General features: G+C 59.7%; 54 protein-coding genes (1 of these 54 only partly in view). 26 read left to right on the top strand and 28 right to left on the bottom strand.

Going from position 1 to position 57,671, the window contains the following annotated elements; translation table 11 throughout:
* The 11 genes from lpxD to rpsB form a co-directional block, all read right to left on the bottom strand.
* A protein-coding gene (lpxD, locus tag ACNA0I_RS05085; protein ID WP_415804982.1) for a UDP-3-O-(3-hydroxymyristoyl)glucosamine N-acyltransferase crosses the window boundary here: on the bottom strand, positions 1–901 show its 5' portion. It extends 254 nt beyond the left edge of the window; only the first 901 of its 1,155 coding nucleotides appear in the window; its start codon is at positions 899–901; its stop codon lies off the left edge, out of view.
* A gap of 13 nt (positions 902–914) precedes the next feature.
* Entirely contained in the window at positions 915–1,475 is a 561-nt protein-coding gene (locus tag ACNA0I_RS05080; protein WP_415804980.1) for an OmpH/Skp family outer membrane protein, read from the bottom strand.
* A gap of 120 nt (positions 1,476–1,595) precedes the next feature.
* Positions 1,596–3,932, bottom strand: coding sequence for an outer membrane protein assembly factor BamA (gene bamA, locus ACNA0I_RS05075; RefSeq protein ID WP_415804978.1), 2,337 nt, complete (start codon positions 3,930–3,932; stop codon positions 1,596–1,598).
* 54 nt (positions 3,933–3,986) lie between these two features.
* Positions 3,987–5,318, bottom strand: a complete 1,332-nt coding sequence (gene rseP / locus ACNA0I_RS05070; RefSeq protein ID WP_415804977.1) for an RIP metalloprotease RseP — start codon at positions 5,316–5,318, stop codon at positions 3,987–3,989.
* Positions 5,319–5,338: 20 nt separating this feature from the next.
* Positions 5,339–6,538, bottom strand: a complete 1,200-nt coding sequence (ispC, locus tag ACNA0I_RS05065) for a 1-deoxy-D-xylulose-5-phosphate reductoisomerase (RefSeq protein WP_415804976.1) — start codon at positions 6,536–6,538, stop codon at positions 5,339–5,341.
* On the bottom strand, positions 6,535–7,392 hold the full coding sequence (locus ACNA0I_RS05060) for a phosphatidate cytidylyltransferase (protein ID WP_415804975.1): 858 nt from the start codon (positions 7,390–7,392) through the stop codon (positions 6,535–6,537). The genes ispC and ACNA0I_RS05060 overlap by 4 nt, the downstream gene beginning before the upstream one ends.
* Positions 7,393–7,409: 17 nt before the next feature.
* Positions 7,410–8,174 (bottom strand): polyprenyl diphosphate synthase, encoded by a 765-nt coding sequence (gene uppS, locus ACNA0I_RS05055; protein ID WP_415804974.1) that lies wholly within the window; start codon positions 8,172–8,174, stop codon positions 7,410–7,412.
* A 137-nt stretch (positions 8,175–8,311) separates the two neighbouring features.
* Positions 8,312–8,872, bottom strand: a complete 561-nt coding sequence (gene frr / locus ACNA0I_RS05050; protein WP_415804973.1) for a ribosome recycling factor — start codon at positions 8,870–8,872, stop codon at positions 8,312–8,314.
* A gap of 15 nt (positions 8,873–8,887) precedes the next feature.
* Positions 8,888–9,604: a UMP kinase gene (pyrH, locus tag ACNA0I_RS05045; protein ID WP_094821240.1), complete on the bottom strand. Its 717-nt coding sequence runs from the start codon at positions 9,602–9,604 to the stop codon at positions 8,888–8,890.
* A gap of 95 nt (positions 9,605–9,699) precedes the next feature.
* On the bottom strand, positions 9,700–10,578 hold the full coding sequence (tsf, locus tag ACNA0I_RS05040; RefSeq protein ID WP_415804971.1) for a translation elongation factor Ts: 879 nt from the start codon (positions 10,576–10,578) through the stop codon (positions 9,700–9,702).
* A 163-nt stretch (positions 10,579–10,741) separates the two neighbouring features.
* On the bottom strand, positions 10,742–11,491 hold the full coding sequence (rpsB, locus tag ACNA0I_RS05035; protein WP_415804969.1) for a 30S ribosomal protein S2: 750 nt from the start codon (positions 11,489–11,491) through the stop codon (positions 10,742–10,744).
* 385 nt (positions 11,492–11,876) lie between these two features.
* Here rpsB and map point away from each other — a divergent pair, with 385 nt between their 5' ends.
* From map to ACNA0I_RS05000, 7 genes are all read left to right on the top strand, one after another.
* Positions 11,877–12,698, top strand: a complete 822-nt coding sequence (gene map, locus ACNA0I_RS05030; RefSeq protein WP_415804968.1) for a type I methionyl aminopeptidase — start codon at positions 11,877–11,879, stop codon at positions 12,696–12,698.
* A 138-nt stretch (positions 12,699–12,836) separates the two neighbouring features.
* On the top strand, positions 12,837–15,446 hold the full coding sequence (locus ACNA0I_RS05025) for a [protein-PII] uridylyltransferase (RefSeq protein ID WP_415804967.1): 2,610 nt from the start codon (positions 12,837–12,839) through the stop codon (positions 15,444–15,446).
* Between the two features lie 400 nt (positions 15,447–15,846).
* A partial coding sequence (locus ACNA0I_RS05020; RefSeq protein WP_415804966.1) for a hypothetical protein occupies positions 15,847–16,037 on the top strand: 191 nt, incomplete at its 5' end.
* 105 nt (positions 16,038–16,142) lie between these two features.
* Positions 16,143–17,099: a Bug family tripartite tricarboxylate transporter substrate binding protein gene (locus ACNA0I_RS05015; RefSeq protein ID WP_415804965.1), complete on the top strand. Its 957-nt coding sequence runs from the start codon at positions 16,143–16,145 to the stop codon at positions 17,097–17,099.
* A 3-nt stretch (positions 17,100–17,102) separates the two neighbouring features.
* The gene (locus tag ACNA0I_RS05010) at positions 17,103–17,774 is read left to right on the top strand and encodes a 3-oxoacid CoA-transferase subunit A (protein WP_415804964.1); all 672 of its coding nucleotides are present in this window, start codon (positions 17,103–17,105) and stop codon (positions 17,772–17,774) included.
* Complete coding sequence (locus tag ACNA0I_RS05005; protein ID WP_415804963.1) at positions 17,771–18,490, top strand: 3-oxoacid CoA-transferase subunit B; 720 nt, start codon at positions 17,771–17,773, stop codon at positions 18,488–18,490. Before ACNA0I_RS05010 ends, ACNA0I_RS05005 begins: the two co-directional genes overlap by 4 nt.
* A 116-nt stretch (positions 18,491–18,606) precedes the next feature.
* The gene (locus tag ACNA0I_RS05000; RefSeq protein WP_415804962.1) at positions 18,607–19,620 is read left to right on the top strand and encodes a tripartite tricarboxylate transporter substrate binding protein; all 1,014 of its coding nucleotides are present in this window, start codon (positions 18,607–18,609) and stop codon (positions 19,618–19,620) included.
* A gap of 84 nt (positions 19,621–19,704) precedes the next feature.
* Here the strand turns inward: ACNA0I_RS05000 and ACNA0I_RS04995 are convergent, their stop codons facing one another.
* From ACNA0I_RS04995 to ACNA0I_RS04985, 3 genes are all read right to left on the bottom strand, one after another.
* Entirely contained in the window at positions 19,705–21,126 is a 1,422-nt protein-coding gene (locus ACNA0I_RS04995; protein WP_415804961.1) for a dihydrolipoyl dehydrogenase, read from the bottom strand.
* A gap of 152 nt (positions 21,127–21,278) precedes the next feature.
* On the bottom strand, positions 21,279–22,007 hold the full coding sequence (locus tag ACNA0I_RS04990) for a glutathione peroxidase (protein WP_415804960.1): 729 nt from the start codon (positions 22,005–22,007) through the stop codon (positions 21,279–21,281).
* Between the two features lie 230 nt (positions 22,008–22,237).
* Entirely contained in the window at positions 22,238–22,438 is a 201-nt protein-coding gene (locus ACNA0I_RS04985; RefSeq protein WP_415804959.1) for a heavy-metal-associated domain-containing protein, read from the bottom strand.
* Between the two features lie 191 nt (positions 22,439–22,629).
* On the opposite strand from ACNA0I_RS04985, the gene ACNA0I_RS04980 reads away from it, so the two are divergent.
* From ACNA0I_RS04980 to ACNA0I_RS04965, 4 genes are all read left to right on the top strand, one after another.
* A complete protein-coding gene (locus ACNA0I_RS04980) occupies positions 22,630–24,933 on the top strand; it encodes a heavy metal translocating P-type ATPase (protein WP_415804958.1) in 2,304 nt (767 codons plus the stop codon).
* 12 nt (positions 24,934–24,945) lie between these two features.
* A complete protein-coding gene (gene cueR / locus ACNA0I_RS04975; protein ID WP_415804957.1) occupies positions 24,946–25,368 on the top strand; it encodes a Cu(I)-responsive transcriptional regulator in 423 nt (140 codons plus the stop codon).
* Positions 25,369–25,466: 98 nt separating this feature from the next.
* A complete protein-coding gene (locus ACNA0I_RS04970; RefSeq protein WP_415804956.1) occupies positions 25,467–25,775 on the top strand; it encodes a type II toxin-antitoxin system RelE/ParE family toxin in 309 nt (102 codons plus the stop codon).
* Positions 25,768–26,073: an addiction module antidote protein gene (locus tag ACNA0I_RS04965; RefSeq protein ID WP_415804955.1), complete on the top strand. Its 306-nt coding sequence runs from the start codon at positions 25,768–25,770 to the stop codon at positions 26,071–26,073. Before ACNA0I_RS04970 ends, ACNA0I_RS04965 begins: the two co-directional genes overlap by 8 nt.
* 4 nt (positions 26,074–26,077) lie before the next feature.
* On the opposite strand, the gene ACNA0I_RS04960 is transcribed toward ACNA0I_RS04965, so the two are convergent.
* A complete protein-coding gene (locus ACNA0I_RS04960; RefSeq protein ID WP_415804954.1) occupies positions 26,078–26,920 on the bottom strand; it encodes a FadR/GntR family transcriptional regulator in 843 nt (280 codons plus the stop codon).
* A 285-nt stretch (positions 26,921–27,205) separates the two neighbouring features.
* Between ACNA0I_RS04960 and ACNA0I_RS04955 the strand changes: the two genes are divergently transcribed.
* The 7 genes from ACNA0I_RS04955 (at position 27,206) to ACNA0I_RS04925 (ending at position 34,725) form a co-directional block, all read left to right on the top strand.
* The gene (locus tag ACNA0I_RS04955; protein WP_415804953.1) at positions 27,206–28,408 is read left to right on the top strand and encodes an ABC transporter substrate-binding protein; all 1,203 of its coding nucleotides are present in this window, start codon (positions 27,206–27,208) and stop codon (positions 28,406–28,408) included.
* 84 nt (positions 28,409–28,492) lie between these two features.
* A complete protein-coding gene (locus ACNA0I_RS04950) occupies positions 28,493–29,350 on the top strand; it encodes a branched-chain amino acid ABC transporter permease (protein ID WP_415804952.1) in 858 nt (285 codons plus the stop codon).
* Positions 29,350–30,336 (top strand): branched-chain amino acid ABC transporter permease, encoded by a 987-nt coding sequence (locus ACNA0I_RS04945; protein WP_415804951.1) that lies wholly within the window; start codon positions 29,350–29,352, stop codon positions 30,334–30,336. The genes ACNA0I_RS04950 and ACNA0I_RS04945 overlap by 1 nt, the downstream gene beginning before the upstream one ends.
* Entirely contained in the window at positions 30,333–31,148 is an 816-nt protein-coding gene (locus ACNA0I_RS04940; RefSeq protein ID WP_415804950.1) for an ABC transporter ATP-binding protein, read from the top strand. The genes ACNA0I_RS04945 and ACNA0I_RS04940 overlap by 4 nt, the downstream gene beginning before the upstream one ends.
* Positions 31,145–31,843 carry an ABC transporter ATP-binding protein gene (locus ACNA0I_RS04935; protein WP_415804949.1) on the top strand — a complete coding sequence of 233 codons (699 nt, stop codon included), beginning with the start codon at positions 31,145–31,147 and terminating at the stop codon, positions 31,841–31,843. Before ACNA0I_RS04940 ends, ACNA0I_RS04935 begins: the two co-directional genes overlap by 4 nt.
* 27 nt (positions 31,844–31,870) lie before the next feature.
* Positions 31,871–33,157: a Zn-dependent hydrolase gene (locus ACNA0I_RS04930; protein WP_415804948.1), complete on the top strand. Its 1,287-nt coding sequence runs from the start codon at positions 31,871–31,873 to the stop codon at positions 33,155–33,157.
* A 53-nt stretch (positions 33,158–33,210) separates the two neighbouring features.
* Positions 33,211–34,725: a M81 family metallopeptidase gene (locus tag ACNA0I_RS04925; RefSeq protein ID WP_415804947.1), complete on the top strand. Its 1,515-nt coding sequence runs from the start codon at positions 33,211–33,213 to the stop codon at positions 34,723–34,725.
* Between the two features lie 85 nt (positions 34,726–34,810).
* Here ACNA0I_RS04925 and rlmD read toward each other — a convergent pair whose 3' ends face one another.
* Positions 34,811–36,256, bottom strand: a complete 1,446-nt coding sequence (rlmD, locus tag ACNA0I_RS04920) for a 23S rRNA (uracil(1939)-C(5))-methyltransferase RlmD (RefSeq protein WP_415804946.1) — start codon at positions 36,254–36,256, stop codon at positions 34,811–34,813.
* 185 nt (positions 36,257–36,441) lie between these two features.
* On the bottom strand, positions 36,442–37,197 hold the full coding sequence (locus ACNA0I_RS04915) for a TorF family putative porin (RefSeq protein WP_415804945.1): 756 nt from the start codon (positions 37,195–37,197) through the stop codon (positions 36,442–36,444).
* On the opposite strand from ACNA0I_RS04915, the gene ACNA0I_RS04910 reads away from it, so the two are divergent.
* A complete protein-coding gene (locus ACNA0I_RS04910) occupies positions 37,187–37,423 on the top strand; it encodes a hypothetical protein (RefSeq protein ID WP_415804944.1) in 237 nt (78 codons plus the stop codon). The genes ACNA0I_RS04915 and ACNA0I_RS04910 overlap by 11 nt on opposite strands.
* A gap of 186 nt (positions 37,424–37,609) precedes the next feature.
* Here the strand turns inward: ACNA0I_RS04910 and ACNA0I_RS04905 are convergent, their stop codons facing one another.
* From ACNA0I_RS04905 to surE, 5 genes are all read right to left on the bottom strand, one after another.
* Positions 37,610–38,281: a hypothetical protein gene (locus ACNA0I_RS04905; RefSeq protein ID WP_415804943.1), complete on the bottom strand. Its 672-nt coding sequence runs from the start codon at positions 38,279–38,281 to the stop codon at positions 37,610–37,612.
* 101 nt (positions 38,282–38,382) lie between these two features.
* Positions 38,383–39,165, bottom strand: coding sequence for a 3'-5' exonuclease (locus tag ACNA0I_RS04900; RefSeq protein ID WP_415804942.1), 783 nt, complete (start codon positions 39,163–39,165; stop codon positions 38,383–38,385).
* Complete coding sequence (locus ACNA0I_RS04895) at positions 39,162–40,094, bottom strand: peptidoglycan DD-metalloendopeptidase family protein (protein WP_415804941.1); 933 nt, start codon at positions 40,092–40,094, stop codon at positions 39,162–39,164. The genes ACNA0I_RS04900 and ACNA0I_RS04895 overlap by 4 nt, the downstream gene beginning before the upstream one ends.
* Positions 40,095–40,110: 16 nt before the next feature.
* Positions 40,111–40,929, bottom strand: a complete 819-nt coding sequence (locus tag ACNA0I_RS04890; protein WP_415804940.1) for a protein-L-isoaspartate(D-aspartate) O-methyltransferase — start codon at positions 40,927–40,929, stop codon at positions 40,111–40,113.
* Positions 40,914–41,672 carry a 5'/3'-nucleotidase SurE gene (surE, locus tag ACNA0I_RS04885; RefSeq protein WP_415804939.1) on the bottom strand — a complete coding sequence of 253 codons (759 nt, stop codon included), beginning with the start codon at positions 41,670–41,672 and terminating at the stop codon, positions 40,914–40,916. Before surE ends, ACNA0I_RS04890 begins: the two co-directional genes overlap by 16 nt.
* Before the next feature lie 152 nt (positions 41,673–41,824).
* Between surE and plsY the strand changes: the two genes are divergently transcribed.
* Entirely contained in the window at positions 41,825–42,463 is a 639-nt protein-coding gene (gene plsY, locus ACNA0I_RS04880) for a glycerol-3-phosphate 1-O-acyltransferase PlsY (RefSeq protein WP_415804938.1), read from the top strand.
* 125 nt (positions 42,464–42,588) lie between these two features.
* On the opposite strand, the gene tsaD is transcribed toward plsY, so the two are convergent.
* Positions 42,589–43,638 (bottom strand): tRNA (adenosine(37)-N6)-threonylcarbamoyltransferase complex transferase subunit TsaD, encoded by a 1,050-nt coding sequence (gene tsaD, locus ACNA0I_RS04875; protein WP_415804937.1) that lies wholly within the window; start codon positions 43,636–43,638, stop codon positions 42,589–42,591.
* 71 nt (positions 43,639–43,709) lie between these two features.
* Here tsaD and ACNA0I_RS04870 point away from each other — a divergent pair, with 71 nt between their 5' ends.
* The 5 genes from ACNA0I_RS04870 (at position 43,710) to ACNA0I_RS04850 (ending at position 51,003) form a co-directional block, all read left to right on the top strand.
* On the top strand, positions 43,710–45,002 hold the full coding sequence (locus ACNA0I_RS04870) for an NCS2 family permease (RefSeq protein WP_415804936.1): 1,293 nt from the start codon (positions 43,710–43,712) through the stop codon (positions 45,000–45,002).
* A gap of 207 nt (positions 45,003–45,209) precedes the next feature.
* A complete protein-coding gene (locus ACNA0I_RS04865) occupies positions 45,210–46,217 on the top strand; it encodes an LLM class flavin-dependent oxidoreductase (protein WP_415804935.1) in 1,008 nt (335 codons plus the stop codon).
* Positions 46,218–46,328: 111 nt separating this feature from the next.
* Entirely contained in the window at positions 46,329–46,715 is a 387-nt protein-coding gene (gene trxA / locus ACNA0I_RS04860; protein WP_415804934.1) for a thioredoxin, read from the top strand.
* Positions 46,716–47,399: 684 nt separating this feature from the next.
* Positions 47,400–48,977: an autotransporter outer membrane beta-barrel domain-containing protein gene (locus ACNA0I_RS04855; RefSeq protein ID WP_415804933.1), complete on the top strand. Its 1,578-nt coding sequence runs from the start codon at positions 47,400–47,402 to the stop codon at positions 48,975–48,977.
* Positions 48,978–48,984: 7 nt separating this feature from the next.
* Positions 48,985–51,003, top strand: coding sequence for an autotransporter family protein (locus ACNA0I_RS04850; RefSeq protein WP_415804932.1), 2,019 nt, complete (start codon positions 48,985–48,987; stop codon positions 51,001–51,003).
* Positions 51,004–51,066: 63 nt separating this feature from the next.
* Here the strand turns inward: ACNA0I_RS04850 and ACNA0I_RS04845 are convergent, their stop codons facing one another.
* The 5 genes from ACNA0I_RS04845 to ACNA0I_RS04825 all read right to left on the bottom strand — a co-directional run bounded on the left by ACNA0I_RS04845 (position 51,067) and on the right by ACNA0I_RS04825 (position 55,449).
* On the bottom strand, positions 51,067–51,651 hold the full coding sequence (locus ACNA0I_RS04845; RefSeq protein ID WP_415804931.1) for an IMPACT family protein: 585 nt from the start codon (positions 51,649–51,651) through the stop codon (positions 51,067–51,069).
* Positions 51,652–51,820: 169 nt separating this feature from the next.
* The gene (locus tag ACNA0I_RS04840) at positions 51,821–52,702 is read right to left on the bottom strand and encodes a transporter substrate-binding domain-containing protein (RefSeq protein ID WP_415805270.1); all 882 of its coding nucleotides are present in this window, start codon (positions 52,700–52,702) and stop codon (positions 51,821–51,823) included.
* A 129-nt stretch (positions 52,703–52,831) separates the two neighbouring features.
* Positions 52,832–53,605, bottom strand: a complete 774-nt coding sequence (locus ACNA0I_RS04835) for an ABC transporter permease (protein WP_415804930.1) — start codon at positions 53,603–53,605, stop codon at positions 52,832–52,834.
* Positions 53,602–54,600 (bottom strand): ABC transporter substrate-binding protein, encoded by a 999-nt coding sequence (locus tag ACNA0I_RS04830; RefSeq protein ID WP_415804929.1) that lies wholly within the window; start codon positions 54,598–54,600, stop codon positions 53,602–53,604. The genes ACNA0I_RS04835 and ACNA0I_RS04830 overlap by 4 nt, the downstream gene beginning before the upstream one ends.
* A gap of 72 nt (positions 54,601–54,672) precedes the next feature.
* On the bottom strand, positions 54,673–55,449 hold the full coding sequence (locus tag ACNA0I_RS04825; protein WP_415804928.1) for an ABC transporter ATP-binding protein: 777 nt from the start codon (positions 55,447–55,449) through the stop codon (positions 54,673–54,675).
* Between the two features lie 517 nt (positions 55,450–55,966).
* Between ACNA0I_RS04825 and ACNA0I_RS04820 the strand changes: the two genes are divergently transcribed.
* On the top strand, positions 55,967–57,634 hold the full coding sequence (locus ACNA0I_RS04820; RefSeq protein WP_415804927.1) for a Hint domain-containing protein: 1,668 nt from the start codon (positions 55,967–55,969) through the stop codon (positions 57,632–57,634).
* Positions 57,635–57,671 lie beyond the last annotated feature (37 nt).

The following is a 57,671-nucleotide window of genomic DNA, read 5'->3' as shown; positions in this document are numbered from 1 at the left end:
CGCAGGCGGCTACCGCAGTGTGTGCGCCGATGCGCACGTTGTGCGCCACCATGATCTGGTTATCGAGCTTGACGCCGTCACCGATTTCGGTGTCCTCCAGAGCGCCACGATCGATCGTGGTGTTGGCGCCGATTTCGACATCGTCCCCAATGCGTACACCGCCCAACTGAGCGATTTTGCCCCATGCGCCCTTGCCCAGCGTCGGATCCGGCGCGAAACCGAACCCGTCGGCGCCGAGCACGACTCCACTGTGCACGATGGCGCGCGCGCCGATGCGAACATTGGCATACAACGTCACGCGGGCGTAAAGCATGCAATCCGGCCCCACCGTGGAGCCCTGGCCGATCACACATCCCGGCCCGAGCGTAGCGCCACGTCCGATACGAGCACCCGCCTCGACCACACAATGCGGACCGATACGCACGTCATCCTCGATGACGGCATCGGGCGCCACAACAGCCAGCGGATGCACGCTGGCCGGCTGTTTCGGGTGACGAGCGGCGTCGAACCACTGCGCCAGGCGGGCGTAAAGCAGATAGGGATGCGCACATACGACCCGGATACACGAGGGGCCGTCCGCGCCAGCCAACATGGCCTGCGCCACGTCCGGCGTCACGATGACAGCGGCAGCTCGCGTACTGGCCAACTGGCTCTGGTAGCGCGGATTGCTTAGAAAAGTGATTTCTTCCGGACCGGCCGACGCCAGCGTACCGATGCCCCGGATACGGGGCAATGCCGCGCGCAAGGCTGCGGCATCGCCCTGATCCGTATCGCCAAGAGCGATACTTTTGACATCGCCCGCAGCGCCCGTCTCGATACGCAGGTCCAGCCCTTGGGTATTCACCGAAGCCAGCAGCGCATCCAGGGCGGGTGCGCGGGCGGTATCCAACAGGATCGGCATGCGACCTCGGCGATTATTTGCCGAGCGCCTGAATCACCTTGTCGGTGATGTCGATACGCGGGTTGACCGTCACAGCGTCTTGCACGATCAGATCGTAGTTTTCTTGTTCCGCGATTCTCTTGATGGCCTGGTTGGCCTTGGTCACGATAGAGGAGAATTCCTCGTTGCGACGGCGGTTGAAGTCCTCTTGGAACTCGCGGCGCTTGCGTTGCAGATCGGTATCCAGGCGCGCCAAGTCACGTTGGCGGTTGACACGATCCGTCTCGGACAGCACGGGGGAGTCCTTGTCGAATTTTTCAGCTTGGCTGCGCAGGCTGCTGCTCAGGCGCTGCAGCTCGTCGTCCCGCTTTTTGAATTCCGACTCGATCTTGCTTTGCGCCGTCTTGGCAGGGCCGGATTCGCGCAGGATACGCTCGGTATTCACGAAGCCGATCTTGGTGCCTTGTGCATGCGCAGGCAGCGTCACGGCGGAGCCGAGGAGCAGCGCACCCGCCAGGGCCAGCGTACCGCGCAGTTTGCCGGCGCGCTGGCTGCGCGACGGGCTCGAGGTTTTGAGTGCGAAATCAGACATCATGAAAATCTCACCTTCCAATGAGGTAAAGCAAAACTGCTATTGTGCCACTAATCCAGCAGACACCACGTTGCGGCGTCTTGCTAGTGTGATTATGCGTAACCTTTACGGTCACGGCGACCCTTAGAAACCAGTACCAATCTGGAACTGGAACGATTGCAAATCGTCACCCGACTTGGAATTGAGCGGACGGGCGTAAGACAACTGCAGCGGGCCCAGCGGCGACTGCCACGACAGGCCGATACCTGCCGAGAAACGCCAGCCGCAAGGATCCTCCACCTCGCTACCAGGCTCGCCACCCGAGCATCGCATCCCGCTGCCTGCCGAGACTTGGCCTGCGTCAGCAAACAGGAACCAGCGCAGCGTACGGTCTTTGGAGGCGCCAGGGAACGGCAGATACAACTGCGCATTACCGACGATACGACGCGCACCGCCCAGGTAATCGCCTGTGAGCGAGTCACGTGGGCCCAACGAGGACCCGTCGTAACCACGTACCGTGCCGATACCGCCCGCGTAGACGTTCTTGATGACCGGGAAGTCCTTGCTGCCATAGCTGAAGCCGTAATCCACCATGCCGTTGAAGGCCAGCGTATAACTGCGGCCCAACGGGACATAGTACTGCTGCTGAGCCGTCAGCATGTAGTACTGGAGGTCCAGGGTAGAAACGTCAGCTTTCAGGCGGGTATATGAACCCTTGGTCGGGGCCAGCGCGCTGTCACGCGTGTCCTTTGACCAGCCGGCATTGAAAATCAACGCATTCGTGCTGTCGCCATATTGGTCAACGAAGTCGCGATAGGCCTGCGGCGAGTTGTTGTACAGATCGATCTGGTTATGCTCGAACGTGCCGCCCAGGAAGATCCGGTCATATTCCGAAATCGGCACACCGAAGTTCATCCCCAGGCCGAGCGCCTTCACCCGGTAATCGCCGTCGCCGGAGTTCGTCTCGTACGGCTCAGTCACACGATAATAAGCTGACGTCGTGCGGCTGATGCCGTCTTTCGTGAAATACGGATCCGTGTGCGAAAGCACCACGGCGCGGTTGCTCTTGCTGGTGTTGAATTGCAGCGTCAGGTTGGTGCCGCTGCCGAACACGTTGTCTTCGCTGATCCCGGCCGACAGAATGGCCTTTTCAGACGATCCGTAACCTACACCGAGGTTGATCATCCCGGTAGGCTTTTCTTTGACGTCGACGTTGACGTCGACCTGGTCGGGCGAGCCCGGGACCGGATCGGTGGAGACGTTGACCTCGTTGAAATAACCCAGGCGGTCGATACGATCGCGCGAGATCTTCAGATCGCCAGAGTCATACCAGGCGGCTTCTTCTTGGCGCATTTCACGGCGCACGACCTCGTCACGGGTACGGGTGTTGCCGCCGATCTGGATCCGGCGTACGTAGACGCGGCGGCTGGGATCGACGTAGAACGTCACATCGGCCTCGTGCTTGGCACGGTCCAGCGTCGGGTTCGGGTTGACGTTGGCAAACGCGTAACCCAGTTCACCCAGATAATCCGTGATCGCCTTGGACGAGTCGTTTGCCTGGGCCGCCGAGAACGTCTCGCCTTCTTTGACCTGTACGAGATTCTTGATCTCCGAATCCAGGCCCAGGAGGTTGCCCGCCAGCTTGACGTTGCGCACCTTGTAAGGCTCGCCCTCGTGGATGGTGACCGTGATGTAGATGTCTTTGCGATCAGGGGATATCGTGACCTGCGGCGGCTCGACCGAGAATTCCAGGTAGCCCTGGTCGAGATAGAACGAACGCAGCGTTTCGATATCGCCTTCGAGTTTCTCGCGGGAATACTTGTCCGAATTGGTGTACCAGGTCAGCCAGCCGGGCGTCGACAGCTGGAACAGATCCAGCAGATCGCCTTCGGAAAAGGCCTTGTTGCCCACCACGCTGATCTGACGGATCTTGGCGACCTCGCCTTCGAACACGTCAAAGCTCACGCCGACGCGATTGCGCGGCAGCGGCGTCACGGTGGCAGTGACCTCGACACCGTATTTACCCTTGCTCAGATACTGTTCCTTGAGCTCGAACTCGGCGCGTTCCAGCATCGACTGGTCAAACACACGGCCCTCGCCAAAGCCCACCTGCATGAGCGATTTGGTGATGGCCTTGGAGTCGAACTCGCGCATGCCGTTGAAGGTCACCGAAGCGATCGTGGGACGCTCCTGCACGACCACGACGACCACATCGTTGTCCGTCTCGATTTTGACGTCGCTGAAAAAACCGGTGCCATACAGGCGGCGGATGGCTTCGGTAGCCTCGGCCTCGGTGAACTGCTGGCCGACTTTGACGGGCATATAGCCGAACACCGTACCCGCGTCCGTACGTTGAATGCCCTCTACGCGGATATCCCGCACGACAAAAGGTTCGAACGCATGAGCTAGCGCCGGCATGAGAAGCGCGGCAAGCAGGCCCGGCATCAAGCCCTTTTTGTGATGAAACATCCGAGAAAACATGTGCTTGGCTATCCTAGGTCGAACAAATGGCGAAAGATTTTATTCGATTGCCTGTCAGGTGAACAGGCGTGCGAAATCATTAAACAAGGCGAGCCCCATCAGCCCCGCCAACACACCGATACCGGCGCGCTGCCCGATATCTATCCATCGGTCGGGCGGAGGACTGCCTCGTACAATTTCGACGAGATAGTACAGCAGATGACCGCCATCCAGCATAGGGATCGGCAACAAGTTCAATACACCCAGGCTGATACTGATGAGCGCCAGATAGGCAATATAGGCTGCGAATCCGATACGTGCGGTCTGTCCGGCGTAGTCGGCAATGGTGACTGGACCGCTGATATTGCGCCAGGAAACTTCGCCGATCACCATGCGGCCCATCATGCGCAATGACAGCCACGCAGTATCCCACGTGCGCACAGCCGCGTGACCAATGCTTGCAAACACACCGTAACGTACCGTCACCATGGGGAGGTCTCCCCCCAGTTGCACACCGATACGCCCGATGGTCTGGCCATCCACGGTTTCTGCCCGTGGCACGACGGTCACCGATTGCTCGCTCCCATTGCGAATCATGGTCAATGCCAGCGGTTGGCCCGCATGCTGCTGAATGAGTTGCACCAGTTGCGCGGTATCGGGATCGATCAGATCGCCCGCGCGAATAATGCGGTCACCGTCTATCAAGCCGGCGCGCTCGCCTTCGCTGCCCGCCACCACACCGCGCACGATAGGTTTGGGCTGGGCCAGCCGCAATCCTGCATCGGCCAGCGGATCGCCCTGCTGGGGGTCCATCCCGCTGCCAGTCACCTGCAATACGCGGTGCCGAGTCGCACCGTCGGACGTGCGAACCTGCACCTGTGCCTGTCCACCCGTGGACAACACGTCAATCAAATGCCAACGCGCGTCATTCCACGAGACAACCGGACTGCCGTCGATGGCCACGATCTGATCGCCGCCGTGAAACCCTGCCCGTCCGGCCGGTGTTTCTGTGGCGGGAGGCGCGATGATAGGCGCGGGCTCTTCGGTACCTGCGAGATTCAAGCCGGCATATAACGCCACGGCCAAAATCAGATTGAATACCGGCCCTGCCGCAACAATGGCGATACGGCGGCCCACCGGCTGAGTATTAAATGACTGCGCGGCTTCTGCGCGAGTCGCTCCGGCTGGCGGGTCGTCCTGCATTTTGACGTAGCCGCCCAAAGGGATCGCCGACAGCGCCCATTCGGTGCCATGCTTATCTCGCCGGCGCAGCAGCACCCGGCCAAAGCCTACGGAAAATCGCAACACGCGCACCCCGCACAGCCTCGCCACCCAGTAATGACCCAGCTCGTGAAACGTAATCAGGATGCCCAGGGCGACGATGAAAGCAAGCAGGGTAAAAAGCATGTGTCGATAGGCGAAGAAAATCAGGCCAAGCCGAGATTACCCGTGTAGGCTCGTGTTTCAGCATCGAGCGCCAACACATCGGCCAGATTATTGAGCGTAACAGAAGACTGCCGTTGCTGCCATTCCAGGGCGGCGGCAATCACCCTGGGAATCCAGGTATAACGCAAGCGCCCCGCCAAGAACGCCTCGACCGCGATCTCGTTGGCGGCGTTCAGCGCAATACAGGCCCCCTGCCCGCTGCGCAACGCGTCAAATGCCAGCTTCAGGCACGGGAAACGCTCCAGGTCGGGCGTTTCGAACTCCAGACGCCCGCATCGGGCCAGATCCAGCGGGCTGACACCGCTCGCCAGCCGATCCGGGAAACCCAAGCCATAGGCAATCGGCGTACGCATATCGGGCTGTCCCAACTGCGCGAGCACCGAGCCGTCGTCATATTCCACCATCGAATGCACCACGCTTTGCGGGTGTATCAGGACCTCGATACGATCCGCAGGCATGGCAAACAGCCAGTGCGCCTCAATGACCTCCAGCCCTTTGTTCAGCATGGTGGCGGAATCGACGGAGATCTTGCGCCCCATGCTCCAGTTGGGATGCGCGCAGGCCTGATCGGGTGTGACGTCGTGCAGATCCTCGGGATCCTGACGCCGAAACGGCCCACCAGAAGCCGTCAACAGCAAGCGCCGCACACCTCGCGCCGGCTCAGTCGGCGCACCAGCGTGCTGCCCTTGGGGCAGACATTGAAAAATGGCGTTATGTTCGCTATCGATCGGCAGCAGTTCGGCGCCATTCTCACGGACCGCCTGCATGAACAGGCCGCCTGCCGCTACCAGAGCCTCTTTATTGGCCAATAAGATTCGTTTACCTGCCCGGGCTGCGGCTAACGCCGACGGCAAGCCTGCCGCGCCGACGATGGCAGCCATCACGGTATCGCATTCGGCGTCTGCAGCGGTATCCGCCAGGGCCTGAGGCCCCACCCGGACTTCCGGTGCGGACTGTCCGGTCGGCCATGCCGCCAGAAAGCGGCGGCGCGCCGCATCGTCCGGCACGACGACCACAGCCGCCCGGCTTGCCAAGGCCTGCTGGGCCAGACGCTCCATGCGGCTGTGCGCAGACAAGGCGTACACCGCCAACCGGTCCGGATGACGGGCAATCACATCCAGCGTGCTTTCACCGATAGATCCCGTAGCGCCGAGAACGGCAACGCGTTGAAAACGGCTCAAGACAACACTCCAGACAGCAATAAGGCGAATGGCGCCACCGGCAGGATCGCATCGATGCGGTCATAGACACCGCCATGCCCTGGCAACAGGCCGCTGGAATCCTTACGGCCGGCGCGGCGCTTGAGCAACGACTCGAATAGATCGCCCACAATAGAGATGACGCCCAATAACATCGCGGCCAGCAAAGCCAGGGGCAAAGACAAACGTCCGATCAGCGCCTGGCCAAAACTGCCGTCCCAAAAACTCGATATCCAGACCCAAATGGCGGCGCCGGCGACGCCGGCTACGGCGCCAGCAATCGTCTTTCCGGGGCTGACCTTAGGGGCCAGTTTACGCTTGCCGAATGCCCGACCCGCAAAATAGGCCGCAATGTCCGCGACCCACACCAGCGCCAACAAGGACACCACAAACCACGCGCCGCGCGTCATAAACGTCAACGCCAACACCGACCATGCCGCAAAAATCGCCGGGACACTGAATATCGACCACAGGACACTGGCAGGCGGCGCATCGGATCGTCCGCGCACCACGGCTGCGGTCGCACCTACCAGCCATATCAGCGCCACAACGGGCACCAGGCCCTGAACGACCGCCGCCTGCAGCGCGCCGCTATCAGGCATGCCATATAGCCAGGCCCAGCTCGCATATAGCATCACGGCCAGCAGCGCCAGCGCTACCGCAACGCTCACGACGCGAGATGCCGGCGGTGCGATGGTCAGCCGCAGCCATTCCCAGCACGCGCAGGCCGCCCCTATCGCCAGCAACGCCATGAACCACCAGGGGTTTCCCACAGACAGCGTCAGGGCCAGCACGGCCAGCAACACGACGGCGGTGATAACGCGTTGAACGAGCATAGATGTCTCCGGAGGCCTCAGCGCGCCGCGTCGTCGCGCAACTGTGCGCTGGTACGGCCAAAACGGCGTTCGCGGGTGCGGTACCACTCGAATGCCGCCTCGAGCTCATCTGCGCCGAAATCAGGCCAGTAATGATCGGTGAAGTACAACTCGGTATACGCCAGTTGCCAAATCAGAAAATTGGAAATGCGTTGCTCGCCGCCGGTGCGGATGAACAAGTCGGGCTCCGGCGCCCAGGCCATGGACAAGTGGTTGCTCAGATGCGTTTCGTCAATACGCTGCGGATCACTGGCCAACTCAGGGTGCTGGGCAAGCATGGCGCGCGTTGCCTGCAATACGTCCCAGCGTCCGCCGTAATTGGCGGCCACGGTCAGATGCAAGCGATCATTGTGTGCCGTGCGAGCCTGCGCATCGGCGATCAACGACTGCAGCCGCGGCTCGAAATGCGACAGATCGCCGACCACATGCAGGCGTACGCCCTGATCGTTGAGCTTGTCGACCTCGCGCTCCAGCGCCTGCACGAACAGACGCATCAGCAAGGACACTTCTTCGACAGGACGCCTCCAGTTCTCGGAGCTGAAGGCAAACAAGGTCAGATAACGCACCCCGCGCCGTCCGCAAGCCTCCACCACGCGCCGTACAGCCTGTACGCCCTTGGCGTGCCCGGCGGTACGCGGCAAATGCCGGCGCGTTGCCCAGCGGCCGTTACCATCCATGATGATGGCAACGTGCTGCGGAACTGCCTGCGTGGCGGGAATCGCCTGGGTGGAACTGATTGCCATGTAGGAAACAAGTCGGGCCGTCAGGGCCTTATCTAAGCTGAAAATCAAAAAAATCACGCCGCCACACCAGCACCGTGCCGGCCATGCAGCAACGGTACGGCGCAAGCGGCGCGCGTGCGAACAATATCCTGACCCGATTATACGGTCATGATCTCCGCTTCTTTCGTGGAGACCAATTTGTCGATCTCGGTAACGCTACGATCGGTCAGCTTTTGCACCTCGTCCTGGGCGCGGCGCTCGTCGTCCTCGGAGATTTCCTTGTCTTTGACAAGCTTCTTGAGCGACTCGTTAGCCTCGCGACGCAGGTTACGCACAGCGATCTTGGCATCCTCGCCCTCGCTCTTGACCACTTTGGTCAGATCACGACGGCGCTCTTCGGTCAGAGCCGGCATCGGGACACGGATGGTTTCGCCCATCGAAATGGGGTTCAGGCCCAGATCCGACTCACGAATGGCCTTCTCGATCACCGCGGCCATGGGCTTTTCGTAGGGCTGCACGCTGATGGTACGCGCATCGACCAGGTTCACGTTGGCGACTTGGCTGACGGGAACCGGCGAACCGTAGTATTCGACCTGGACGTGATCCAGGATACCCGTATGGGCACGGCCCGTACGGATCTTGGACAGGTTGACTTTCAGCGTTTCCAGCGACTTGGCCATGCGGGTTTCGGCCGATTTGCGGACTTCTGCGACGCTCATGAAAATATCCTTTGCTTAAACGTGTACCAACGTGCCTTCGTCTTCGCCGCTGACGACACGCTTGAGTGCGCCGGACTTATTGATCGAAAACACTTTCAGGGGCAGTTTCTGGTCGCGGCAAAGCGCAAACGCCGTCGCATCCATGACTTCGAGGCGGCGCACGATGGCCTCGTCGAAGCTGATGCGGGTGTAACGCGTCGCCGTGGGGTCTTTGTTGGGATCGGCGCTGTAGATGCCGTCGACCTTGGTGGCCTTCAACACGATTTCAGCGCCGATTTCGGCGCCGCGCAATGCGGCAGCCGTATCAGTCGTGAAAAACGGATTGCCCGTACCCGCCGCGAAAATCACCACTTTGCCCTCTTCGAGGTAACGCAGGGCCTTGGGGCGGATATAGGGTTCGACGACCTGGTCGATATTCAGGGCCGACTGTACGCGCGCATCGACGCCTTTGTTTTTCAGCGCGTCCTGGAGAGCGAGCGCGTTCATGATGGTCGCCATCATGCCCATGTAGTCGGCCGTGGCGCGATCCATGCCCTGGGCGCCGGGCGCGACGCCACGGAAAATATTGCCACCGCCAATCACGATGGCCAGTTCGACGCCTAGCGCCGAGACTTCTGCAATTTCATCGGTCATGCGCACAATGGTGCTGCGATTGATGCCAAAAGCATCATCGCCCATCAGCGCCTCGCCGGAAAGTTTGAGAAGAACCCGTTTGTATGATCTGCTGCTCATAGGTGATGTCCCAGGGAACGATCCGACGAAAGTGTAAGACAAGAAATAGGGCCGGACTAGATGTTTATCTAGCCGGCCCTGGGTACTACGACTACTTAGGCGCGGCCAGCGGCGGCGGCGGCGACTTCAGCGGCGAAGTCGCTGGTCTTTTTCTCGATGCCCTCGCCTACGACGAACAACACGAATTGGCTGATCGAGGCGCTCTTTTCCTTGAGCATCTGTTCAACCGATTGCTTGTCGTTCTTGACGAAGGGCTGCGACAGCAGCGTAACTTCTTTCAGGAACTTCTGCACCGAACCCTCGACCATCTTGGCGACGATTTCGGCAGGCTTGCCGGACTCGGCAGCCTTTTGTTCGGCAACCGAACGCTCGGCGGCGATGTCAGCGGCGGCTACGCCTTCGGCGTTCAGGGCCTTGGGCTTGGTCGCAGCGATGTGCATGGCCAGGTCTTTGCCGATTTCTTCGGTGCCCGTGTATTCAACCAGCACGCCGATCCGGCCGCCGTGCACGTAGCTGGCCAGCGCGTTGGGGGTTTCGATGCGCTGGAAGCGGCGTACGGAGATGTTTTCACCGATCTTGCCGACCAGAGCGGTACGGGTGGTGTCAACGGTGCCTTCGCCCAGGGGCAGCGCCGACAAGGCGGCCACATCGGCGGGGTTTTGCGTGGTGACCAGCTCGGCCAGCTTGTTCACAAAAGCGACGAAGTCGTCGTTCTTGGCAACGAAGTCGGTCTCGCAGTTGACTTCGATGACTGCGCCTTGCTTGGCATCAGCCGAGATGAACAGGCCGATCAGGCCTTCGGCCGTCACGCGGGCGGCAGCCTTGCTGGCCTTGTTGCCCAGCTTGACGCGCAGGATTTCTTCGGCACGGGCCAGATCGCCTTCGGCTTCGGTCAGGGCCTTCTTGCACTCCATCATGGGCGCGTCGGTTTTCTCACGCAGTTCCTTGACGAGGGCGGCGGTAATTTCAGCCATGATTGCTCCAATTTCGCTTAGACATGCCCCGGTCACACCGGGGCATATGGTTTGATTCGACAAGACGCCCGCTTTCGGCGGGCATGAGACGGGAGCCCGTCTCGAGACGTCCGACGGCGGTTGTAACAGACCTGGCTGTCACAAACCACCATCGGATCAGGCCTTAGGCCTGGTTGTCCTGCACTTCGACGAACTCTTCCGAGCCTTCGCCGGCTTCTTCGACGATGCCGTTCAGGTTCTGTTCGCGGCCCTCGAGCACGGCGTCAGCGATGCCCTTGGCGTACAGCGCGATGGCCTTGGCCGAGTCGTCGTTGCCGGGGATGATGTAATCCACGCCGTCGGGCGAGTGGTTGGTATCAACCACGGCCACCACGGGGATACCCAGCGTGCGGGCTTCGGCGATGGCGATCTTGTGGTAGCCAACGTCGATCACGAACAGCGCGTCGGGCAGACCGTTCATGTCCTTGATGCCGCCGATGGACTTGTTCAGCTTGTCCAGTTCGCGTTGGAACAGCAGGCCTTCTTTCTTGATCATGCGCTCGGCGCCGCCTTCGGCGACGACGGTTTCCATGTCCTTCAGGCGTTTGACCGAGGTCTTGACCGTCTTGAAGTTGGTCAGCATGCCGCCCAACCAGCGAGCGTCAACGAAGGGCATGCCGCAACGGGCGGCTTCGGTAGCGACCAGTTCGCGAGCGGCGCGCTTGGTGCCGACGAACAGGATGTTGCCGCCACGGGCAGCCAGTTGTTTCACGAACTTGGTGGCGTCTTGGTATTTCTCGACGGTCTTTTCGAGGTTGATGATGTGAATCTTGTTACGGTGACCGAAGATGTACGGGGCCATCTTGGGGTTCCAGTAACGGGTCTGGTGACCAAAGTGGACACCGGCTTCCAGCATTTCGCGCATGAGGGACATAATGTTCTCCGAGGGTTGGTTCTTGCGTTACGCCTGTACCGGCCCGTGCATGACACGGCTGGCACCCTGGGTGGCATAACGCGCGATTTTTCGATGGCCACCTGGCCATCGAAATGGTCTAGCCCTGAACCCGGCCGGCCGATCACCACAGCAAAACCCCCGCTATGGAGAACAAACCCAGACGACCGTAGCAGCATAGGGCCTACAATGCATCTCAAAGTAGACCCGGCCACCGGCAACACCTCGGCCCCTCGCGATCACGAGCGCTATATAGATAGCAGCGATCAGCGGGCGGTAACCCAAGCATTGCCCCCGGTTTTCAGGCAAGCCTATAATTCTACTATCTTTCTATCCACTTACTCAAGCCAAAGACACTTCACCATACATGGGACTCGTTACCAACCCCGCCGATCTGGACAAAATGCGCGCCGCTTGCCGGGACGCCGCCAAAATCCTCGATTTCATTACCCCTCACGTCAAACCAGGTGTCACCACGGGTGAACTGGACCGTTTGTGCCTGGAATACCTGACTGACGAGCTCAAGGTGAAATCGGCGACGGTGGGCTACGCGCCTCCGGGATATCCGCCTTTTCCCGGCGCGATCTGTACCTCGGTCAACCACCAGATCTGCCACGGCATCCCGGGCGACAAGGTCCTGAAAAACGGCGATTCGCTCAATATCGACGTCACCATCATCAAGGATGGCTGGTTCGGCGATACCAGCCGCATGTACCACGTCGGCGAGCCCAGCATCCAGTCCCGCCGCCTGGCCGAGGTGACCTTCGAGTGCATGTGGAAAGGCATCCAGCAGGTGCGTAATGGCGCCACGCTGGGCGATATCGGCCATGCCATTCAAAAACATGCCGAATCCAACGGCTATTCCGTGGTGCGCGAATACTGCGGCCACGGTGTCGGCCGCCGCTTTCACGAAGACCCCCAGGTCCTGCACTATGGCAAGCCCGGTACGGGCGTGCCGCTGGTGACCGGGATGATTTTCACGATCGAACCGATGATCAACGCCGGCCGCCGCGAGATTCGCCAGTTGTCCGATGGCTGGACAGTCGTCACCCGCGATCACAGCCTGTCGGCACAATGGGAACATGCCGTGCTGGTCACGGACACGGGCTACGAAGTCTTGACGTTGTCGGCTGGCGTGCGCCAACCGCCCGACTTCATCGCCGACCGGCTCATATTGCCGGCTGCCTGATCGCAGGCGTGGCATGATCAAGGGCGCCTCGTGCGCCCTGCTCACCAGCCCTGTATCGGGTGCCAGCCATGCACCGGCCGGTCGACTGTCTGAGCGACATCGCGTTTTATTTTGTACACCTACAGGGCAGGTCCTGCCATGAACGCCATCCCCACCAGGCTATCCGATCTGCGCGAGCGCCTCCAGGCTGCCCGTCGCGCTGCGATTGCGCAGTTTCGCCAACATCGACGGCCCGATACCCTCCTGACCGATCTGCGACGCCTTGTCGATCAGGCGCTGCGCGACTTGCTCAAGCTGCATCCTCTGCCTGCTGGCGCCACGTTGGCGGCCGTGGGCGGTTATGGCCGTGGCGAACTCTATCCGCATTCCGACGTCGACCTGCTGATCCTGTTGCCACATGCGCCCTCGCCTACCGACGCCGAGGCCATTCAGACACTGGTTGCCGCGCTCTGGGATCTGGGGCTCGAGCCAGGGCACAGCGTACGCACCCTGGAAGACTGCGTCCGCGAAGCCGATGCCGACATCACCGTCCAAACCGCGCTGCTTGAATCGCGTTGGCTGGCTGGCAGCCGCTCGCTCATGAAGCAGTTCGAGTCCACTATCCAGCAGCAAATGGACGCACCGGCCTTTTTCCAGGCCAAACGCGTCGAAATGCAGCAGCGTCATGCACGCTATCAAGACACGCCGTATGCGCTGGAGCCCAATTGCAAGGAATCTCCGGGCGGGCTGCGCGATCTGCAAGTGATCCTGTGGATGGCGCGCGCGGCCGGCTTTGGTGGCACCTGGAAAGAAGTCGCACAAGCGGGACTATTGACGCCCTCCGAGGCACGCGACCTGCGCCGTGCCGAGCAGGCTTTCAAACGCCTGCGGATTGAATTGCACCTGCTGACTGGGCGACGCGAAGACCGCCTGCTGTTTGACCTGCAACCGGGTTTGGCAGAGATCTATGGGATACAGGCCACGGCCACCCGCCGCAGCAGCGAAATATTGATGCAGCGGTACTACTGGGCTGCACGTCTGGTGACGCAGTTAAACGCGATCCTCGTGCCCAGCATTGAGGAGCGCCTCTACCCTCGTCCCGACACCGACGCACGCGACATCGACGAAGATTTCCGCAACGTACGCAATCGCCTCGATATCGTTCGCGACGATGGATTCGAACGCAAACCGACGCTGTTGCTGCGCGCATTCCTGCTGATGCAGCAGCACACCGAACTGACCGGCATGTCGCCGCGCACCCTGCGTGCCATCTGGCACTCGCGTCACCGCATCGATGCGCAGTTCCGGCGCAATCCGGTCAACCGCAAACTGTTCTTGCAGATTCTGCAGCAACCGCGCGGCATTGTGCACGAACTGCGGCGTATGACGATGCTGAACATTCTGCCGCGTTACCTGCCGGTATTTCGGCGCATCGTCGGGCAAATGCAGCACGATTTGTTCCACGTCTATACCGTTGACCAGCACACCCTCGCGGTCGTGCGCAATGTTCGGCGCTTTACCATGCCCGAGCACGCGCAGGAATATCCATTGGCCAGCCAGTTGATCGCCAACCTCGAACGCCATTGGCTGCTGTATGTCGCAGCGCTGTTTCACGACATCGCCAAAGGCCGCGGCGGCGACCACTCGGAATTGGGCGCACGCGAAGTACGGCGTTTTGCGCACGATCACGGCCTGGATCCCGAGGATGCAGAACTCGTCGAGTTTCTCGTGCGCCAGCACCTGCTGATGTCTGCCGTGGCACAGAAACGCGATCTCTCTGACCCCGCCGTGATCGCCGATTTTGCCGCCACCGTGCGTGACGAACGGCATCTGACTGCGCTGTATTTGCTGACAGTGGCCGATATCCGCGGCACCAGCCCCAAGGTCTGGAATGCCTGGAAAGGCAAGCTCCTGGAAGACCTCTATCGCCTGACCTTGGCGGCGCTGGGGGGATCGCCTGCCGACACGCACACCGTGTTGACCGAACGCAAAGAAGAAGCCGCACGCTTGACCCGTTTGGCGGGCCTGCGAGACGATGCCCGCGAGGCGTTCTGGAACCAGTTGGACGTGGCGTATTTCCTGCGCCACGACGCGTCGGACATCGCATGGCACACGCGCCATTTGTATTACCAGGTCGCACCCGATGCACCAGTCGTACGCGCCCGCCCCACCGAACACGGCGAAGGCCTGCAGATCATGGTGTACACGCGAGACGTCGCAGAATTGGTGGTGGCAATCTGCGGATACTTTGACGCCAAGGCACTGAGCATTCAGGATGCCCGCATTCATACAACACGGCACGGCTGGGCATTGGACAGTTTCATCGTGCTGCCGCCGGAAGGCACGTCGGATCTACGTGCGCAGGCGACGCTGGTTGAACACGAACTGACGCAGCGCTTGCGTCAGCTGCAGGATGGCACGAGCGCTCCGGCCACCTATCAGGTGGCGCCGCAACGTCGCCAATCCCGTATCTCAAAGGCTTTTCCTGTCCTGCCTCAGGCTGAATTGCAGCCTGATGAACGCAGCCAATCATGGCGTTTGTCTGTGACGGCAACGGATCGTCCGGGCTTGCTGCACGCGTTGACGCGGGTGTTCTCTAAACACAAGGTCGAGGTCAGCATGGCCAAGATCATGACGTTGGGCGATCGTGTCGAAGACGTATTCATTCTCACGGGATCGACGCTGGAGAAGCCTCGCAGTCAGATGCAGTTTGAGCGGGCTGTGTTGGATGCGCTGGCGGGGGATGAAGAGCAAAAGCGGGCGGCTTAGATTTTTATGATGGGTTGTTCTGGGTTTTATTGAGCGGTTGTTGGTTCTTTTGTGCCGTGGTTGGTTCTTTTGACGCTGGCGGCCGGGGTGCGAAGGCGATGCTGGCCTAATCGCAACGGCTCGGCGCAACACCAGGCGCCGAGGTCCCCTTCGGGGACTGCCCGTCGCTCAAAAGGCCAGCATCGCCTTCGCACCCCGACCACCAGCTGCATTAGAGATTAACGACGGCTGGCAAAACAATCTCCAGATGACGTTCATCGAGTGCTAGAGCCGTGGCTCAACAATTCGACTATTAAAAATCCTGGCGCATGCCAGACAGCATCCGCGGCATTTCCTCGTTGTGAGTCCCAGCCGGTCGCCTGNAAGCCGCACCGGGCCGTTGAGCCGCGATATAGCCTNNGCCCCCTGGTCATGGGCCGAGTCCGTGCGATAGGCCCGGTGCGGCTTTCAGGCGACCGGCTGGGACGCCTAAAGAACGACAATCCCGCAGCAGCAATGGCACTAACGACAATAGCAATAGCAATAGCAACAACAACAGTCGAATCAAAGCACTTTGCTCCGCCGAACCCTAACTTCAGCAAAAGCAAATAGTCACCGCAAGCTCCACCGGTAACACTCTATCCGTGCCGCACACATTGCGACCGAGATACCAATAACGCCGGAACACAAAAACATCCGGCGACCGTGGAGACATTCATGATCAAGAACGTACGGCGTCTTGCGATGGTGTGCGCGCTGGCTGGCGCGGCTCAGGCAAACGCGGCCTGGCCCGACCATCCTATCACCATCATCGTCCCGGCCGCCCCAGGCGGCACCACCGACATCGTGGCTCGCCTAGTAGGCGAAAAACTCAGCACTGCCTTGAAGCAGCAAGTCGTCATAGAAAACCGCGCCGGTGCCGGCGGCATCATTGGCGCACAGCTGGTCGCCCGCGCCAAGAATGACGGCTATACGTTTCTCATGGGCAATATCGGCCCAAATGCCATCAATTATTCCCTGTACAAAGAGCTGCCCTACAAACCTACCGATTTCACGCCCGTGACGCAGGTCATCATGGTGCCCAACATCCTGGTCGTGAACGCCAAATCTCCCTACAAAACCGTAGCGGAATTGATTGCAGCCGCGAAAAAGGAACCAGTCACCGTGGGATCGTCCGGCACGGGCCAATCACCACATATGTCTGCCGAGATGTTCAAACAGCGCACAGGCATCGAGGCAACCCACGTTCCATACAAAGGCGCCGGTCCCGCCGTCGCCGCACTGCTCGGGTCCCAATTCACCTTCATGATCGACAACCTTCCCAGCTCGCTAGGCGCAATACAAGATGGAAAATTTCGCGCATTGGCGGTCACGAGCGCAAAAAGGTCGCCCGTGCTGCCCGATGTGCCCACCATGGAAGAAGCCGGCGTGAAAGACATGGTTGTCACCGCGTGGTTCGGTCTGTTCGCCCCTGCTGGTACCGACATGAACATCGTGAACCAGATGCAGCAAGCCACTAGCAAAATCATCCACGACGGCCCCATCGCCGAACGTTTTCGCGCATTGGGTGGCGAACCCGGCGGTGATACGCCCAAAGATTATGCGGCGTTCGTAGAGCGCGAACGGACGCAATGGAAAGACATTGTGCAAAAAGCAGGCTTGAAGCAGGAGTAGCCGGTGATCAACAAAATATGCCCTTCCCTGCGGGACGCCGTCTCGCCCATCACAGACGGCGCCAGCATCATGATCGGCGGATTCGGCGAAGCCGGTGTTCCGATGCAATTGATGCAAGCCCTGCTGCAACACGGCTCGCGGGATTTGACAATCATCAGCAACAACAGCGGCACATTCGATCGCGGCATCGCGGCGCTCATCCAGGCCAGACAAGTGAGCAAAGTGATTTGTTCGCACCCCCGCCCGCCTAATTCCGAGGTCTTTGCCGCCGCCTACCGCGCAGGCCAGGTGGCACTGGAGGTCGTCCCGCAAGGCACGCTGGCCGAACGCATTCGCGCAGGCGGTGCCGGACTAGGGCCGTTTTTTACCCCTACCGGCTATGGCACGCCGTTGGCCGAAGGCAAGCAGACCTGCGTCATCGATGACATCGGCTATGTGCTGGAGCAACCGTTGCGCGCTGACTTTGCATTGGTGCGCGGCCATTTGGGTGATCGTTGGGGCAATCTGACTTATCGGTTTGCGGCGCGCAACTTCAACCCCGTCATGAGTTCGGCCGCACGGCACACTATCGCCCAGGTCGACCAGATCGTAGAGCTAGGCGCGATCGCGCCAGAGCACGTCATGACGCCAGGCATTTTTGTAAAGACCGTGGTACTCGCCAAGGATCCCCAATGAGTCAAGCGCTATTGCCCCCACGCGAACAACGTCTGTCTCGCCATCACATCGCTCAACTCGTGGCCAGCGATATCCCTGACGGATCCATCGTCAATCTGGGCATCGGCATGCCTACACTAGTGTCGAACTACCTCCCGCCGGATCGAGAAATCGTGCTGCATAGTGAGAATGGCATTTTGGGCATGGGCGCCGTTGTCGAGGGTGAACAAGCCGATCCCGATCTGATCAACGCCAGCCGCGAGACCATCTCGCTGTTGCCAGGTGCATCCATCTCCGAACACACCGTATCGTTTGCCATGATGCGCGGCGGCCATCTGGACTACACCGTGTTGGGCGGTTTTCAAGTCGCGGCCAACGGGGACCTGGCCAATTGGATTACCGATGCAAAGGACGCCATTCCCGCCGTAGGCGGCGCAATGGATCTGGCAGTAGGCGCGCGCAAGGTCTACATCACCATGGATCACTGCACACGCGAAGGGATGCCGAAGCTATTGGAACGATGCAGCTATCCCCTGACGGGTTTAAAGGTGGTGGACCGTGTCTACACCGACATGGCCGTAGTTGACATTAGCACGCAAGGAATGGTGCTCTACGCCATTCTGGATGGGATCAGCATCGCCACACTGCAATCCGTCACGCAAGCCACGCTGCACACGCCGATCCCGCCGCGCATTATCGAACGCGTAACCGATGATCGCGTGCAATATCGAGCGTGATTGACGCCGGGAATCGACGTTGCTCGAACGCGAGTGGATAGAGGATATCGCCGACTGCAATAAAAGCGAATCCGACGACGCATCGCCTCATCACCCACCAGAAAGCAGGAGACGTCATGACAACCTTAGCGACATGGAATCGACGTTGGACACGCCTGGTTGGCGCAGCCGCATTGAGTTTGGCGAGCGCGCTGAGTTGCCTGATGGCAACCGAAGTCGCCCACGCAGCATCGGACTATCCCAACAAGCCGATTACCCTGCTGATTCCCTACCCGCCCGGCGGCAGCGCGGACATGTTGGCACGCCCACTGGGCGCAGTGCTGCAGAAAGAATTGGGGCAGCCCATTGTCATTGAATACAAACCCGGTGCGGGTGGCTCGATTGCGACGGCTCAGCTCGCGCGCTCGGCCCCGGATGGCTATACCGTGCTGATGGTGTTGGCCGCGCATGCGATCAATCCCAGCCTGTACCCATCATTGCCGTACGACACGCGCAAGGATTTTTCGCCCGTATCGTGGGTGGCGAATCTGCCACTGTTAGTCGTCGCGCCCACGCCGGCACCCTACAACACATTGCCGGAAATGATTGCATACGCCAAGGCCCATCCCGGCAAAATCTCATTTGCGTCGGCCGGCAATGGCAACACCAGTCACCTGGCGGTCGAGTTGTTCAAGCGCAAGGCCGGCATCGACCTGCTGCATGTGCCATACAAAGGCAGCGGTCCTGCCGTGGTCGCCCTGATCGGCAATGAAGTGGGACTGATGTTCGACAGCATCTCGACATCACTACCCCAGGTGAAAGCCGGCAAACTCAAGGCATTGGCGGTGACAGGCAACGCACGCGCAGCAGTGCTGCCCCAGGTACCCACGGTGCAAGAGTCCGGCACGCCGGATTTTGTCGTCAATGGCTGGTACGGCATTATTGCGCCCACAGGGGTGCCAAAAGACGTCGTCGACAAGCTCAGCACAGGCATCGCCAACGCGGTAAAACAACCTGCATTGCAGCAGCAACTGGCCGGCTATGGCTACGAAGTCGTGGGATCGACTCCCGCGGAGTTCGGTAAGCACATCGATGCCGAACTCGATACGTGGCATCAGGTGATCACGGATGCTCAGGTGAAACTGCAATAGGAAAGTCCTGCCCTGGCTAGCGCCGCACACCAGGGCGGGCTCTCCCCGCCTCGCCCCGCGTACGCCGGGACAGGACTGGTGCGGCTACGCCGCTGCACGCAACGGCGTGGCATCGGCGCGTGCCAGTTGCGCCGCCGCATCGCGCAGTGCCGTACGCAAGCCTTCTTCCACGACCGGATGATAGAACGGCATGTCGAGCATCTGGGCGATCGTCAGATCTTGCTGCACGGCCCATGCCAGCAGATGGCCAATGTGCTCAGCCGACGGGCCGATCATCTCCGCGCCCAGGAAACGGCCGGTACCGATCTCGGCATAGACGTGCAACATGCCTTTGTTCTTCAGCATGACGCGCGAACGGCCTTGGTCACCAAAATCCACTTCGCCTGTGACGTATCCACCCTGCGGTAAGCGGCTGTATGGCGTACCCACCAATGCGATCTGCGGATCCGAAAAAACCACGCCTAACTGCGCCCGTCGCAAACCAGGCTGCATCTCGGGATACCGCGCGGCGTTTTGGCCGGCAATGCGCCCTTCGTCAGCAGCCTCGTGCAACAACGGCACGTCTGCATTCGCGTCTCCAGCGATAAAGATCTGCGAGTTGCCAGACTGCAGCGTATGCCGATCAAATTCCGGCACGCCGCGCGCATCACGCACGAGGCTGGTGTTTTGCAGATCCAGCTGATCCACATTCGGGCGACGGCCGGTTGCCACCAACGCATAATCGAATGTCTCGGTGCGTTCAGTGTTATCCAGCGCAATGTAGCGCACTTCCACCTGATCGCCGACGCGCGTTGTCGACAGGACACGCGCATCCGGATCCAGATAGAACTCGTCCTGGAACGTGCGGCGCGCCCGCTGGCGCACGGCGGGATCACTCAGACCGCCCAGACTGCCGCTCACACCAAACACACGTACGCGAACACCCAGACGCGCCAGGGCTTGCCCCAGTTCCAATCCAATGACGCCAGGACCAAAGACCGCCACACTGCTGGGCAAGTCGTCCCAGTCGAACACGTCATCGTTCACCACGAGACGATCGCCCAACCCTTGGAATGGCGGGGGCACCACGGGACGCGACCCTGTCGCAATCACCACGCTAGCCGCCTGAATTTCGATTTGATCGTCGACGCGCAATACCGTGTCTGAAACGAACTTCGCATACCCAGGGATCTTGTCCTCGGCAGGAATGTTTTCAACGCCCTCGAGCACGAATCCGACAAAGCGATCGCGCTCACGGCGGACGCGCGCCATGACTTCGCGCCCATCAACGCGGATCGGGCCATCCACATGCACGCCAAACGGCGCCGTGTGCGCGGCCTGATGAGCGGCCTCGGCGGCGGCGATCAACAGTTTGGAAGGCATGCATCCGACACGCGCGCATGTCGTTCCATAGGGACCGCCCTCGATCAAGAGTGCGCGCTTGCCAGCCGCACGCGCCGCACGGTACGCCGCGAGCCCCGCGGTGCCCGCGCCAATCACCGCAACATCGGTATGCAGAGTCTTCATCATTTTTCCTACTGAATCTTGCGCTGCGCCCTGAGCAAGGCGAACGCGCCCAAAACAAACGCCCGCGCAGCCGCCTTAATGACTGGCGCGAGCGTTATTTATGAGAAGCTGTTCAAGGTGGCGCTGCGCAATCTCCGAGCGCCGCCCTGCCATCAGGCGAAATGTGCCTTCAGGTCTTCCAAGCCACCGATCAGCTTGCCATTGATAAAGATCTGCGGAGCAGTTCCTTTACCCGACACTGCGCCGATCACACGGCCGCGCACCTTGTTTTCCAAGGGGATTTCGATGGCGTTGTAGCCTTTCTCATCCAACAGGGCCTTGGCCTCTACGCAGAACGGGCAGCCCGGTTTGGAGAACACGACGACTTGATCGGGCTTCTTGGCTTTCGGGGCGAAGTAGGCGAGCATCGTGTCCGCATCGGAGACCTCAAACGGGTCGCCTTCTTTTTCCGGCTCGATGAACATTTTTTCAACCACGCCGTCTTTCACCAGCATGGAGTAGCGCCAGCTGCGCTTGCCAAAGCCCAGGTCGCGCTTGTCGACCAGCATGCCCATGCCTTCGGTGAAATCACCGTTACCGTCGGGCAGCAGGGTGATGTTGGCGGACTCTTGATCCTTGGCCCATTCGTTCATCACGAACGTGTCATTGACCGACACGCAGACAATGCTGTCGACGCCCTCGGCAAAGAAAGCCGATGCCAGTTCGTTGTAACGCGGCAAGTGGGTCGACGAGCAAGTCGGCGTAAAAGCTCCGGGCAGGGAGAAGACGACAACGGTCTTGTTCTTGAAAATATCGTCAGTCGTCACTTGTTTCCAGTCATTGCCCTCGCGGACAGGGAAAGCGACGTTAGGGACTCGTTGGCCTTCGCGGTTTTGCAGCATTCGTTTATCTCCAGATGTGTTGAGAGGTCTTCAGCGACCATGTGGAAATAATAAACAATAGCTATTAATTTATCTAATTTAATTATTTTAATTAATTGATAGTCAAACTTAATCGCCTACTAAGAATAAAAAGAAAGTGTTAATTAAACAGTAAAGTGAACCGTCGCACCACCAACGGGTCGAGGCCGCCTGCGCATCGTTTTGCAGCACGGCCTGTTCCCACAGCCGCCTCAGGCCAATTGCGCCTCATAGCCGGCGTCCACAATCGCCTGCCGTACTTCGTCGACGTCGGTAGTTCCGTCGACCGTGACGCGATGCGCGCCCAGGTCCGTGGTCACGGTGGCGCCGGGCACCGCGTCTTTCACAGCCTTGGTAATCGTACTCACGCAATGGCCGCAGGTCATATCGGGAACGTTGAATTGGAAAGACATAAATGCTCCTTTTTAGGTAGTCAATATCAAGTCCGCGTGGCACGAGATGTGTTTCGCGTGGCACACGGCCGATTGCAACCAGCTTAAACCTTCCCATGATGTCAAAGTCAAGCGTACAATCAAGCTTGACCTTCCCATTATGTCAAGGTTGAGACTATCACCATTCGCTCTCAACTTTGACGGAGTTCATCGTGAACGCCTCCTCTCTCACCCAGACAGAGCTTGCCATTACGGGCATGACCTGCGCCTCGTGCGTCAAGCGTGTTGAAAAGGCACTATCGGCCGTACCCGGCGTGAATCAGGCCAGCGTCAACCTGGCCACCGAACGCGCGCAGGTGAATTATGACCCTGCTGCCGCGAATGCCGAGGCCCTGATTGCTGCCGTCGTTCGCATGGGCTATGAGGCCCAGCCTATCACCGCCAACGACGGACACGAAGATCGCCAGGCCCAGGCCCGAGCCGACGAGGCTCGTGCGCTGCGCCGTGCCTTTACGGTAGCGGTGATCCTGACCTTGCCGGTGTTCATATTGGAAATGGGCTCGCACATTGTGCCGGCCTTTCATCACTGGATTCTCGACACCCTGGGCCGGGAAAATAGCTGGCTATTGCAGTTCGTCCTGACCACGCTCGTGCTGGCCTGGCCTGGCCGCGTGTTTTTTACCAAAGGCCTCACCGCTTTATGGCGGCGCGCGCCAGAGATGAACTCTCTGGTTGCTGTCGGTGCAGGCGCAGCGTGGGGCTACTCCACTGTCGCGACCTTTTTGCCGGACTGGCTACCCAGCAACGCGCTGCACGTCTATTTCGAGGCGGCCGCCGTTATCGTCACATTGATTCTATTGGGACGTATGCTGGAAGCTCGCGCCAAAGGCCGCACCGGCGCCGCCATCAAGCGTCTGATCGGCCTGCAGCCGCGCACCGCGCGCGTGCTCCGCGAGGGAAAGTTGCAGGACGTTCCCATTGAACAGGTCTTGCGCGGCGAACATGTCGTTGTCCGTCCGGGAGAAAAAATTCCCATCGACGGTGAGATTATCGAAGGCCGCTCCTTTGTCGATGAGTCGATGTTGACGGGCGAGCCGGTTCCTGTCGAAAAAAACGTAGGCATGTCCGCGACCGGCGGCACCCTGAACACCTCAGGCAGTTTCACACTGCGCGTCACGCACACCGGTGCGGACACGATGTTGGCACGCATCATCGGTATGGTGGAGGCCGCCCAAGGCGCGCGTCTGCCCATTCAGGCGCTCGTCGATCAGGTCACCGCCTGGTTTGTGCCAGCCGTGATGACCGCTGCGCTGCTCACCTTTGCCGCGTGGCTGATGTGGGGGCCGGCGCCTGCCCTGCCCTTTGCGTTGGTAAATGCGGTCGCGGTGCTCATCATCGCCTGCCCCTGCGCCATGGGGTTGGCCACGCCGACCTCGATCATGGTGGGCACCGGCCGAGCGGCGGATATGGGTATCCTGTTTCGCCAGGGCGATGCCTTGCAGGCACTGCGCGACGTGGACGTGATCGCGTTCGACAAGACCGGCACCTTGACCGAAGGCAAGCCCGCGCTCACTGATATCCATGTGATGAATGGATTCGACGAGACAGAGGTGCTGCGCTGGCTCGCTGCCGTACAGACTCGGTCCGAACACCCCATTGCCTTGGCCATCGTCGCGGCCGCCGAAGAACGCGGCCTGAGTCTGCCAAAAGCCGACGATTTCCAGGCCTTCACCGGTGCCGGCGTACAAGCCACCACCGAAGGTCGCAATATCATCGCCGGCAATAGCCGTTTGATGTCCGAGCATGGCGTAGACATCACAGCAAAGCTCGATGTGGATCATGCCGCTATGCAAGACCCCATTGCCGCCTGGGGCGAGGCAGGCAAAACCCCCATCTACGTAGCCGTAGACGGGCAAATGGCTGCCATGGTCGCGGTCAGCGATCCGGTCAAGCCTTCCGCTGCGCAAGCCATCGCCACGCTGCATCGCCTGGGCATCCAGACCGCGATGATTACCGGCGACAACATGCATACTGCCCGTGGCGTTGCCCGCCAGCTGGGTATCGACGAAGTACGCGCCGAAGTCCTGCCGGACGGCAAAGTCGCCGCGATTGAAGACCTGCGCAAGAACGGACGACGCCTGGCGTTTGTCGGCGATGGGATCAACGACGCTCCGGCATTGGCGGCCTCGGACATCGGCATTGCTATCGGCACCGGCACCGATGTTGCCATCGAAGCCGCATCGGTGGTCCTCATGGCGGGAGATCTGAATGCCGTTCCCGATGCTATCGCTTTGAGCCGCGCCACGATGGCCAATATCCGGCAGAACCTGTTCTGGGCATTCGCCTACAACGTAGCCTTGATACCGGTAGCGGCGGGCGCGCTGTATCCCGCGTATGGCATAGCGCTTTCGCCGATGTTTGCCGCTGCCGCAATGGCCATGTCCAGCGTGTTTGTATTGGGTAACGCGCTGCGCCTGCGCCGTTTTCGCGCCAGCGCACGGCCTGCCGCTGTTTAGGAGATTGAAGCCATGAATATTGGACAAGCTGCCGCCGCTTCGGGGATCTCTGCCAAGATGATTCGCTACTACGAAAGTATCGGCCTGATCGACTCGGCTACACGCACGGACGCCGGATATCGCGTCTACGGAGACAAGGAACTGCACACCTTGCGCTTCGTGCGCCGTGCGCGGGATCTGGGATTTTCCGTGGAGCAGATGCACGAGCTGCTGGCCCTGTGGCGAGACCGTGACCGCGCCAGCGCGGATGTGAAGCGCGTTGCGTTAAGTCACGTCGAAGGCCTGGAACGCAAGGCCGCAGAACTGCAGCAAATGGCCGATACGCTGCGGCATCTGGCCGAGCACTGCAAGGGGAACAATCGACCGGAATGTCCGATCATCGAGGAGTTGGGCGGCGTTTCAGTAACGCATGAGGGTAGAAGTGAAGTGCGATAAATTGGTCCTGTAGGCGAATTGTGCGACCGCCAGCCGCTCTCTAAGATTCAACTTCTGTCAGTTGAATATGTGTATCCCAAAGGATACAATCGCAGATATTGAAGTTTCTACGCACCAAAGAGTTTGATATATGGCTGTCCTCAATACGAGACGTAGTCGCTAAGACCCACATCGTCGCGAGGGTGCACCGGGCGCAGAACGGCAATTTCGGGGACGTCGAATCAATCGGCAATGGTTTGAGCGAAATGCGCGTCCATGTAGGCTCTGGATACCGGATCTATTTCGCGAGGCAGGGTGACGTCGTGTACCTCTTATTGCTCGGTGGCAACAAGAACACACAGCCAAAGGACATCGCACGAGCAAAGAAGCTTTGGGCTGACATTCAGCGGAGCAATAAAAATGGTTGAACTACGAGAATTCGACGCAGCAGAATACCTGGAGAATGATGAGGCTATCGCCATGTTTCTCGCCGAGGCGGCGAAAGATGAAAATCCAGATGTTTTTCTCAGCGCGCTTTCCGTTGCCGCGCGTGCTCGAGGTATCACAGAGATTGCAAAAAAGACAGGGCTCGGCCGTACCAGCCTTTATAAAGCCTTAGCCCCGGGCGCCAACCCAAGCTATCTCACGCTACGCAAGGTGATGAGCGCGCTGGGCGTCCATTTCAGCGCGACCACAGATCACCCACATCATTCCGCGCATGCGTGACAATCTACCCTCCAGCCTTCTGTCGCCCTGCCCGGCGCGCATTGCGCGCCATCGTGCGGCGGGACATTTCCGAATCCAGAATCAAGCGGCCTTTCAGTTTGCCGTGCATGCGTGTCACTGAACGCATGCAGTCATGCATGTGATCGCTCATCAAGGCTCGTACGCGGTCTGCATCGCGCTCGCGCGCAGCTTGCAGGATCTGCTTGTGGAATTTCGTGTTCGACATACCGAATTTCGCCTGTTCCTGCAGAGGCATCTCGTTATCGAATACGGTCAGTTGCCGGATCATCTGGTTGATCATCTCGCAGCTGAAGCGCAAAAACGAATTCGGGCAGGCCGCGGCAAAAATGTCGTGGAAGTTCATTTCTTCCTGGCGCTGCGCCAACGGGTCCTCGACATGTTCGGCCATGGGATCGCAGCATTGGATGTTGTGCTCCAGCGCGGCAAAGTGCGCATCGGTCAAATGGGCGACGGCGCTGGCGGCCAGCTCCGGCTCCAGCAGCTTGCGCACCTGGTAGATATCCTCGATGCGGACTTCCTTGAAAAACAGGTAGTTCTGCATCAACTGGAACGTACGATCCAGCGGGACCTCGACCACCATCCCGCCTCCGCCAGGCCCAGTGCTGACCTTCACCAAGCCCTGCACTTCCAGGGACTTCAGTGCTTCGCGGATCGTGCTTTTGCTCACGGCGAACATACTCTGCAATTCGCTTTCGCGCGGCAGCTTGTCGCCCGGCAACAGGTTCTTGGCGGTAATCAGCCGCTTGATTTCTTCGGCCACCAGATCGCTGCGTTTGGGTTGGCCCATCGCTGCCGTGGGCTGCATGTCCTGACTGTCAAAGTCCATAACGATCCTTTGCGCATGGGTCGCGTCATTGTCATCCTCACTGCTTTCGGTGCATCGGCCTGACCCAGGGTTAAACCTGATACCCGGATTCTTGACACCGATTGCTGCCGTGCACGATTATGATATTAATCCTATTTATCATGATAAATAGGAGCGCAGGCGCAGCATCAGTGGAAACACCAACTCCACTTCGAGTCAGAGTCAGCCGTACAGGAATGCGCGCGAGCCGCGCATATAACGTCTATATGCCGCCGCCCGTGCGCGCCGCGGCCAGGGAGAAAAATCTTGAATCGCCGTAACCTCTTGAAGATGGCTGCGTTGGGCGCAGTGCCGGGCTCATTGTGGGCCGCTCGTTCCGCGCTGGCGCAATCCGCTGGTGCAATTCAATTCGCCTGCCCGGTCCCTATGTCCGGGGCATTCGCCGCAAACGGTAAATTCGCGGACTTGGGCATGAAGCTGGCCTTGGAACAATATGGCAAGGCGCTGGATCGCCCCTTGGCCTATACCGTGCTGGACACCGAAGGCAAACCGGCCACGGCGGTGCGCAAGGTACAGGAAATCGCCCAGCAGAAAGGCGCCAAATTCTGGGCCGGCGGCATCCTGTCGTCCGAAGCATTGGCCATGGGCAAAGAAGCAGAAAAGGCAAATGCCGTATTCATCACCACCGCGGGCGCAGATGAGATCACCGGCAAGGACTGCAACCGCGCGACATTCCGCTGGTCGGTGCCCACCTTTGGCGCGATCGAACAGACCCTGCGCCCGCTGCTGGCAGAAAAGCCAGGCGCCAAGCGCGTCTACACCATCACGCCGCAGTACGTGTTCGGCGAAGGACTGTTGAACGCCGCCAAAGCGATCCTCAAGGAAAAAGGCATCGAACACGTCGGCAACAGCTACCACTCGTTGACCGAAAAGGAGTTCAGCGGCTATTTGACCAACGCCATGGCCGCGCAGCCGGACATTCTGCTGATTCTGAACTTTGGCTCACAATCGTCCGACACGCTGCGCCAGGCAGTCAGCTTTGGCATGAAGCAGAACTGCACCATCCTGATTGCCTGGGCATCGGGTCTGGAGCAATTCGAAAGCCTGGGTGCGGATCTATGCGAAGACGTATATTTTGGCGCGCAATACTGGCACGGCATCGATTCGCCGTTAAATAAGGAACTGGTTCAACTGACGCAGTCCAAGCTGAAGATGAATCCCAACTACAGCCTGGCAGGCTCCTATATCTGCACGCGCATCATGGTGGACGCCATGATCAAGGCCAACAGCGATGATCCCGCGAAAGTCATTGCACAAATGGAAGGCATGCGCTACGAAGGCCTGACCGGCACCGAAGAGATCCGCAAGGAAGATCACCAGGTACTGAAAAATTACTACCTGCTGAAGGGCAAGAAAAAATCCGACATGAAGGACAAGGACGATTACGCGACCATTGTCCATTCCGGACAATCGTTCCTGCCCGTTGCCGAGACCGGCTGCAAGATGTAATGTCCGCACGCCGCGACGCGCTTGATATCAGGCACGTCGCGGTTTCCGTCTTCGGACATCCTCTCTTCTCTACGCACACTCTGCATGAACGTTTACTTGCTTCAGGTGGTCAATGGAATCGGCGTGGGCATGCTGTACTTCCTGCTGGCGGTCGGCTTGTCCATCATTTTCGGTCTCTTGCGCTTCGTCAACTTTGCGCATGGCGCGTTTTACCTGCTGGGCGCCTATTTCTGTTTTCAGGCCATTCAATGGGGCCTGAATTTCTGGATCGCCCTGGCCATCGTGCCGCTGATTGTGGGCGCCTGCGCCTGGGTGGTTGAAAAAGTCGTGCTGCGGCACGTGTACGCGCAGCCGCATGAGTTTCACATCTTGATCACAGTCGGCCTGGCGCTAGTCCTGCAGGAAGCCGTCATCGTGATCTGGGGACCGCTGGGCGATAACGTCGCCGCTCCTGCCTCCCTGCAAGGCGTCGTGATGTGGGGCAGCTTTATCTATCCCAAATATCGTTTGTTCGTGATCGGCTTTACTGCCGTGTTCGCCTTGCTGTTGTGGTACGTGCTTGAGGGCACGCGATTGGGCAGCGCAGTGCGGGCAGGCAGCGAGTCGACCGAGATGGTGTCGCTGCTGGGAATCAATGTATTCCGTGTCTTCAGTCTGGTATTCGCGCTAGGCGCGGCCACCGCGGCACTGGCGGGCGTGCTGGCCGCGCCCATCCGTGGCGTCGAGCCGTTCATGGGCATCGAGGCATTGGGCATCGCATTCGTCATTGTGGTGGTAGGTGGCATGGGCAGCTTTTCCGGCGCGCTGGTGGGCGGCCTGCTGATAGGCATCGTGCAGAGTGTCATGAGCACGCTGTGGCCCGAGGGCGCCCGCTTGATGATCTACGTCGCCATGGGCGCCGTATTGCTGCTGCGTCCGCACGGTCTGCTGGGGAGAGGCTGATGACACGATTGAAATCCCATATGCAACTGGTGCTGGCGCTGCTGGTTGCATTGATACTGCCGCTGTGCATGCAGTCCGGATCGCTGGCGACCGAGGTATTAATCTACGCGCTCGCGGTACTGGGCTGCAACCTGCTATTGGGTTTTACCGGCTTGCTATCGTTCGGCCAGGGCATTTTTTTCGGGCTGGGCAGCTATACGGTCGGGATTCTGCTGACACGGTTCGCATTGCCGATGCCATTGGCCTTGGTAGCCGCCGTCGTGGTGGGCGCCCTCGCCGCAGCCTTTGTCGGCTGGTTCGCCATCCGCCAACGCGGCACGTACTTCGTCATGCTGACGTTGGCCTTTGCGCAGATGTTTTATTTTCTGGCCTATAGCTTGCCCGACCTGACCGGCGGCGACAACGGCTTGCTCGATGTGCCTCGTCCTCCGTTGTCGGTGGCAGGCTCAGAGCTGATGTCGCTCGCATCGCCCTGGCAGTTCTATACCTTTGTGGCGGTGTGCTTCCTGATCGTGTTCTGGCTATTGCTGCGCATCACGAATTCCGTATTCGGACGTACCTTATTGGCCATACGCGATAACGAGGCGCGCGCCGCCGCGGTAGGCTACAACGTAAAGATGTTCAAACTGGCGGCCTTTGCCATCTCTGGCGCTGTCACCGCGCTGGCGGGCGCGTTCCTGGCCATGATGACCGGCATCGCGCCGCTGTCCAGTATCGAATACCACACCAGTGAAATGATTCTGGTCATGACTGTGATCGGTGGCACCGGCAATCTATTTGCGTCGGTGCTGGGCGCGGCGTTTTATGTTTTGTTCGCAGACTGGCTATCCACACTATGGCCGCGTTGGTTGATGTTGTTGGGCTTCCTGTTGATTGCTGTCAGCCTGTTTATGCAGAAAGGCCTGTGGGGCCTGGGCGAACGCCTGTGGCTGGCGACACGGCGAACTCCCGCCACGGGTGACACCACCAAGGAGGAACGCGCATGACAACGCATGACGGCATTGCAGCCACGACGGCGCCTTCCTCGCCCACGGCGCAGCCCCTATTACAAGCTCGCGGCATCATCAAGCGGTTCGGCAAGTTTGTCGCGTTGCATGGCGTCGATCTGCAGATCTATCCGCGCACCGTGCATTCCGTGATCGGTCCTAATGGCGCTGGCAAGACCACCCTATTCCACACACTGACCGGCACGCTGATGGCCAGCGAAGGCAGCATCGTGTTCGACGGCCACGACGTCACGCGCGAAGCAGACCACCAACGCGTGCAGCGCGGCATTGCGCGCTCGTTCCAGGTCACCAGCCTGTTCACGAACCTGTCCGTGCGCGAAAACCTGCGTCTGGCGGCTCAAGGGGTACACCGGTCGGGAGCTTTCGATTGCTGGCATCCGCCATCGGGCGCTCGCGCGCATGCCGATATCGTCGACACGTCGATGCAACGTATGGGGTTGACGCGCCTGGCCGGCGTGACTGCGGGGGCCTTGTCACACGGCCAGCAACGGCGGCTGGAGGTCGGCATGGCGCTGGCGGCCAGACCGCGCGCCATTTTCCTGGACGAACCTACCTCCGGCATGGGTGTCGACGATCTGGATGAAATGAAGCACCTGATCCGTGGCCTGCGCGACGATCACACCGTAGTGCTGATCGAACACAACATGAACATCGTGATGGATATCTCGGACACGATCACGGTCATGCAGCAAGGCCGGGTCCTGGTCGAAGGCCGGCCCGACGTTATCCGCAACGACGAGCGCGTGCGTGCCGCGTATCTGGGCAACATGATTACCGGAGGCCGCGCATGAGCCTGCAGATCGACGCCATCCACAGTTATTACGGCAAGAGCCATATCCTGCAAGGCGTGTCGCTGACCGTACCCGAGGGTTCTGTCGTCACGCTGTTGGGCCGCAACGGCGCTGGCAAGTCCACCACACTCAAATCAATCGCGGGGGTGATCGCGCCCCGGGCGGGCAGCATTCGGCTGCATTCCCGCGACATCACGGGGCTGCCCGCACACAGAATCGCCGCGATGGGCGTGTGCCTGGTGCCGGAACATCGCGGCATTTTCAAGCTGCTGACGGTCGAGGAAAATCTGAAACTCGGCGCTCGCCGCCAATCGCCCTGGCAACTGGACGATGTCTACAAGATCTTTCCGCGCCTGAAGGAACGGCGCCGTAATGGCGGCGGACAGCTGTCAGGGGGCGAGCAACAGATGCTGGCCATAGGCCGAGCCTTGATGAACCATCCGCGCGTGCTAATGTTGGACGAGCCCGTAGAGGGCCTGGCGCCAGTCATCGTGGAAGAAATCGTGGCGCAGATCAAGCTGATCAAACAGGCCGGTGTCACAATCTTGCTGGTCGAACAAAATCTGGAAGTCTGCACACAACTCGCAGATCACCATTTCATCATCGAACAAGGCGCCATTGTCTACGAAGGCACGAACGCGGCCTTTTTAGCCAATGATGACGTCAAAGACCGTTATTTGGGCGTGGGTGTATAACGCACGGCACGCTGGAAGGAAATCACCATGGAAATGACAACGTTAGAATCCGTCAGCGCCCTGCGCGTGAACGGCGACCGTCTGTGGAACTCACTGATGGAACTGGCGCAAATCGGCGCCACAGACAAGGGCGGCGTCTGCCGTCTGGCATTGACTGATCTGGATCGCCAAGGGCGCGACCTGGTCTCGTCCTGGGCCCGCGAACTGGGCTGCACAGTGCGCGTAGACGCGATTGGCAATATCTTCATGCGCCGCCCCGGTCTGCGCGACGATCTGCCGCCTGTCATGACCGGCAGTCACATCGACACGCAACCAACCGGCGGAAAATTCGACGGCAACTATGGGGTATTGTCAGGCATTGAAGTCCTGCGCACGCTGCACGATCACGGCATCGAAACCGAGGCCCCCGTCGAAGTCGTGGTGTGGACCAACGAAGAGGGATCGCGTTTCGTGCCGGTCATGATGGGTTCCGGTGTATATGCTGGTGCCTTTACGCTGGATCATGCCATGAATGCGGTTGACCGCGACGGCATATCCGTGCGGCAAGCGTTGAATGACATCGACTATGCCGGCCCGGACCCCGTCGGCGGGCGTGACGTCGCAGCCTATTTCGAAGCGCACATCGAACAAGGGCCTATCCTCGAGGCCAAGAACATCACCATCGGCGCGGTCGCAGGAGCATTAGGCCAGCGTTGGTACGACATCGTCATCACCGGCCAGGAAGCGCACGCCGGCCCGACACCGATGGAACTGCGCCGCGATGCCTTATTGGTCGCCGCCGATGTGATCCGCGCGGTCAATCGTATTGCACTCGATCATGCGCCCCATGGCCGCGGCACTGTGGGTTGTCTGGATAACTTCCCTAATTCGCGCAATGTCATTCCTGGCCGCGTCAGCCTGACCGTAGATATGCGCGCAGCCGATGACGCCACGCTGGACAGCATGGCCGCTGCGTTGGCACGCACCGTACAGGACCTCGCCGTGCCCGGAAAAATTGAGGTCGAATCGAAAGAAGTGGTTTATTTCCCGCCCCAACCCTTCGAGCCGCGTTTGGTGCAGGCGGTCCGCGATGGCGCGGCTACGCTCGGCCTGGATCATCTGGACGTGATCAGCGGCGCGGGTCACGACGCCGTCTACATGGCACGCGTGACACCGACGGCGATGATCTTCGTGCCGTGCAAAGATGGCATCAGCCATAATGAAATCGAAGACGCGCAACCTGACCACCTGGAAGCAGGCTGCAACGTGTTGCTGCACGCGATGTTGCGCTGCTGCGGCGCGATTCAAACACGCGCGGCAAAGCAAGCCGTTTGACGACGCCCTTCCCTGCGTAAAGACATCCCTCTCACTGATCCGAGCCGTTGCACATGAAAGTCCTGATCGCACGCATGAACCACGAGACCAACACGTTCTCGCCGGTCCCGACACCGCTATCCTCGTTCGGTAACGATGGCCCCACCTACGGCGCCGACGCCTACGCAGAAAACAAGGGCAAGCGCACGGCCATGTCGGCATTCATCGATCTGGCCGAGGCACGCGAGGCCGAGCTCGTCACCCCCGTGTCAGCGACAGCCTATCCCAGTGGCCGGGTGGATGCACAGGCCTATCAACAGATCTGCGATTGCATCATTGCCGAGGCGGCGAGCTGCGATGCCATCCTGCTGGACCTGCACGGCGCGATGGCCGTTGAGACCACCGATGATGGTGAAGGCGATTTGCTCGAACGCGTGCGCGCTGCCGCCCCGGACACGCCGATCGCGGTGGCGCTCGATCTGCATGCGAACGTCACGCAGAAAATGATCGATAACGCCAACGTCATCATCAGTTTTAAAACCTATCCGCATGTCGACATGTACGAAACGGGCGAACACGCCGGCCGCCTGCTGTTCGACAGTATGGACGGCAAATGCAAGCCCGTGATCGCGTGGCGCAGCCTGCCGCTGGTGTCGCATACCCTGCGCAGCAACACGGCCGAGGGTGCCATGCAGGACGCCGTGCACGCCGCACGCAACGCCGAGGCTGCCGGTGCGCTGGGCGTGTCCATCCTGGCGGGCTTTGGCCTGGCCGACATTCCGAACCCGTGCCTGAGCGTCGTGGTGGTGGGTGATGGCGACGCGGCAGCCGCGGATCGCGTGGCGGCTGAAATCGCCGGCTCGATCTGGGCCAACCGCGAGGGATTCCTGTACGACAGCGAGCCGCTGGCGCAGTCGCTCGTCCGTGCAAAAGCGCTGGCTGAAACCGCAGACAAGCCCGTGCTGCTGCTGGACCATGGCGACAATTGCATGAGCGGCGGCACCTGCGACACGATGGATGTACTGATGGCCGCGCTGGACGCCGGCCTGACGGGCATACAGGCGGGGCTGTATTGCGACCCCGAGGCAGTGCAAAAACTGTCTGAAGCTGGCGTGGGTGCCACGGTCGAATTACCAGTGGGCAATAAGCGCCCTATTGCGGAGATCGGCCGCAATACGCCGCCAGTCACATTACGCGGCACCGTGCGTGCCGTCACCAATGGCGAATACGTGATCTCGGGCCCTACCTATACGGGTCAACTGGCTTGCATGGGACGCAGCGCCGTACTGGATATCGGCGCCGCGCAACTGGTACTGACCGAACGCACGCATGAGCCCTGGGACCTGGGTGTGTTCCGCAGCATGGGGCTGGAACCCACGCAGGCCAAATTCATTCTCGTGAAGTCGCGCATGTATTGCCGGCCCGTGTTCGTGCCGATCTCATCGGCGTTGATCGAATGCGACAGTCCGGGCGTGACGAGTTCTGACTGGTCGCTGTTCGACTTCAAGAAACGCGCAAAGCCCATGTTCCCATTGGAGCCTCTCGATAAGGACGCCTACGATCCGGTGACTGGCACGCTCTCAGCCTGATTCGCGCGGACCGCTCGCGCAGCACAGAAACTGCGCGGTATCGCCCTGCTTTCGTTCGCCGGCCCAAGGCGCTGCGACTGGCTTATCAAGCGGCAATCTGCGCTACTGCGTCCGCGGCCGCTTGTGCCTCTTTGGCTTCTTGGGCTTCGCGAGCCTCTTGGGCCTCTTTGGCCTTTCTCACCCGGGTCTGTTCCTGCGCTGCCAGCACGCCGGCCTCTGGCAACGATTCGAATACCGCGATCGATTCTACGTGCCCCGTATGCGGAAACATATTGATCACGCCGGCACTCTTTAGCACGTAGCCGCCTTCGTGCACCATGATGGCCGCGTCGCGCGCCAAGGTCGCCGGATTACAGGACACATAGACAATACGGCGGGGACGCTCCTCGGCCGACAGCACCGCGAGCGCTTGCGCCACCGCGTGCGCGCCCTCACGCGGCGGGTCGATCAACATGCGATCAAAATATCCCAGGCCACGCAGCCATTCGACATCCACCTCGAACAAGTTCAACGTGGCAAAGCTCGTGCGGTCGGCCAAACCATGGCGTGTCGCTGCGTCCAGCGCGCGATCGGTCAGTGCCTTGCTGCCCTCGATGCCCACCGCCTCGCGGCCCTGTGTGGCCAAAGGCAACGTGAAATTCCCCAGTCCGCAGAACAGATCGGCAACACGGTCCGTGGGCTGCACGTCCAACAACATCAATGCGCGCGATACCATGGCGCGGTTGATGGCGTGATTGACCTGCGTAAAATCGGTCGGCCGATATGGCATGCGCAGGCCGAATTGCGGCATGGTGTAGGCCAGCGCGTCGGCGTGTTCACGCTCGAGCGTGTGCACGGTATCCGGCCCTTTGGGCTGCAGCCACCATTGCACATCGTGTTTGGCGGCAAACGCGCGCAAGATCGCAATATCGCCATCGGTCAATGGCTCGAGGTGGCGCAACACCAGGGCCGTGACGCCCTCACCGAGTGCGACCTCGATCTGCGGCATGCGGGTGGGTTGTGACATCGACGCGATCATGGCGCGCAACGGCATCAGCATGTCGCTGACGTGTTTCGGCAAAACGTGGCACTCGCGCATATCGGCCACGTAACTGCTTTTGCGTTCATGAAAGCCAACCAGCACGCCGCCTTTTTTCGGCACCACGCGCACGGACAGCCGAGCACGGTAACGATAGCCCCAGGTCGGGCCATGCAGCGCCGGCAAAATGCGTTGCGGACGCAGCTTGCCCACGTGCCAGAACGTATCCTCCAGCGAACGCTGCTTGATGGCGACCTGAGCGCTGGGTTCGACGTGCTGCATGGCACAGCCCCCGCAGACGCCAAAATGCGGGCAGCGCGGCGTGACGCGCAACGACGACGGACGCAGGATGTCTGCGACGCGCGCGATTTCATACGACGGTTTACGACGCACGGTCTCGGCGGTGACGCGTTCGGAAGGCAGCGCGCCCTCGACGAACACGACCTTGCCGTCGCGGCGCGCAATGCCCCGGGCCTCGAGGTCCAGGGATTCGATATTCAGTACTTCGGCCATTTCTTGTGCAATCCAGGCTGATACGGGCAACCGGGTATTGTAAAAGAGAAGCGGAAGACTGCAGACCGGCTGCTGATGCGGACCCGTTTTAAGCTCGCATCAGCGATCTGTGGCACTCGCAGCAGTGCATGAAATCCTGCGTTCAGCTACGCCTGATCTCAGCCCTGGCCCGGACACAATAACGATTAAAACGCCCTCGCCACTGAAAACACGGCGCCCAAACGCCCTGACGGATGGCCGTTTTTGGTGGGCAGCCAGTTGTCCTTGGAGGCGCCGACGGCGGCCAGGCCCAGCACCCAGCCTTTCAGATCCTTGGTCACGCCCAGTTTGTAGTCCACATAATGGTTGATATCGTCGCCATCCATGTTGACCTGTTTCTTCAGCTTCTGGTAACCCACGTGCGCCACGAGGCCCCAGCCGTCGCCCAGATCAAAGTTGGCCGTGCCGTCCAGATACCACGTTCCTTTGCTGTCCGGCGTGCTGAAAAAATCGCTCGGGGTATACGAATACTTCAAGGAATAGTTTTCGTAGCTCAGCCCCAGATAGAGGTCCGTATTGTTGTAGTTGCCGCCTTTGGGCGACTTTGAGCCAGGGTAGTAGTAATACAGCGCGCCGACGTCCAGGCTCAATCCGCTGTCGCCCAGCGCCCCTTTCCAACCCCCGTAGAAATCCATTTCCAGGTTGCCCTCGGGAAAGACGAAATCAGAGACGTTGGAGTTCCAGTTTCCCAGGTAAAAACCCGAGCTGTGCGCCAAATCAAAACCGACTTGAACGGCCGGACGGAAATTGGTCTGTGAGTACCCCCGGAACCGGTAGTCGCTGACGATAGCGGCATTGCCGCTAAGCGAGAAACCTGCACCCAAATCAGTGGGTTCTGCATGGGCGATAACTGCATAACTGGCCGAGAACACGAGGGGCAAGGCGAGCAGCGTGCGTTTCATGGTGCGGATCCTGTGCGGAAAGAGAGGTGATAGCGGCGGAAATGCCGGCACGGCTAACCGGATTCTTTTCAGAAAAATGACACCGGCGTATCTCTCAAAAGCACTTTCCATGCCAGGTTTTATTGCTGCAGAAAACCGTCAATCTCGGCGGCTTTGCCCGCACAAACACCACGGTGGTGCACCCTTGCTTGCGGATGGGCACACATTCGGTGCGTTTTTGACTTGAACGCGCCATTTTGGGACAAAACATCGACCGCACGCTCACGTCGTAATTGAAAAGCCACGACGAATCAGTGTTGACTCGTCGTGGCTTTGGATGCCACCGATGGCGGCTTTACTACCCTACTGCTTTACTGTCTTTGCAACGGATGACGACGCAATCGCTATCCATGTGTCCTGCATCGACCAATGATCAGTTGGTCATAGGGGGCGGCGGCACGTCAGCCGGCACTGGCGGCGGCACATCGCCACCGGCTTTTTCACCCCTGGCCGCCTCACGCTTGGCAAGACGCTCCGCCTTTTTGGCGCGATGTGCCTCCATCTTGGCTTGGCGCGCTTTGACCAGGTCGGTCACTTGCTGCTGCTGAGTGCCATTCAGGCTATCCCAGACCGCCAGCCATTTACCGCGGACTTGCTCGGACTGTTTGCGGAATTCTGCGCGTTGCGCATCTTCGTTGGCGGTCAGGGCATGAGGATCGAGCTTGCCACTCTGGATTTGAGTCTGCAGCAACTCATGGCGCTTGCCACGGTTCTCGCGCATCGATTTGAAAAAATCGCCCTGTGCCTGCTTGGCCGAGTCAAACGCGGCTTGTTGCTTGGCGTCGAGCTTGAGCGTAGCGACTTGTTCCTTGGACAACGGGCCTACGCCCGGCACCCAAAAACTATCGCGCAGCTCGGGACCACCGCGACGATCGCCATGCTTGAAATGGCCGCCACGATGATCGCCGTGCATGCCGTCATGCTGTTTCGCAGAAGCGGCAGGCGGTGCGGCATCGGACGCGGCCAACGCGGGACCGGACAAGCCAGCAGCGGCAACGATGAAACCCAAGGCAGCCAGGGAAGAACGGATCGCGTATCGGGACATAGTGGTCTCCTGAAAAAGTAGAACGCGAGACCATTGTCAGTGCAGACCCGTTACGGGTGGATTTCGGATCGGCCGAGAATATTTCAGTCGATTGCCGAGGCTCAGACTGTAGCGTCCCAGGCCGCCAGATATTCCTGCCAATGCGGCGCATTGCTGGCCGCCAGCGTATCGCGTACGAGATCGATCTCGGCTTGGTAAGACGCGGCGTCCAACTCGCCCCGCAAAAACCGGAACCGGCAATACACCAGCCAGGTATTGACCACGTCGGTTTCGCAATAGGCACGAACCTCATCCGCGCGGCCAGCCTGCCACGCAGGCCAAACCTGCCCGCCATCCATGCCGAGCTTGCCCGGAAAACCGCACAGCTTGGCCAACTCGTCCAAAGGCGCATTGGCGCGCCCGTTGTACTTGGCCAGCAAATCCATCAGGTCGATATGACGGTTGTGATAGCGGCTGATGTAGTTATTGAATTTGAACTCGCGATCCTCGTCGCCAGTATCCCAATAGCGTGGCGCGGCGACGCCGTGAATCAAGCTGCGGTAATGCAGTACAGGCAGGTCAAAACCCGAGCCGTTCCAGCTGACCAGCCGTGGCGTATAGCGCTCGATGGTTTTAAAGAAACCACTGATCAGAACGGCCTCCGGATCGTCGGGCTGACCCAGCGTCTTGACACGAAAGCCCTGATCGTCGCGAAACACACAGCCGATGACGGCGATGCGCTGTAGATGCAGCGGCAGAAAATCGTGCCCCACGGCCTCGCGGCGCGCCGCAAAGGCGCGCTCGGCGACCTCGGCATCGGAGACGTCAGTCCCCCAGCCGTTCAGCTTGCGCAGCCCGTCGATGTCGGGCAGCGTTTCCAGGTCAAAGACAAGCGTCGGGGTCATCGTGCCGGCAGGTACTGCAAAGGATCTACCGGTGTCCCCTGGCGACGGATCTCGAAATGCAGGCGTGGCGAGGTCGTGTCGCTTTGGCCGATCTCGGCGATTTTCGAGCCACGCTTGACCGCCTGGCCAGTCTTGACCAACAAAGTCTGGTTATGCGCGTAGGCGGTGATAAACCCGTTCTCGTGATTGATGATGATCAGATTGCCCAGCCCACGCACACCATTGCCGCTGTACATGACCTTGCCATCGGCGGCCGCCACTACAGGAGCGCCGAGCGAACCACCGATATCGATCCCTTTGGATGCGGTAGTGAACGTTTGCGTGACCGCGCCGCTGGCAGGCCAGCCCCAACTGATCAAGTTCGCATCGGCCGCGCGCTTGGGTGTCGCAACCGGCGCCGGCGGTGCTTCGCTCGCGGCGGGAGGCGTCGTACTCGTCGCTGGCGGCGGCGCGCTGGATGCAGGCGGCGTCGTGGTCGAAGTCGTCGTCCCGGGCGAGGTCGAACTGCCCGGTTCTCCCAGCGGCACCGGCGTTGCCGTCGCGCCTGACGAAGCCGGCGGCGGCGCGCTGGCCACCGTACTGCCCGCGCTGCCGCCAGCAGAAAGCTTGAGGACCTGGCCCACGCTCAACTGATTGGCATCGGTGAGATTGTTCCACTGCCTGAGGCTGTCTACGCTCACGCCATTGCTGCGGGCGATCTGGTAGAGCGTATCGCCCGGCTTGACGACGTAACTGCCGCCGGATGCCATGCTGCTGCCTGCGGGTTGATTGGATAGATCGACCACGGGCGCTCGCGACGTCGTGCTTGAGCAGCCGTATATCAGGCTCAAACCCAGCGCGCCGGCCGCCCACATGGCGGGCCGCGTCAGGCGTGCAAACGACACCTGAGGAAAATAAAGAGCGGTCAGTGGCAACTGCCCGTTGAGCATGTAATTCTCCTGTTGCTCAAGATTGTATTCCGGCCCGCAACGGGACGAAACGTACTGCTTCTAATTCGGTGCGCTTCCATGTGGAAGTCCCGGTGCGTTCAACCAATACCAATCGCTGGTTGGACGTCCCCTCGGGGGCGATCAGACGTCCGCCTGGCGCCAATTGCATCAGCAGCGCTTGCGGAATGGCCAGACCGGCCGCAGCCACAACGATAGCATCGAACGGCGCTACGCCGGGCAAGCCTACCATGCCGTCGCCATGCACGAGGCGCACGCGCGTGGCCAGACGCAGCGCGCGCAGATTGCTGCGCGCCAGCTCGAACAGCCCGCGGATGCGTTCGATGGCATGCACCTCACGCACGAACTGCGCCAGCACCGCCGCCTGATAGCCGCAACCAGCGCCCACCTCGAGCACGCGCGTGGGAGTGCGATCCTCGCAGGCGGCCGAGATCATCCGCGCCACTACCCACGGTTGGGAAATGGTCTGCGAATGCCCGATCGGCAATGCCGCATCCTCGTACGCACGGCTGGCCAGGGCCTCGTCCACAAATACATGGCGAGGCACCGCCGCCATCGCACTCAGTACGCGCTCATCGGTCACTCCCTGGCTACGCAGGCGCTGGACCATGGCCTGGCGCAAGCGGTCGGAATTCAGGCCCAGGTTACTGACCTGAGCTGCGGGGTTGCCGATCGCGGCGGGTTTGGCCAGCGTGGCCGGCGAAATCCGCGTATTGCTGTTGGTGGCGGTATAGCCTGGGGCCAGCCCCGTGCTGCCGTAACCCGGGGTGGCTTTGCTGCGGCCCGGCGGAATGGGTGGGCTCACAGGCTTGCGCATAGCGGCTCCGCCCAGCCCCGGAGCTCGTCCAGTTGGCTGTGTTGGGTCAAGTCCAGGCGCAGCGGCGTCAGAGATACCCTGCCCTCGGAAATAGCATGAAAATCGGTGCCTGGCGAAGCATCCGCCGCCACGCCCACCGGCCCGATCCAGTAGACCGTATCGCCATAAGGCGTAGTCGTACGCACAACCGGCTGGGAAGGATGGCGCTTGCCGAGGCGAGTGACTTGCAACCCGCCCATCTGCTCGAAAGGACGGCACGGAATATTGACGTTGAGCAAGACCGGCGAAGCCAGCGGCTGCGCAAGCTGACGTTCGACCACCGAGCGTGCAGCCCGCGCAGCCGATTCGATATGTTCCCAGCCTTTTTCGACCAAGGAAAACGCGATCGCCGGAATACCGAACAGATACCCCTCGGCAGCGGCCGCGACGGTACCCGAATAGAGCGTGTCATCGCCCATATTGGCGCCGTTGTTGATGCCGGAGACGACCAGATCCGGCCGTTCGTCCATCAAGCCCGTGAGCGCCACGTGCACGCAATCGGAAGGCGTGCCGTTGACGCACACAAAGCCATTGGCCGCGGTGCGCACCGTCAAAGGCCTGTTCAGGGTCAGGGAATTCGACGCGCCGCTGTGATTGGTTTCAGGAGCAACGACAGTAATCTCGCCCAGCCCTTGCAGCGCCTGAACCAGCGCTTCGAGCCCAGGGGCGCTATAGCCATCGTCGTTCGAAACCAGTATTCGCATTGAGCATCCACAAAATCAACAAAATGAAACGGGGTCGATTGTACCGCCGGAAGGTGACTGACAAATAGCTCTATGGATAACCCCCACACACAGCCATGCGTCACGCGCGGTAGAATCCGCAGCCACGACCTTTCTGTAACGGACACTTTCTCATGGTGCACACTGCCCCCTCGTTCTTCTTCAGTGCCGGGTTGATCGCGCTGGCTTATCTGATCGGTTCGATTCCGTTCGCCGTGGTCGTCAGCAAACTCATGGGCTTGCAGGATCCTCGCAGCTACGGCTCCAAGAATCCCGGCGCCACCAATGTGCTGCGTACCGGCAATAAGGCGGCAGCGGCGCTGACCCTGCTGGGCGATGCCGCCAAGGGCTGGTTCGCCCTGTGGCTGGCGCAGACCCTGGCGCCGGGGCTGCCCTGGACGATCTACGCGCTAATCGCGCTGGCCGTCTTTCTCGGGCATTTGTATCCCGTTTTCCTGGGATTCAAGGGCGGCAAAGGCGTCGCGACCGCATTGGGTATCTTGCTCGCCATTCACCCGGGCCTGGCACTGGCTACTGCCGCCACCTGGGTGATCATTGCCGTATTTACACGATATTCTTCTCTGGCGGCCCTGGTCGCTGCGTTTTTTGCCCCGGTGTATTACCTGTTCGGCTCAGGCGTGGCCTGGTATGCCCAAGGCCCCGTGGGCATTGCCCTGGCAGTGATCAGCCTGCTGCTGTTCTATCGCCACCGCGCCAATATCGGCCGCCTGCTGGCGGGCAAAGAAAGCCGTATCGGCTCGAAAAAGAAATAGCGCAGACGTCGATATCGATGGCCATCCCTGGGGATTGGCCGTCCGCGTTGCATCACGTCGATGCAACGGCCTGACAGGCAATCATCCGCCTGCAAGCCGCATGATATCGATGCACCCGCGCCAATTCAGGCAGGCGTATCCACGCAAATATCGGCCAGATCCCAGCGCGGACGCACCGTAAAGGCATGCTCGCCAGGTTTTAACGTCACCAGGCCTGCCTTGACCCGTTCGGAGGCCGCAAAGGCGATCATCGCGCCGTTGTCGGTACACAAAGCCAACGGCGGAAAATAGGCTTGCGCACGCAAGGGGCGCATCGCCTCGGCCAACTGGGCACGCAACAATTGATTGGCGCCAACACCGCCCGCCACGACCAGCCGTTTCAGGCCGGTCTGCCGCAGCGCCTTGACTGCCTTGGCCACCAGCACATCGACAATCGCCGCCTGCGTGGCTGCAGCCAGATCGGCACGCGTCTGCTCATCCAGCGACACCCCGGCACGCTCCGCTTCTTTGACACGCGTCAATACCGCGGTTTTCAGGCCGCTGAAACTGAAATCCAGGTCGCCGCTATGCAACATCGGCCGCGGCAACGTGAAACGCTGCACGTCGCCATTGGCGGCCATACGGGACAGCGCCGGCCCGCCCGGATAGCCCAGGCCCAGCAATTTGGCCGATTTATCGAACGCCTCGCCGGCCGCGTCATCCAGCGTCTCGCCCAACAGCGTATAGCGCCCCACCCCATCGACACGCATCAGTTGGGTATGCCCGCCCGACACCAACAGCGCCACAAAAGGGAATTTAGGCCGTGGCGTATCCAGCAAGGGCGACAGCAGATGCCCCTCGAGATGATGAATCGGAATAGCCGGCAAGCCGCGCGACCACGCAAATGCCTGGGCGACACTGGCGCCGACCAGCAACGCCCCGGCCAGGCCCGGCCCCGCGGTATAGGCCACCGCCTCCACGTCTTTCAACGTCAACCCGGCCTCCTCCAGCACCTGGCGGGCCAGTGGCACCGCACGCCGGATATGGTCGCGCGAGGCGAGCTCTGGCACCACGCCGCCGTATTCCTGGTGCATGGCGATCTGAGAATGCAGGGCATGCGCGAGCAAGCCGCGCTCTGTGCAGACGGCCGCGACGCCGGTCTCGTCACACGAGCTTTCAAAACCTAGAATGATCATGGCCGCGAGTTTACATCTGGTGCGAAAATGGCGGCTTGATAACCCTATAAAAACCAACCCGGGAACTTGCCATGCTGGAGAAGCTATTCCAATTGCGCGAACACGGTACGAATGCGCGTACCGAAATCGTTGCGGGTTTGACGACATTTTTGACCATGTCGTACATCATTTTCGTCAACCCGAATATTCTGTCCTCCACCGGCATGGACCGCGACGCCGTATTCGTCGCAACCTGCCTGGCTGCAGCGCTGGGCTCATTGATCATGGCGCTGGTGGCCAACTGGCCCATCGGCATGGCGCCGGGCATGGGCCTGAACGCCTTTTTTGCCTTCACGGTCGTCAAGACTATGGGCTACACCTGGGAACAGGCGCTGGGCGCGGTCTTTATCTCTGGCGTGATTTTCCTGGTGCTCACCATGACAGGCGTGCGGGCCTGGCTGATCAAAGGCATCCCCCACTCGCTGCGTAGCGCCATCGCAGCCGGCATCGGGTTGTTTTTGGCCATTATTGCCCTGTCGTCGGCCAAAATCGTGGTGCCGCATCCGGCCACCATGGTGACGCTGGGAGACCTGCGCGAAGCCGGTCCTCTCTTTGCGATCCTTGGCTTTTTCGTCATTGCGGTCCTGGACGCATTGCGCGTGCGCGGCGCCATTCTGATCGGGATCCTGGTCGTCACGCTGCTATCGATGGCCACGGGCCACAACGAATTCCATGGCATAGTCTCGACGCCGCCCAGCCTCGCGCCGACGTTCATGCAGCTCGACATACTCGGTGCCTTGCATACCGGTTTTGTGCATGTGATCCTGGTTTTTGTGCTGGTCGAGGTCTTTGACGCCACCGGCACCCTGATGGGTGTTGCCAAGCGTGCCGGGCTCGTCCCCGAGGACCGCCCCAACCGCCTGGGCCGGGCCTTGTTCGCCGATAGCACCGCCATTGTGGCGGGCTCGATGCTGGGCACCAGCAGCACGACCGCCTATGTCGAGAGCGCCTCAGGCGTCCAGGCCGGCGGCCGCACAGGACTGACTGCGCTGGTGGTCGCGCTGCTGTTTCTGGCCGCGTTGTTCATTTCCCCATTGGCCGGGTCCGTGCCGGCCTACGCGACAGCGCCTGCCCTGCTCTATGTCGCCGGCCTGATGATGCGCGAATTGATCGACATCGACTGGAACGATATCTCCGAGGCCACGCCTGCTGCATTGACCACGCTGGTCATGCCTTTCACGTACTCGATCGCCAATGGCCTGGCGTTTGGTTTCATCAGCTATGTCGTGTTGAAAACCTTCACCGGTCATTTCCGCACGATCCATGCCGCGACCTGGTTGGTCGCCGCATTGTTTGTGATCCGCTACGCCTTCTTTCCCGGGTAGGCGACGCGAGGAAATCGCATCCTCGCCAACCTCGGTATGTGCCGGGCACGGGTCTTGCGTATTGGCGTCATTGACGCTCGCTATCAACCCGATCAACCACAAGGTTGATCGGGTCCCAGCTTGATTTCACCGATACACTCCCCAAGTATTAGAGGAATGCAGGGCGTTGCCGCCGCATTCCGCCCTACTATTTCCGGAGAATTCCCCATGTCCCAGTTGGCCCGCGTGCCCTTTTCCGTGCTTGACCTTGCCCCTATTGTGCAAGGCGGCGACGCCGCGGGCGCGTTCCGCAATACGGTCGATCTGGCGCAGCATGTCGAACGTTGGGGATACCAGCGATTCTGGCTGGCGGAACATCACAACATTACCGGTGTAGCCAGCAGCGCGACCTCAGTGATCATTGGCCAGGTCGCGGCTCATACCAAAACGCTGCGCGTGGGATCGGGCGGCATCATGCTGCCCAATCACGCGCCGCTGATCATTGCCGAGCAGTTCGGCACGCTCGAAAGCCTGTTCCCTGGACGTATCGATCTGGGCCTGGGCCGTGCGCCCGGCAGCGACGGCGCGACGCAGCAGGCGTTGCGTCGCGGTCCCCGCAGCGGTTTTGATTTTCCTGAGCTGTTGGCAGAATTGCGCGCGTTCCTTGCGCCTGCCGTGCCGAATCAGGCGGTCCGTGCGATCCCCGGCGCAGGACTGGATATTCCGATCTGGTTATTGGGCTCCAGTGATTTCAGCGCACGTCTGGCAGCCGAGCTGGGCCTGCCGTTTTCGTTCGCAGGACACTTTTCGCCAGAGGGCATGGCGGCGATGCGCTTGTATCGGCACTTGTTCAAACCGTCTGCGACGCTGGAGCGCCCCTACGCCATGATCGGCGTGCCGGTCATCGCCGCCGACACCGACGAACAGGCGCGCATGTTGTCCACTACGCAACAAATGAAGTTCCTGTCCCTGATCCGCGGCAACCGCCTGCAATTGCAGCCGCCCGTTGAAAGCATGGACGGGCTGTGGAACGAATGGGAACAGCAAGCGGTGCATCAAAAACTGGCGGCCTCTATCGTAGGCGGCCCGGAAACCGTCAAGCAAGGTCTCGAATCATTGATCGCGCGCACAGAGGCCGACGAAGTCATGATCGTTTCGGACTTCTATCGTCACGAAGACCGCCTGCGTTCCTATGAAATTTTGGCGTCATTGAAAAGCCAAGGCGACGCCTCCTGAACAAGTCCAGGCAACCATACCAAGCTGGCCGCCCCACGCTCTGAAGAACGTGGACTTCCTACACACAACCTTGTTTGTGCACACTGAAAGCAAGGTCAATCGGAGCACCCTATGAGCAATCTCATCGAACTCACACAAGCCTCTTTCCAAGAGTCGATCACGCCCGACAATACTGTGATTGTCGATTTTTGGGCTCCTTGGTGTGGCCCTTGCCGCGGCTTTGCGCCGGTATTCGAACAAGCTGCAGAACAACATCCGGATGTGACTTTCGCCAAGGTCAACACGGACGTCGAACAAGAGCTCGCCGGCGCGTTGGGCATCCGTTCCATCCCGACCCTGATGGTATTTCGCGAACAGGTCCTGCTGTTCTCTCAACCCGGCGCGTTATCGGCTGGACAACTGGGCGAACTGCTGGAAAAGGTCAAGGGCCTGGATATGGAGAAAGTGCATCAGGATATCGCTGCCGCCCAAGATGCGGGAGACGATAAGCAGCCGTAAGGAGCCTCACCGCTGACGCAGTTACCGCGACTGTGTCAGCACATCGCTGGGTCCGATTTCACGAAGGTTCGCGGCAAGAACAGAACGATCGACAACGTTGGATGTTACCTACTTGCCTTTAAGAAGGAAGTACGTGACATGGACAACAGTTTAGTTCGTGCACCGCACCGTCACGACAGTGAACGTCTTATCTCGTCCAGTTGGGCGAGGACGTGCAGGGGCAAAACGCGCTCGGCAACTATATTGAGCTTGGCACTCGCATCGCTAACGGTTTCAGCCGATGCCGCTGACGTTACTGGTAACGTTCCTCCCCTCCAAGGAGCCAGTGCCCCCGTCCACAATCCGCTACCCCAAGGGGGCTATGCCCGACCTGCCGGTGGCGTCAATCTCAATGTGCCAGGCCTCGACGGTGTCAACGAATTCCTTCCACTCGCTCCCCCTCGCCCCGTTGCCGTCGCACCGGGACTGCATCCGCAAGCGGCCAATGCTGCCCCTAATGGGGGTGGCGTAATACGCACTGTCGTTGACAGTGCGCAATGGGTTGGCGGTGCGCTCTACGATCATAAAGGGATGGCCATCACGGCCGCTCTGATCGCTGTTGGAGTTTATTGCTTAGCAACGCAATCAGAAGCAAGGACCGCAACACTGGACGTGTTAGAGGACGCAGCACATTCTGCGCATGACATGTTAGACAACGCAAAAGCCTCCGCGTACGACATGTTGGGCAACGCAAAGAGTTCCGCGTATGACACGTTGGTACAGGCAAAAGATTCGACATACGGCGCCTTGGTGAGCGCCACACAGTCTGCATATCACGGATTGGCGAAAGCAAAAGAATATCTATGGAGCTCGAGTGAAGCAACATCACCAGCAGAGTCCCGTGAACCTCGGGAAACCTCAACGCCAAAGATAGAGAAAAACGTCGACGAAACGGCTGTTCAACATTCTGGCACCGACGCCGTGGTGTCGGTGAATAACGTGCAAGAGGTCGACGATAAGACGTCTCAGAGCCACGCGGAGCCGGGTAACCCATCCGGTCCGACGGGCTCGGGGGAGCAGAATGCCGGCGAACCAAACTCCGACAATCAGGACACCAGCATCCTGAACTCAGCCAATCGGACCAACGTCACGCCAGACACAGTTAATCAGAACCCCGCCACACCGGATGAACGCGATCGGGATACCGAGACGCCAGAGCCTGAGCAGAAAGGCGATCTGAATACCGAGACGCCGGACGCCGAGCAGGTCCAGTCCATTGGGGAAGTACAAGCGCCTGTCGCCATACTGAAAGCACAGCCCTCCGTCGGCAACACCGCCATCCGCCCGGCGGCAGGCTCGTACATGAGCAACGCCTGGGCGGCCAATACGATGTTCCAGATGAATCTGAACGATCGTCTAGGCAGCTATTACCAGGGTGAAACCAGCCCCCATCAAGGCAGCGCATGGATCCGCTACAGCGGCTCGCGCGGCCACCTGAAAGACACCACGGGTGAACTGCGTACCGCCGGCGACAAAAGCACCGTCATGATGGGTGTCGACATGCTGGTGCAATCGACCAATGCTCGCGATCAATTCACGATCGGCATCATGGGCGGCTATGGCCACTACAGCGGTCATACCCAAGCGAACGGCTTTGACTATTCCACCAAGGGCAAAGTCAATGGCTACAGTGTCGGTCTGTACGGCACCTACCAAAAGGACGTCGCTACCCAGCACGGTTTCTACGCCGATAGCTCGCTGTTGTGGAACCAGTTCGACAATCGCGTCAAAGGTGGCGACCTGCCGGCTGAAAAATACGACGCCAAGGGCATGACCGCGTCGCTGGAGCTGGGCTACAACATCCCGCTGGCCGACCGCAATAACGTGAAGTATGTGCTGCAACCCCACGCACAGGTCATGTACCAGAATGTGCGCAGCGAGAACTTCCGTCAGGTCGATGGCACCAATGTCGATTTCATGAACGGCTCACATGTGCAAACGGCCCTAGGCGTACGCGCTGCCGCACACATTACGACTGGCCTGACCTCCGTCATCACACCGCACATCGAAGCCAATTGGCTGCATGCAAACAAAGGTTATGGCGTGAAAATGGACAACGTCGATGCAGCCATGAACAGCGGGCGCAATATCGGCCAAGTCAAACTGGGCGTACAGGGCGACATGAACCGCCACGTGTCGCTCAACGTCGAGCTGTTCCACAATCAAGGCAATGCGGGCTATCACGAAACCGGAGGCAATGTGACCGCGAAGTATCGTTTCTGATGCCGCCATGCGCAGCGAATCAACCGCTGCATATAGCAATCCGCACCATCGTCAAGCACCTGCCGCCATTCCCGGTCTACATCCCTATAATGCAGGCATTTTTTATGCGCGTCAGAATGAACGAAAATCTGATCGCGGCAGTGCTTTGTGTCCGATTTACGGGAGAATCTCAGCGGTAAAACCTTGCCAGCGTATGTGGGTAGTACTTATCTCTTTTGACAGTAAAGGAGACAAGTACATGAACAAACTTTCTACACCCTCATCTATCCGCCGCAAGCATGATCGTGTCGTGTCGTCGAACTTGACGAAAAACCGCAGCGCTAAAACCTTCTCGGCGACCGTACTCGGTTTAGCCCTTGCATCGCTGGTGCCGACTGCAGTAGCAGACACCAATCGCTCCCATCAACATCAAGCTATAAAACAGGATCAGAACCGTGGTTCATCCGATTCCTATTTGAATTATTTTACCTCTGGCAAGATGGGTACCGCTATCGGCACTATTACCGCTGCCGTTACCACGTATTTCGTAACCCGTTACATCCAATACGCTCGCCATAATGATGCGGCTCCCGCCCAGGCTCCCCGCAGGCCGGGTGATTATAACGTTGGCGCAGTTATTACTCCGGGAAGTGTCACCACGGCTGCTGGCGCCGCTTATTTGGCTGGGGCAGGGCTTTATCAGTCTGGGATGTTGAATAAGCTATGGAGTGCAAAGGAAGAAACACAGCAGTCCGGGCAGGACGCGGTAAAAAATGATGGTCTCGATACAGACAAGGTCAAAGAGGACGACGACACGGCGTCGGAGACAGACACGCCCGGGTCGACGAACGAGGATGGCGGCGAGCCACGATCGGCTATTCAAAGCCCCAACCCAGCGAACCCCACCAATGAATCCCGCGTCACGCCAGGCGAAGACGACCAGGAAACAGGCAAACCCAGCACGGATAGCAAAATTCTCGATACATCGGACGACAGCAATCAAAAGACAGAGACGTCAGACTCCGAACAAGCTCAGTACTGGGATGAACTGCAAAAACTTGTCAGCTGGCTGGAAGAATCGTTATCCACTCGCAGCGCCACCATCCGCCCGGCGGCAGGCTCGTACATGAGCAACGCCTGGGCAGCCAATACGATGTTCCAGATGAATCTGAACGATCGTCTAGGCAGCTATTACCAGGGTGAATCCAGCGCCCATCAAGGCAGCGCATGGATCCGCTACAGCGGCTCGCGCGGCCACCTGAAAGACACCACGGGTGAACTGCGTACCGCCGGCGACAAAAGCACTGTCATGATGGGTGTCGACATGCTGGTGCAATCGACCAATGCTCGCGATCAATTCACGATCGGCATCATGGGCGGCTATGGCCACTACAGCGGTCATACCCAAGCGAACGGCTTTGACTATTCCACCAAGGGCAAAGTCAATGGCTACAGTGTCGGCCTGTACGGCACTTATCACAAGGACGTCGCTACCCAGCACGGTTTCTACGCCGATAGCTCGCTGTTGTGGAACCAGTTCGACAATCGCGTCAAAGGTGGCGACCTGCCGGCTGAAAAATACGACTCCAAGGGCATGACCGCATCGCTGGAGCTGGGCTACAACATCCCACTGGCCGACCGCAATAACGTGAAGTATGTGCTGCAACCCCATGCACAGGTCATGTACCAGAATGTGCGCAGCGAGAACTTCCGCCAGGCCGATGGCACCAATGTCGATTTCATGAACGGCTCACGTGTGCAAACGGCGCTAGGGGTACGCGCTGCCGCACACATTACGATTGGCCTGACCTCCGTCATCACACCGCATATCGAAACCAATTGGCTGCATGCAAACAAAGGTTATGGCGTGAAAATGGACAACGTCGATGCAGCCATGAACAGCGGACGCAATATCGGCCAAGTCAAACTGGGCGTACAGGGCGACATGAACCGCCACGTGTCGCTCAACGTCGAGCTGTTCCACAATCAAGGCAATGCGGGCTATCACGAAACCGGAGGCAATGTGACCGCGAAGTATCGTTTCTGATGCCCCCATGCGCAGCGAATCAATCGCTGCGCATCGCAACAGCGACAGCGCCCCGCACCATCGTCATGCCACTTGCCATTGGGATTGGCCGCGAGTGATATCCCCGACGGTGCGTGCCAACTCATCCAAGACAGCGCAAGGCACGATCAGCGTCAGCATTGCGCCGTCGCCATCGAATTGTTCCGCGTCGATCGTTGCACCCGCTTGGCTGATACGCGCCTTCATCAACGGCAACTCTGCGTAATTGCACCGGCAGGTGACCGTACTGGTTGCGATGATCGGCGTTCGCAGCCCCAAGCGCAAACACTGCGCTGCGCAGCCGCTGTAGGCACGCACCAGACCGCCCGCGCCGAGTTTGATACCGCCGAACCAGCGCACGACCAGAACCGCGACACGGTCGAGATCCTGACCTTCGATGGCCTGCAAAATAGGCCGGCCAGCAGTGCCGCTCGGCTCTCCGTCGTCGTTGAATCGGTAGGCCTGACCAATGCGATAGGCCCAGCAGTTGTGAGTGGCTGCCGGATCGCTATGCTCTGCAAAAAAATCCATCGCTTCGCTGACGCTGGTCACGGGAGCAGCGTAGGCCGCGAAACGGCTTTTTTTGATGTCCTCTTCGTGGGCGCAAGGCGCGCTTAAGGTATCGCTCATGGGCCGCAATTGTAGACGAGCATGATCGGGAGCCGTGTGTGCCGTTGGAGGATGCGGCTTAACCCACGAAATACTCGTGCGATCTGCTCATGATCGTCCGTTCATTCGTTGCGGACACCAACAAGGCCCATGACAACGCTGCCGCCACCCTCTTCCACCGCGCCGCTTTTCAACCGTGGCAGTCTGGGACCTCTTGATCCAGATAGACATCGAATGCGACGTCGCGCGCCCATTTGTCGACCATGCCCCGGACGACACCTTCACGGCGCCATTGCTGCATAGCATCGGTCAGCCAGGCTGTTGTGGCGCGATCATTCGCGGCTACTAACCAGACGCGCTCAACACGCGGGCCCGCTTCGTTCAGCGTAGAAGAAAATTTCTTCCATTCGGGAAATTTCATGAGCGGAGCCCACGCAAGGTCATCAATGAGCCCGACGTCGCAGCCCCCCTCTCGCACCGCGACCAAGGCATCTGACGGCACACGGTATGGCCGCACCGTCGCTCCCCACTGGGTTGCTAGCGCCTGGGCTTGGAAAGCGGCGCTAGCCATACAAACGGTCAGCCCTTTGACGTCTGGCCAGTGGCGCAGCTTGGTATCGCTGCGGATGATGGCCTTTGGCCGGGCAGCATAGCCTGTGGAGATAGCGGTCGAGCCCGCACCGTCTGATGTCGCGGGATTCAGGCTTGACTCGGCCGACTGTGTGCTCGACATCGCACTACTCGCAGCCGCTTGAAGGTCCCCGGAACGCTTTGCCGCGCCCGGATCGGCTACGCGATCAGCAATCAGCACGTCCACCTCGCCATCGGCCAACGCCGATAACCGCCGCGCGGGATCGACTTGTACGACTTTTACGGGCAGCCCCAGCTGCTGACCCAGACGATCGGCCATCACCGTGTCCAGACGCTCGGGGGTACGAACCTTCGCGCCAGCGGCAGGCTCGGGCGCCAGATAAGGCACGCCCACGACCAAGCTACCTCGCACGCGTGCCCTGGAAAAAGCATCCTCCGACTGCGATGAAGCCGCACTGGCAGTCTGAGCGGAGGCGATCATCGGCACCCATAAACAGGCAATCATCGGCCCCCATAGCGCAGCCACCTGCGCACAACGGCCTGCGCGAGAAAGAACACTCCATGCCTTCATGAGCCCAGATGCGAGCGGGCCACTGCCCGCCCTCTCCCTTTATACGTACTGATAACGCAACAAGCGATGTTTGAGGTTTTCGAGTACGAATTGATCAATCAGTGCAGCGAGGATCGCAATAACCAGGATATTGGCCATCACGCCCGTCATATCGGCGATCTCGCCCGAATAGGCCAGCGAACGCCCCAGGCCTTTGCCGAAACCAATCAGCATTTCCGCCGAAATCAGGGCGCGCCAGGCATTACCGAATGCGAGCTGCGCGCCGGTAATCAATTCAGGCATGACCGCAGGCAGATACACGCGCTTGATCAGGCCCCACGGGGTGGCCCCCATCACACGCGCAGCCGACACGTGGACACGCTGCACGGATTCTGTCGCGTTCATCACGCTGAGCGCCGCCGGGAAAAACGCCGCCAGCGCCACGACAATGATAATCGGCGCACTGCCAAAACCCATCACGATCAGGAACAACGGCACCCAGGCAATAGACGGAATCGACTGCAAAATGACGATGGCGCTGCGCAGGACTTCGCGAAAAAAATACAGCACCGCCGCGATCAAGCCAAAACCCACCCCGGCCAGCAAGGCCAGCCCATAGCCTGCCCCCAGGCGTCCCAGCGTGCCCACCAGACTCTGATGAAAAGACGACTCGCCCAGCTCATTGAACAAGCGCTCAACGACGGCCGGCACGCCCGGCATCAGAAAGTCTGGCAGCGCCCACGCAGCTGCCTGCCACAAGAACAAAATGAAGACTACGCCAAGCACCCCCGCGAGGTGCTTGCGCAGTCCCGTTACACGAGTCGATGAGGTCAAAGCTTGCGAGCCTCTTGCCAGGATAGATCGATGATGCTGGACACGTCGTACGGCTTGCCGTCACGCGTCTTCAGCGACCCCTGAGCTTGCAGAATATCCGCAATCTCCTGCATGCGGGCTGCGTCCTTGTCGGTCAGCTTGGCAGTAAAGACCTGTGTCTTGATCGCGTCGGTGATGACGGTTTCGCGCGGCAGCTCGCCTTGTTTCAGCGTTTTCAAGGTGGGCTCGGCGATGAAGTATGACGCAATCAGCTTGGAGGCTTGCTCCGGATGGTCTTTCAGCAGATCGATCGCCGCTTTCTGTGCATCCAATGCTTTCCAGACATCATCTTTGCGTTTTTCGAGTACATCCCCCGAGGTAATCACGACCATGCACGGGAACGGCCACGATTCGCCCACTTCGTAGATCTGTTTGACCGGAGCAACCAGTTGCGCAATGCGATCATAGGGCTCGAACAAGAAGGCAGCGTCCACGCGCTTGCCTACCAACGATTGCACGGCTACAGCAGGGCTCACGCCCATGATGTCGACATCCGTGGGTTGCAGATTACCCTCTTTCAACACGACGCCTTTCAACACCACGTCGGCCGTACTGCCCTCTTTTTGCGAGGCCAGCGTTTTACCTTTGAGGTCCGCGATCTTGTCGATGCCCGCATCATCGCGGACGACAAGCGAATGATAGCCCTGCTGTGCGCCACCGACGACCTTCAGGTCTGCTCCCTTTGACGCCCAAGCCACCGCGTTGGTAAAGCCCAATACGCCGATATCGGCCTGGCCGCCCACAATGGCTTTGATCAGGTCAGTGCCTGATTTGAACTCGATCAGTTCGGTGTCCAGACCCGCCTTTTTGTAGAACTCTCCTTCTTGGGCAACGATGGCCTGCGCGTCGTCCATCACACGTAGATAGCCCACACGCAATTTCTCAGCGGCCAGCGCCGGAGCCGCCGCCACCAACGCCGCGACCAGCGGCAAGGACAACCATTGCTTCAATCTCATTTGTGCTCCCGGATTGGGGTATAGGTATTGATAAATTCGAATGACACGTCACGTCTGAACAGACGTATGACATCAGGCTGCCAACGCGATATCGCCCCCGTTGTCGTCGGCGCTTTCGGCGACCTGGATGCCCAGCAGGCTCAGGATTTCGCGTTTTTCTGCAGCCAGGTCCGACAGGTCATGGGTCTTGCGCCGCTGCGTCAGATTGAATTCGCGCAGCACGCGCGCCGGGCGCGGGCTGAACACCACAATACGGTCGGCCAGGAACAACGCCTCATCCACATCGTGGGTCACCAGCAGGACCGTGGGTTTTTCCTGTTTGATCAACTGCCGCAAAACGTCTTGCAGACTCAGCCGCGTCAAGGCATCCAGCGCGCCAAAGGGCTCGTCCATCAGCATGGTTTGAGGCTGCGCAATGAACGCGCGAGCCAATGCGGCACGCTGGCGCATGCCGCCGGAGACCTGTTGCGGATAGTAGTTTTCGAATCCCGCCAACCCGACGCGCGCCAACCAGGCCACGGCCTTGTCACGCGCCTCGGCTTTCGGGATGTTTTGAAACTCGAGCGCCAACGACACATTGTCGCGCAGCGTCAGCCACGGATATAAGGCGTGCTCTTGAAATACCAGCGTGCGGCTGGGATGCGGCCCGGCGATGGCTTTGCCGTCGGCCAAGACTTGGCCTTGGGTCGGGGATTCCAGTCCTGCAGCCATGTGCAACAGCGTGGATTTGCCGCAGCCTGAGGGGCCGACCAACGCCACCAACTCGCCCGTTCTGAACTCGCTGGAAAAGCCGTCGACGACATGCAAAGCGCCGAAGTTCTTGTGGACGTGATCGAAGGTCAGATTCATAGACAGGCTCGTGCAACGCAGGCGTAGGGTAAGTAGCTCCTAATCTAACAATTCGTTATATGAACTCAAACTATATTTTCATAATTGATAAATTACTTTTAGCTATAAACAGCGTTCATCGACAGCGTACGTTGGCCTGGTAGGAAATCGCTCGGGACAAACTTACACCATGCTGACACTCACATGAAAATCGGACCAATATCGAATAATGTCTTTTTATTTCATTAAATATTAAAACAAGTCCATTAATTCGGTATTATCGATGCATCGTGTGCCATAAAGCTCCCATTTGACCGGCACGACATGCCTACGGGCGAGCCATGGGGGCCATTCCGTCCTTGAGCAAAGCTTTCCATATGGGAGAAAGACCAATGCTATCGCCCCACTGACCCGCCCGATCGACTGCTGTCCCGCGATCACGTCTCCTTTTCGTCCTTTAACGATTGAACGGCTAGCGCCGCTCAAGGGGACGCTTTACGCCTATTTCAGTGCCTATCATTAATTGGAACCCTTGGTTATGACTACCCACAGCATCACGTTGTCCGACGAGACAAAGACCCTCTCTCCGAGCAACCCGGAAAATGTTCAGAACGGCGACACCGTCGACCTGAAGGTGATAAGCGGCTCCCAGCTCACCGTCGAATCTCTGGATATCGACCTCGTGGTTGACGCCACCGGCAGCGACAGCTCTGCGCCCAACGTCGTTGCCTCCGAACAGGGGGCGGATCTCACGATCACCGGCGTCACGCTCAAAGATAACCAGACCATCAAGTACGAGATTGACCACCAGTCGTCGATGACCTACATCGTCCAGGCCGGCCAGACGTCGGCGCTGAACTCCACCACGTTCCACTTCCAAGGCACCGGTGGTGAGGGCAACCCGGGTGATCTGAGCGAGTCTGTACTCAAATTCGTCATCCCCTCGGCGCTGGATAACTCGATGAATCCTGCTATTACCAATTTGCAGGTGGGCGACAAGATCCTTCTGGAGATCGACAATGGCGACGGGACATTCAGCGTGCCCGACGGCTATGAGTTCGTCTCCACGCCCGCGGGCAGTTTTCTACAACTGAGCAAGGATGGCCAAGTACAGGTCAAGTTCGCTCTGCCCCAGGGTTATACCCCCGGATTGGATTACCAAATGCAGAACGGCACCTTTGTCGTCGCGTGCTATTTGCGCGACACACTGATTGCCACCCCCGAAGGCCAGAAACCCGTACAAGATCTGCAGCCTGGCGACAGCGTCTTGACCGCCAGTGGCCGTGTTGCGACCGTGAAATGGCTGGGATACCGCAAAATGCACGCCAGCCGTATCCCGGCCGACCAGGCGATTCGTGCCTACCCCGTGCGCATCGCGGCAGGGGCACTGGCACCCAATGTGCCGACACGCGATCTGTACATTTCGCCCTATCACCATATGTACTTCAACGGCCAGCTGATCCCCGCGATGCTGTTGGTGAACGGCCAGACCATTACTCAGGATTTTTCGCGCCGTTCGTTCGAATATTTCCACGTGGAATTGGATCGCTTCGATATCCTGCTGGCCGAGGGCGCCGCGGCTGAATCCTATGTAGATACCGGCAATCGCTCGATGTTCCAGAACGTGAACGTAGTGACAATGCAAGCGGACTTTGGCCCTCCCGAGGGCCGTCAAGAGATCGAAGGCATGGAAATCGTGCGCAATGGTCCGAAAGCCGAAGCGATCCGCAAGCATTTGCTCAAACGTGCCGAAGCGTTGACAAAAGCGAAACGCGTGTCTGATCCAGACCTGCGTATCGAAGTCGACGGTCGGGAAATTCGTCCCGAGGCCACCGATCAGGCCGAAGGCGTCAAGCGCTTTGTGTTGCCGGCAGGCGTTCAAGCCAGTGACGTACGCATCCTTTCTCGCTCGTCCATCGTACGCGACACCGCGGTGCATGCGCGCCGAGACTTGCGCCGCGTAGGCGTTGGACTGGCTCGCATCACCATCGAGGATGCTGCTGGACGTCGTGAGATCGACCTGCGTGATGATCGCCTGCGCGGCCTGCAAGGCCTGCAGGACGTACACGGCGTCGCGATGCGCTGGACAACGGGCACGGCGGTTATTCCGGCCACGTTGCATGCTGCCCAAGGTCCTGCAGTGCTAGAGCTGCATGTGCTGCGCACCTACTCGTACTGGAGTCAGCCCCAACAACTCGCTGCGTAAATACTGTCACGAGAAAACGACGATATAAAGAACCCCG

The sequence above is a fragment of the Bordetella muralis genome, assembly GCF_965139205.1.
Taxonomy (GTDB): domain Bacteria; phylum Pseudomonadota; class Gammaproteobacteria; order Burkholderiales; family Burkholderiaceae_B; genus Bordetella_A; species Bordetella_A muralis.
This window is presented reverse-complemented; position numbering and strand designations above follow the sequence as displayed.

Excerpts from the sequence above, each read along its gene's own strand:
- tsf (WP_415804971.1), bottom strand. The coding sequence starts at position 10,578 with ATGGCTGAAATTACCGCCGCCCTCGTCAAGGAACTGCGTGAGAAAACC.
- ACNA0I_RS04870 (WP_415804936.1), top strand. The coding sequence starts at position 43,710 with ATGCTGGAGAAGCTATTCCAATTGCGCGAACACGGTACGAATGCGCGT.
- ACNA0I_RS04890 (WP_415804940.1), bottom strand. The coding sequence starts at position 40,929 with ATGCGCAAGCCTGTGAGCCCACCCATTCCGCCGGGCCGCAGCAAAGCC.
- ACNA0I_RS04895 (WP_415804941.1), bottom strand. The coding sequence starts at position 40,094 with ATGCTCAACGGGCAGTTGCCACTGACCGCTCTTTATTTTCCTCAGGTG.
- ACNA0I_RS04930 (WP_415804948.1), top strand. The coding sequence starts at position 31,871 with ATGGAAATGACAACGTTAGAATCCGTCAGCGCCCTGCGCGTGAACGGC.
- plsY (WP_415804938.1), top strand. The coding sequence starts at position 41,825 with ATGGTGCACACTGCCCCCTCGTTCTTCTTCAGTGCCGGGTTGATCGCG.
- pyrH (WP_094821240.1), bottom strand. The coding sequence starts at position 9,604 with ATGAGCAGCAGATCATACAAACGGGTTCTTCTCAAACTTTCCGGCGAG.
- ACNA0I_RS04940 (WP_415804950.1), top strand. The coding sequence starts at position 30,333 with ATGACAACGCATGACGGCATTGCAGCCACGACGGCGCCTTCCTCGCCC.
- bamA (WP_415804978.1), bottom strand. The coding sequence starts at position 3,932 with ATGTTTTCTCGGATGTTTCATCACAAAAAGGGCTTGATGCCGGGCCTG.
- ACNA0I_RS05080 (WP_415804980.1), bottom strand. The coding sequence starts at position 1,475 with ATGATGTCTGATTTCGCACTCAAAACCTCGAGCCCGTCGCGCAGCCAG.
- ACNA0I_RS04995 (WP_415804961.1), bottom strand. The coding sequence starts at position 21,126 with ATGAAGACTCTGCATACCGATGTTGCGGTGATTGGCGCGGGCACCGCG.
- ACNA0I_RS04820 (WP_415804927.1), top strand. The coding sequence starts at position 55,967 with ATGACTACCCACAGCATCACGTTGTCCGACGAGACAAAGACCCTCTCT.
- ACNA0I_RS05005 (WP_415804963.1), top strand. The coding sequence starts at position 17,771 with ATGAGTCAAGCGCTATTGCCCCCACGCGAACAACGTCTGTCTCGCCAT.
- cueR (WP_415804957.1), top strand. The coding sequence starts at position 24,946 with ATGAATATTGGACAAGCTGCCGCCGCTTCGGGGATCTCTGCCAAGATG.
- ACNA0I_RS04825 (WP_415804928.1), bottom strand. The coding sequence starts at position 55,449 with ATGAATCTGACCTTCGATCACGTCCACAAGAACTTCGGCGCTTTGCAT.
- uppS (WP_415804974.1), bottom strand. The coding sequence starts at position 8,174 with ATGGCAATCAGTTCCACCCAGGCGATTCCCGCCACGCAGGCAGTTCCG.
- ACNA0I_RS04830 (WP_415804929.1), bottom strand. The coding sequence starts at position 54,600 with ATGAGATTGAAGCAATGGTTGTCCTTGCCGCTGGTCGCGGCGTTGGTG.
- ACNA0I_RS04850 (WP_415804932.1), top strand. The coding sequence starts at position 48,985 with ATGCGCAGCGAATCAACCGCTGCATATAGCAATCCGCACCATCGTCAA.
- ACNA0I_RS05060 (WP_415804975.1), bottom strand. The coding sequence starts at position 7,392 with ATGCTCGTTCAACGCGTTATCACCGCCGTCGTGTTGCTGGCCGTGCTG.
- ACNA0I_RS04915 (WP_415804945.1), bottom strand. The coding sequence starts at position 37,197 with ATGAAACGCACGCTGCTCGCCTTGCCCCTCGTGTTCTCGGCCAGTTAT.
- map (WP_415804968.1), top strand. The coding sequence starts at position 11,877 with ATGGGACTCGTTACCAACCCCGCCGATCTGGACAAAATGCGCGCCGCT.
- ACNA0I_RS04845 (WP_415804931.1), bottom strand. The coding sequence starts at position 51,651 with ATGAGCGATACCTTAAGCGCGCCTTGCGCCCACGAAGAGGACATCAAA.
- rseP (WP_415804977.1), bottom strand. The coding sequence starts at position 5,318 with ATGCTTTTTACCCTGCTTGCTTTCATCGTCGCCCTGGGCATCCTGATT.
- surE (WP_415804939.1), bottom strand. The coding sequence starts at position 41,672 with ATGCGAATACTGGTTTCGAACGACGATGGCTATAGCGCCCCTGGGCTC.
- ACNA0I_RS04985 (WP_415804959.1), bottom strand. The coding sequence starts at position 22,438 with ATGTCTTTCCAATTCAACGTTCCCGATATGACCTGCGGCCATTGCGTG.
- ACNA0I_RS05025 (WP_415804967.1), top strand. The coding sequence starts at position 12,837 with ATGAACGCCATCCCCACCAGGCTATCCGATCTGCGCGAGCGCCTCCAG.
- ACNA0I_RS04965 (WP_415804955.1), top strand. The coding sequence starts at position 25,768 with ATGGTTGAACTACGAGAATTCGACGCAGCAGAATACCTGGAGAATGAT.
- ACNA0I_RS04840 (WP_415805270.1), bottom strand. The coding sequence starts at position 52,702 with ATGATCGCCTCCGCTCAGACTGCCAGTGCGGCTTCATCGCAGTCGGAG.
- ACNA0I_RS04935 (WP_415804949.1), top strand. The coding sequence starts at position 31,145 with ATGAGCCTGCAGATCGACGCCATCCACAGTTATTACGGCAAGAGCCAT.
- ACNA0I_RS04865 (WP_415804935.1), top strand. The coding sequence starts at position 45,210 with ATGTCCCAGTTGGCCCGCGTGCCCTTTTCCGTGCTTGACCTTGCCCCT.
- ACNA0I_RS04905 (WP_415804943.1), bottom strand. The coding sequence starts at position 38,281 with ATGTCCCGATACGCGATCCGTTCTTCCCTGGCTGCCTTGGGTTTCATC.
- ACNA0I_RS04925 (WP_415804947.1), top strand. The coding sequence starts at position 33,211 with ATGAAAGTCCTGATCGCACGCATGAACCACGAGACCAACACGTTCTCG.
- ACNA0I_RS05015 (WP_415804965.1), top strand. The coding sequence starts at position 16,143 with ATGATCAAGAACGTACGGCGTCTTGCGATGGTGTGCGCGCTGGCTGGC.
- ACNA0I_RS05000 (WP_415804962.1), top strand. The coding sequence starts at position 18,607 with ATGACAACCTTAGCGACATGGAATCGACGTTGGACACGCCTGGTTGGC.
- ACNA0I_RS04950 (WP_415804952.1), top strand. The coding sequence starts at position 28,493 with ATGAACGTTTACTTGCTTCAGGTGGTCAATGGAATCGGCGTGGGCATG.
- rlmD (WP_415804946.1), bottom strand. The coding sequence starts at position 36,256 with ATGGCCGAAGTACTGAATATCGAATCCCTGGACCTCGAGGCCCGGGGC.
- ACNA0I_RS04960 (WP_415804954.1), bottom strand. The coding sequence starts at position 26,920 with ATGGACTTTGACAGTCAGGACATGCAGCCCACGGCAGCGATGGGCCAA.
- ACNA0I_RS04945 (WP_415804951.1), top strand. The coding sequence starts at position 29,350 with ATGACACGATTGAAATCCCATATGCAACTGGTGCTGGCGCTGCTGGTT.
- tsaD (WP_415804937.1), bottom strand. The coding sequence starts at position 43,638 with ATGATCATTCTAGGTTTTGAAAGCTCGTGTGACGAGACCGGCGTCGCG.
- ACNA0I_RS04990 (WP_415804960.1), bottom strand. The coding sequence starts at position 22,007 with ATGCTGCAAAACCGCGAAGGCCAACGAGTCCCTAACGTCGCTTTCCCT.
- ACNA0I_RS04900 (WP_415804942.1), bottom strand. The coding sequence starts at position 39,165 with ATGACCCCGACGCTTGTCTTTGACCTGGAAACGCTGCCCGACATCGAC.
- frr (WP_415804973.1), bottom strand. The coding sequence starts at position 8,872 with ATGAGCGTCGCAGAAGTCCGCAAATCGGCCGAAACCCGCATGGCCAAG.
- ACNA0I_RS04855 (WP_415804933.1), top strand. The coding sequence starts at position 47,400 with ATGTTAGACAACGCAAAAGCCTCCGCGTACGACATGTTGGGCAACGCA.
- trxA (WP_415804934.1), top strand. The coding sequence starts at position 46,329 with ATGAGCAATCTCATCGAACTCACACAAGCCTCTTTCCAAGAGTCGATC.
- rpsB (WP_415804969.1), bottom strand. The coding sequence starts at position 11,491 with ATGTCCCTCATGCGCGAAATGCTGGAAGCCGGTGTCCACTTTGGTCAC.